Origin of the sequence: Microcoleus sp. OTE_8_concoct_300, from assembly GCF_031383065.1 — a bacterium.
Classification (GTDB): domain Bacteria; phylum Cyanobacteriota; class Cyanobacteriia; order Cyanobacteriales; family Microcoleaceae; genus Microcoleus.
In genome coordinates this window covers 1-40,663 of record NZ_JANMZH010000486.1, presented here as the reverse complement: position 1 = coordinate 40,663, position 40,663 = coordinate 1, and the positions used below count along the sequence as shown (strand labels likewise).

At 46.5% G+C, this 40,663-nt stretch carries 24 protein-coding genes; 11 read left to right on the top strand and 13 right to left on the bottom strand.

Going from position 1 to position 40,663, the window contains the following annotated elements; genetic code table 11:
• Window positions 1-143: 143 nt before the first annotated feature.
• The gene (locus ACUVJL_RS22080) at window positions 144-1,787 is read right to left on the bottom strand and encodes a YcjF family protein (RefSeq protein WP_445247795.1); all 1,644 of its coding nucleotides are present in this window, start codon (window positions 1,785-1,787) and stop codon (window positions 144-146) included.
• A gap of 627 nt (window positions 1,788-2,414) precedes the next feature.
• On the opposite strand from ACUVJL_RS22080, the gene ACUVJL_RS22075 reads away from it, so the two are divergent.
• Window positions 2,415-4,361 (top strand): ATP-binding protein, encoded by a 1,947-nt coding sequence (locus ACUVJL_RS22075; RefSeq protein WP_445247794.1) that lies wholly within the window; start codon window positions 2,415-2,417, stop codon window positions 4,359-4,361.
• A 140-nt stretch (window positions 4,362-4,501) separates the two neighbouring features.
• Complete coding sequence (locus ACUVJL_RS22070; protein WP_445247793.1) at window positions 4,502-5,032, top strand: hypothetical protein; 531 nt, start codon at window positions 4,502-4,504, stop codon at window positions 5,030-5,032.
• 157 nt (window positions 5,033-5,189) lie between these two features.
• On the opposite strand, the gene ACUVJL_RS22065 is transcribed toward ACUVJL_RS22070, so the two are convergent.
• The 3 genes from ACUVJL_RS22065 to ilvD all read right to left on the bottom strand — a co-directional run bounded on the left by ACUVJL_RS22065 (window position 5,190) and on the right by ilvD (window position 10,844).
• On the bottom strand, window positions 5,190-7,682 hold the full coding sequence (locus ACUVJL_RS22065) for a S8 family peptidase (protein ID WP_445247792.1): 2,493 nt from the start codon (window positions 7,680-7,682) through the stop codon (window positions 5,190-5,192).
• A gap of 19 nt (window positions 7,683-7,701) precedes the next feature.
• Window positions 7,702-8,712, bottom strand: a complete 1,011-nt coding sequence (locus ACUVJL_RS22060) for an AAA family ATPase (RefSeq protein WP_445247791.1) — start codon at window positions 8,710-8,712, stop codon at window positions 7,702-7,704.
• A 446-nt stretch (window positions 8,713-9,158) separates the two neighbouring features.
• Complete coding sequence (gene ilvD, locus ACUVJL_RS22055) at window positions 9,159-10,844, bottom strand: dihydroxy-acid dehydratase (protein WP_445247790.1); 1,686 nt, start codon at window positions 10,842-10,844, stop codon at window positions 9,159-9,161.
• Between the two features lie 288 nt (window positions 10,845-11,132).
• On the opposite strand from ilvD, the gene ACUVJL_RS22050 reads away from it, so the two are divergent.
• Entirely contained in the window at window positions 11,133-11,975 is an 843-nt protein-coding gene (locus ACUVJL_RS22050) for a pentapeptide repeat-containing protein (protein WP_445247796.1), read from the top strand.
• 113 nt (window positions 11,976-12,088) lie between these two features.
• Complete coding sequence (locus tag ACUVJL_RS22045) at window positions 12,089-12,952, top strand: sulfite exporter TauE/SafE family protein (RefSeq protein WP_445247789.1); 864 nt, start codon at window positions 12,089-12,091, stop codon at window positions 12,950-12,952.
• A gap of 99 nt (window positions 12,953-13,051) precedes the next feature.
• On the opposite strand, the gene ACUVJL_RS22040 is transcribed toward ACUVJL_RS22045, so the two are convergent.
• Window positions 13,052-13,852 (bottom strand): hypothetical protein, encoded by an 801-nt coding sequence (locus tag ACUVJL_RS22040; RefSeq protein WP_445247788.1) that lies wholly within the window; start codon window positions 13,850-13,852, stop codon window positions 13,052-13,054.
• A 395-nt stretch (window positions 13,853-14,247) separates the two neighbouring features.
• On the opposite strand from ACUVJL_RS22040, the gene ACUVJL_RS22035 reads away from it, so the two are divergent.
• Entirely contained in the window at window positions 14,248-14,574 is a 327-nt protein-coding gene (locus ACUVJL_RS22035) for a hypothetical protein (RefSeq protein ID WP_445247787.1), read from the top strand.
• A gap of 59 nt (window positions 14,575-14,633) precedes the next feature.
• Window positions 14,634-15,173 (top strand): GIY-YIG nuclease family protein, encoded by a 540-nt coding sequence (locus ACUVJL_RS22030; RefSeq protein WP_445247786.1) that lies wholly within the window; start codon window positions 14,634-14,636, stop codon window positions 15,171-15,173.
• A 338-nt stretch (window positions 15,174-15,511) separates the two neighbouring features.
• On the opposite strand, the gene ACUVJL_RS22025 is transcribed toward ACUVJL_RS22030, so the two are convergent.
• From ACUVJL_RS22025 to ACUVJL_RS22015, 3 genes are all read right to left on the bottom strand, one after another.
• On the bottom strand, window positions 15,512-19,675 hold the full coding sequence (locus tag ACUVJL_RS22025) for an ATP-binding protein (RefSeq protein WP_445247785.1): 4,164 nt from the start codon (window positions 19,673-19,675) through the stop codon (window positions 15,512-15,514).
• 72 nt (window positions 19,676-19,747) lie between these two features.
• Window positions 19,748-19,978 (bottom strand): hypothetical protein, encoded by a 231-nt coding sequence (locus ACUVJL_RS22020; RefSeq protein WP_445247784.1) that lies wholly within the window; start codon window positions 19,976-19,978, stop codon window positions 19,748-19,750.
• 201 nt (window positions 19,979-20,179) lie between these two features.
• On the bottom strand, window positions 20,180-25,711 hold the full coding sequence (locus ACUVJL_RS22015) for a PAS domain S-box protein (protein WP_445247783.1): 5,532 nt from the start codon (window positions 25,709-25,711) through the stop codon (window positions 20,180-20,182).
• Between the two features lie 226 nt (window positions 25,712-25,937).
• Between ACUVJL_RS22015 and ACUVJL_RS22010 the strand changes: the two genes are divergently transcribed.
• Window positions 25,938-29,750 (top strand): glycoside hydrolase family 2 protein, encoded by a 3,813-nt coding sequence (locus ACUVJL_RS22010; protein WP_445247782.1) that lies wholly within the window; start codon window positions 25,938-25,940, stop codon window positions 29,748-29,750.
• Window positions 29,751-29,801: 51 nt separating this feature from the next.
• Here the strand turns inward: ACUVJL_RS22010 and ACUVJL_RS22005 are convergent, their stop codons facing one another.
• From ACUVJL_RS22005 to dnaK, 5 genes are all read right to left on the bottom strand, one after another.
• Entirely contained in the window at window positions 29,802-30,047 is a 246-nt protein-coding gene (locus ACUVJL_RS22005; RefSeq protein WP_445247781.1) for an HNH endonuclease, read from the bottom strand.
• Window positions 30,044-30,460 (bottom strand): KGK domain-containing protein, encoded by a 417-nt coding sequence (locus ACUVJL_RS22000; protein ID WP_445247780.1) that lies wholly within the window; start codon window positions 30,458-30,460, stop codon window positions 30,044-30,046. Before ACUVJL_RS22000 ends, ACUVJL_RS22005 begins: the two co-directional genes overlap by 4 nt.
• 378 nt (window positions 30,461-30,838) lie before the next feature.
• On the bottom strand, window positions 30,839-33,289 hold the full coding sequence (locus tag ACUVJL_RS21995) for a dynamin family protein (RefSeq protein ID WP_445247779.1): 2,451 nt from the start codon (window positions 33,287-33,289) through the stop codon (window positions 30,839-30,841).
• Window positions 33,290-33,673: 384 nt separating this feature from the next.
• On the bottom strand, window positions 33,674-34,807 hold the full coding sequence (locus ACUVJL_RS21990; protein WP_445247778.1) for a DnaJ C-terminal domain-containing protein: 1,134 nt from the start codon (window positions 34,805-34,807) through the stop codon (window positions 33,674-33,676).
• A gap of 124 nt (window positions 34,808-34,931) precedes the next feature.
• Window positions 34,932-36,992 (bottom strand): molecular chaperone DnaK, encoded by a 2,061-nt coding sequence (dnaK, locus tag ACUVJL_RS21985; protein ID WP_445247777.1) that lies wholly within the window; start codon window positions 36,990-36,992, stop codon window positions 34,932-34,934.
• A 405-nt stretch (window positions 36,993-37,397) separates the two neighbouring features.
• On the opposite strand from dnaK, the gene ACUVJL_RS21980 reads away from it, so the two are divergent.
• The 4 genes from ACUVJL_RS21980 (at window position 37,398) to ACUVJL_RS21965 (ending at window position 40,360) form a co-directional block, all read left to right on the top strand.
• Entirely contained in the window at window positions 37,398-38,651 is a 1,254-nt protein-coding gene (locus tag ACUVJL_RS21980; protein WP_445247776.1) for an FAD-dependent oxidoreductase, read from the top strand.
• A gap of 177 nt (window positions 38,652-38,828) precedes the next feature.
• Window positions 38,829-39,083 carry a hypothetical protein gene (locus ACUVJL_RS21975; RefSeq protein ID WP_445247775.1) on the top strand — a complete coding sequence of 85 codons (255 nt, stop codon included), beginning with the start codon at window positions 38,829-38,831 and terminating at the stop codon, window positions 39,081-39,083.
• A gap of 129 nt (window positions 39,084-39,212) precedes the next feature.
• Window positions 39,213-39,488: a PIN domain-containing protein gene (locus ACUVJL_RS21970; RefSeq protein WP_445247774.1), complete on the top strand. Its 276-nt coding sequence runs from the start codon at window positions 39,213-39,215 to the stop codon at window positions 39,486-39,488.
• A gap of 80 nt (window positions 39,489-39,568) precedes the next feature.
• The gene (locus ACUVJL_RS21965) at window positions 39,569-40,360 is read left to right on the top strand and encodes a Uma2 family endonuclease (protein ID WP_445247773.1); all 792 of its coding nucleotides are present in this window, start codon (window positions 39,569-39,571) and stop codon (window positions 40,358-40,360) included.
• Window positions 40,361-40,663: the final 303 nt, after the last annotated feature.

The following is a 40,663-nucleotide window of genomic DNA, read 5'->3' as shown; positions in this document are numbered from 1 at the left end:
CAATTTAATGTGAAGTTGCACATATCTCGATCCCCCTAAATCCCCCTTAAGAAGGGGGACTTTGATCGGAATCTTGTCCCCCCCTTATTAAGGGGGGCTAGGGGGGATCGGATTCTATGCAGCCTCATAAAAAATTGGTATCATTACCAGTCATCGTTTGGTTTGTTACTGTAAGTTTCCCAATCTTCGTCGGGCTGCGACTGATACAATGGTTCTGGTTCTAATTCTGGTTCTAATTCTGCTGACATTTCTAATTCGGGTTCCGATTCTTGCTGATAGATGTTCAGAGGTTCGACAACGCGGGCGATCGCATCTTTGACAAATGCTTTTACAAACTCGTCCTTCCTATTTAACTGAAACTGCCTTTGCACGACTTCGGCGATGCCACCATCGCCCCAATCTTGGTCATGGCGGAAATATTCAATAAAACTTTTACCGGCAATTCTGGTTAAATAAGCCGCGCTGACGGCTTGAATTGCTTTGCCAAGTACAAACCCGGCTACGCTTAACTGCAGCGCCCTTGATACTACTTGAATTACCCCTTCAACTATTCCCAAACTTGCTAGGGTTTTTGCTAGAGACAATGCCAATTCTTTCGCCCGATCGATATTTAATTCGCAGCCGTAAATCTTGGCAATTTCTACTACCATTTGAGCGTTAACTGCTGCTGTCGCCAGTAAATCCACAACTGGCAAAGGCGTTACGGCAATTACTCCGGCTCCTATCCACTGAAATCGCTCTACTGCCTTATCAGCTTGCCGTCGCCTTTGAGCGTCAATTAACTTGCGCGCTTGGTCTCCCAAGTGCTGAGATTGCAGCAAAATATTGTCCGCAATTAAGTCTTCGCCTTCGGCTCGCAAAATCGCAGCGATGCGCCGAATTAATGGCATAATATCCGGGTCTGGCTGAAAAATTGTGCCGTCTTCTAGTACCACTTTTGGCGGATTGGCGCTAATGGCGACTACATCCATTGCTGATACAAAACCTTTAACTCGCTGCCGCAGTTGAGCGAGAATTTCATCTCTGTCGCTGTCGGGATAAAGGTCAACTTTATTAAAAACCACGATCGACCTTTTGCCAATTTCCGCCAAAGCCCGCAGCGGTTCGTACTCGGATTTGCGCAAATCGCCGTCCAAAACAAATAAGATCAAATCTGCCCGGGCCGCCAACTGCCTCGCCAATTCCTCTCTGTAGGTTCCCGCTACTCCTGCTTCCAAGATGCCTGGGGTATCAGTAATTGCTAATTCTCGATCGATTCCTTTCAATTTCAGAGTGTAAGTTTCCCCAACTTCGGTAGTTCCCATCGGCGCGCCCACCTGTCCCGCCATCCGCCCCACCAGCGCATTGACAGCGGAAGTTTTGCCCGCAGAACCGGTGCCGAAAACAACTACTCGAACGCTGCCGCGAGCCATGCTAGCTTCAATTTCGCGGGCTCTCAACAGCAAAGCTTGCCGCGCTACTTCATCTTGAATGCGATCGACTTGTTGCCTGATTGCTTTGAGATTTTCCGAAGCAGCTTCACTTTTGACAACAGGAACCTTCGGATTAATCGCCCGTTTTCCCTTAACTTTCTGAGGGCGTTGCAGCAGCCTAAAATAGTAAAACAGCGCAAAAATTAGCGTTGCCAAAAGTACAATTATCAGGAAAATCAGCAAATTAGCCAGCAGCGGCGAAGCAGACCACGCAACTTGACTGTAAAGCCCAGTTAAGGAACTCACCAGCCCAATAATCAGCCCCAGGGCGAGGCAGAAAGCAGCAATTAAGGTTAACAGGCGCGGCAAAGGCATGAGGAAAGCGGCAAATAAAAGGGTTATGCTTTGATTTTTACATTACGCCGATAGTCATCAGTCATTGCAAATCTAAAATCTAAAATCTAAAATCTAAAATCTAAAATGGCGAAGCGCCCGTTAGCGAAGCCCTCGAAGAGGATCGTACTGCGCGAGCCCGCAACTCCCGATTCTGTCCGACTGCGGGCGCGATTTGCGGGGTTTTAGCGGTAGCTGGTGCAGACGGACAACTGCGCGAGCCCCCGAGTCTGCAATTGTAGCTTGCACGACCACTCAGCTACAGCCGTGAAGCCTAGCTATCCCCTAGGGAATCGCCCGCCCAAAGCGCAGGCTGGCTTATTTGCATCTACCTACTTATTTATTCGGTGATTTATTCGATCGCGAGTCGAGCAATACTTTTTCTAAGAATAAAAAATTACATGAAGAACCCAGAAACCCGGTTTATTAACGTAAGTGCGTCCTCGAAGCTGTGACAGCGGTAACGAGAAACCGGGTTTCTTAGGCAGGGTAAAAGCGTCCTAATTCACAAAAATCATCAAATTAAGTATCTATGCGGTACTCTCAAATCAAGCGCTCGTTAAGTTAAACTGAATTGTCAGTGCGTGAATTATTCACAGGTTCGCATCTATGCATATCAAACATCTGAACCAGCCTTCACAAGAACTCTCTACCTCTTGCGAGCCTAACATCCAAGAGAGCCAGCCACCAAAGCCCAATTATTTCGCTCACATAGCCCGTTCCTTGGGCAACCTCAGTATTCACGACAAAATCTGCCGTGGGTACGCACTGGCTCTTGGTGTTGCGATTGGGGGAACGGTTGTGGGGATGTTGACGGGCAATCATTACTATCAACTAACTAAGAATCAAGTACACCTCGATCGAGATAGTCAGCTTTTAAATAAGTTGCAGGTGGCTTTACTGCGGACGCAAAACAGCCAAAAATGGATGAGTTACTGGCTCGAACAGCCCCAAATATTTGACAAAAAATACCAACAGCTACAAAACAATGTTTACAGTTTAAAGTTTTCCCTATCTGAACTTAAAAGTCAGAAATATAGGGAGGAACAGATAGAAGGTTTACAAAGTTTTAAAAAAACTTACACTCCGCTAATTTCTAATTATATTTACCAGCTAGAAACAGTTAATAAAAAAATTAGTGATTTGCCCAAAACACCTGCTCAAAAAAGTGTTAAACTAAAGTTGCTGTCGAATTTAGAACGAGATAAAATTGGGTTACAACTAGATAGGGCGGTCAATGATATAGCAGAAATTATCGATCGCGCCCAAGAGCAAGAAGATGCAGGGCGGGAGGCGCTGCAGCGAGCGCAGGCGCTGCGGGAGCAAATAATTTTTGGTAGCATGGCACTGTCGATCGTCGTTGCAGCACTGCTGGCGGGCTTCACCAGTCAGGCGATCGCCAAACCCCTCGCCGCTGTAACTAAAATTGCTCAGCGAGTGACTGAAGAATCTAATTTTCAGTTGCAAGTACCAGTTACCAGCACCGATGAAGTAGGAGTATTGGCAGCTTCGCTGAATCAACTGATTCAGAAAGTAAATCACTTGCTAGAAGAATTGAAATCTGAACAAGAAAGCCAGGTACTCCAAAATGAGAAAATGGCAACTTTGGGGCGGATGTTAGCCGGTGTTGCTCACGAAGTTAACAACCCAATCAATTTTATCTATGCCAATATCGACCCAGCCAGAACTTACGTTGAAGATATTTTAGATTTGCTCGAAACTTACGAAACAGAAATCCCCAACCCGCCACCCGCCGCAATAAGCGCCAAAGCCGAAGAAATAGACATCGATTTTCTCAAAGAAGATTTGATGAAAATATTTGACTCGATGCAAGTGGGTGCTGAAAGAGCCAAAGCTATTATCTTAAGTTTGAAAGATTTTTCTCGCCTCGACGATTCGACCCCTAATTCCGTCGATTTGCACGCCTGCATAGACAGCAGTTTGCTGATGCTCAACAGCCGAGTCAAACAGGGCATTGAAGTGGTGCGAAATTACGGGGACATTCCGAATGTTGAAGGCTATATGGGTTTGCTTTACCAGGTATTTGTGAACCTTCTGAACAATGCACTAGATGCTGTGGAAGAAAAAGCAAAAATGGAGAAAACTAGCTCTGAGGAGGCGAAACAACAATCGGCTTCGGAGTCAATCAAACAGCAATCACCTAATTTTTCGCCGAGGATTGTGATTACTACAGAATACTTGGACGAGGACTCAGTGATAGTGCGAATTTCCGATAACGGTATGGGAATACCTGCCTCCACTCAAGCAAAATTGTTTGAAACATTCTTTACCACTAAACCGAGAGGTGTAGGTACTGGTTTGGGATTGACCATCGGCCGCCAAATTATCGTGAAGAAACACGGGGGGACGATTAACTTTTGGTCGGAGGTAGGAACCGGGACGGAATTTGGGATCGCCCTGCCGATTAAGCATGAGGATTTAATGCAAAATCCGCTGTCAAAACCTCCAATTCCTCGCGAATCTAATTCCCTCTACAACGGGAATGGGCAAACCAAGTCCGAGGTGAGAGGAATTGTAAAAAATAAAAAATCATGAGTTTTGAGATTGCTTACTGACTGGCTGTCGCTACGCCACTAGAGGAGTGATAATACTAACTCAAAACTATTTTTCGTAATCTTGAAAAACAGGAGTTGCTATAATTTAAAGTTGAGAAACAACTGTACGGAGCAAAAATTATGGGACTATTTGACCAAATTTTGAGCGCGATCGACAATCCCAACCAACAAGCAAGTCCCAATCAGTTGGGCAACATTCTCGGTGCGGTAGAACAGTTGAGCGGCAACCAGGGCGTCAATACAGGCACGACTCAGTTAGCAATGTCGGTTTTGGGCGGATACGTGCGATCGGCATTGCAAAACGTGCGATCGCAGTCGGGAGACGCACAAGCTCAACAAATTGTCAACCAATTTAGCGGCACAAATCCCAATCCGCAAGCGGTACAGAGTTTGTTTGGAGGCGGCCAACTGACCCAGATAGTAGCCGATATCGCCCAAAGAACCGGTTTGAATAACGCCACAGTGCAGGCGATGATACCTGTTTTGGTGCCCCTGGTGCTGAATTTGCTAAAAACCGGCAGCAACGCCCAAAATCCAGCCCAAGGCAGCAATCCCGTTTTGAATACGTTTTTAGATTCAGATGGAGACGGCGACGTAGATATTACTGACGCCATGTCGATGGCAGGCCGCTTTTTGAATCAGCGAAGTTAGCGTTAAGATGGGGGGATAGAGATTGGCGGGCGATCGCTCTAAATGGCAGAGTTTGACATGATGGAAAGTCTGCTCGCATAATTAACACAAATTAATGTGTAATTTCGCTCTATTATGCTTTTTTAGTCGGAGGTGACTTAGACTACCCCATCATCAGTTAAACTCTTGCTCTTTCTCTCTCTCTCTGGGCCATCTGGTTTTGCATACGATTATATAAATCAACTTGAGGATCGGAATGGCTAATGCAAGCAACTAACGCATAACGCTGCGTTTTTATTTCATCTAATTTTGCCCATTTACGATTACAACTCACAATTAAGGTCATGTTTTTTTCATTATATTTTCTAAACTGGGGAAAAATTTCTACTTGTCCCCTTTGGACTGTTCCTTTCTTGCGAAGATTGGAGCCTGGAGATAGTTTGACTTCAATGCCAGAGCCATATTGTTTTATTAAGTTTCCTTTTGTATTGTCTGTGGACTCATCAGGAGAACTCGTCTTGCCAGCAGCTTCATAAGCTTTTCTAATAATTTCACGATCGATTCCTTTAAAAAGTTCAAATTCCATTGTGACTCCTAGATATGAGTCTCCGCGAGTTGGGCTAGTTGGCGGATCAAATGCTAGGGTAATGGACAATATACGAGTGCCTTTTATCTCAAAAAATTCAGGTGGCAACTGGGGAATTTCATAAATATGAAAATAGCCTACATTGATCGAAATATTATCTTCTGATAGAACAACATAGTTTTCAGCAGAATACATTGCACGTTCTAAGTCAGCCTGTCCATAACCATAGATGGCTAACTGCTTTTTAATTTGTTTTGTATTTATACTTTGAGACTGCTTTTTGTTACATTGAAATTGGCGAGGAATTTCTTTAGGAAGAAGCGCAGAATTGACAATAAGCGCCCGAATTAAGTTAGAACTGGCATCGGGATATTTTGTAAAAAGTTGAGCAGCCAGGTTAGCAACACGAGGAGCCGCAAAGCTTGTACCGCTACAGATTTGAAATAAAGAACTTTTTAAATCTTTGGATAGAGTCACAACAGAAACACCAGCTACATTATCTGGCAATTCAGTGATTTTAGGTAAATTCAGGTTGGCTCGATAACTAAGATCTAATACCAAATCTCCGCCAAAATCTACAACATCAGGCTTAATCATTCCATCGACCCCAAAACCTGTTCTAGTGAACGGAGAGGGGTATCCTGGTAGTTTGGCGATCGCCTGACGACGAACATCAGAGGGTTCTGTAATACTACCGCGACCTAATGATAAAGAACCTACCGTTATTGCAATTGCTGAAGTAGCTGGATCGATAATTCGAGCGCTCTTTTTCAGCAGATAATTGGGGTAATCAGTCCGTAGTTGCTCATCTGATTTTGCCTCTTCATAAAAAGCATTGCCTGCTGAAATCACAAAAACAATATTTTTGTGTTGGTAGTCATAAGCAATTTCATCTATTTTGGCAGCTAATCGAAACTGCTTCGCCCCATCTCGGTAAATTTGGTCAGCGTTACCTAGCGAGATATTGATTACTTTGCAATTGGGATACTGTTCAACAAAAGCACGAATGGCTTGATCGAGTTGAGTTTCTACAAGAAGGTCTTCATGATATTCGTTTTTTTCGTTTGTCACACGGGCAGAAAATAGCCAAGCCGTTGGATCGAATGAACGTTGTTTAATACAGTTTTCAACATTTCCATAGATAGCAATTCCCGCGACATTAGTACCATGTCCATTTACATCGTCAGAGCCACCTTTTATGAATTCCCTTTTTGGATCTGGGAATACTTCAGTTTCACCCAACACCGGAGCAATCAACCGATGACCGCGCTGTACACCAGAATCAATAACCAGAATGCCACAATTATTTTCAGGTGGGGCAACAACATCGGGAAAATCAGAAATTGGCAGATTATAATCAGCAGTTCTTTCAAATGCAGGTTGGGGAGGGCGATCGATTTCTTTAACTATTTCCTCTAGCAGCAAAAGCTCTAAAACTTCGTGGGTGACTTTAATCCGAGCAATACACAGATATTCACCTATGTAGCTATCGCTCATTCTCATAGGAGCAGTATCGCTGGGTAAGCTCTCTAGCACTTCGGCGATATCATCTAAATACTTTCGCATCTCTGTGCGATCGCCTGTGTGCCAAAGTTCCAAATCTAAGGCGGTAAGTTCACCTAATTCTACAGGCTTTTGCTCCAACAAACGACCAATACGATCTTCACGTTCGAGGGGAACTAGCTCATCAATCGCTCCTAAGTATTCATACTTTGGGTATTCTTGAATTTGACGATAATTTTCTAACCCTCTCTGGAATTCAGTTAGCTGATTGTCCGATGAAAAGACAACAATCGCTTTATTGGGTTCACAAGCTAGTAAATTTAGTCCTGCTTGAGTCACCATGTCTTCTGAGAAATAGCCTTTTTTAGCAATTTTGATCTTAAAAATCAATTTTGGGTCAAGACGGAAGGGGCTAGTCTTTTCCTTAACAGGCTCAATCAAGGGAGAAAGTTGATTTAATAAACGCCTACCGTGTTCGCTGACATCACGTTTTGTACCACCAAAGCCACCCCTAGCAGCAGAGCGCCGAGGTGATTCAATGTTGATTCTGGGTAATTTCAGGTGGTCAAACTTACTTACCATTAGGATTAGACGTAAATAATTACTTTGAGCTTGCTATTACACTTTGTCTTTCTAGAAAGCGCCCAATCGCCACCTCTAAATCATCAGCAGTCACGGTACGTTCTCCTCGCAAAACCACGGCTTTAATTGCATCGGAGCAGATCCGTTCTATATCTGCTCCAGTAGCATTCTCAAGCCGATCTGCAAAAGTAGATAGATTAATTGCAGTATAACGGATTGCAGACAGATAGCGACTTAAAAGCGCCGTCCGCTGTTCAACCGTGGGATTATCGAAGAAAATAACTTCATCAAATCGTCGCCATACGGCACTATCCAGTAGTTTTTCGTGATTAGTAGCAGCAACAAATATACTTTGATTGGTCGCATTATCTATGAGCTGTAGTAAGCTATTCACGAGGCGTTTAACTTCACCATGTTCATTTAAGTTATCACGATCGCGGGCTATAGCGTCAAACTCATCGAACAAAACCAGCCACTCACCCTTTTCAATGTAGGTAAAAATTTTCTGAAGATTGGTTGCAGTTTGACCCAAGTAAGAAGAGAATACTGCTGTCAGGTTCACGTAAACAAGTGGGAGCCCCAAGGCGCTAGATAGGATTTTTGCCGTTTGGGTTTTACCACACCCAGGGGGGCCACAGAAGAGTAATTTGTTTTTGGGCTTGAGGTTATAGGCTGCAAGGATATCTTGTTTACGGTTTTCGAGGACGATTTCTTGCAGGATATCAAAAATTTTTTCACTCAGGACGATGTGATCCCAAGTAAGGTCAAATTGTTTGACATCAAGCAAGGCAAGTCCAGTATCCTTGTCTTTAGGAGGCTCAGGAAATTGGTGCCAGGGAGTCGGGTTAGCAGCTAAGGGTTTGATGTATCCATTGCCGTTTTGAAGCAGCTTTTCCAAATCTCTAGCAAGTAAGAGGTGATTTTTATTTCTTTCTTCTTCAATAATTTCCATAGCTGCAGCCAAAAACCCTTCTCTCTCGTTATGAGAGAAGCTTTTGAAGAGTTTTCTGAGGGTTTCGCCACGCGCCATACTTAGAATGGGAGTTAAACAGTTTATCTACCTTAATTAAACATACTACATATTTCCTAAAAAGTCAACATTTCAAACATAATATATATCGATTTATTGTAGAGCTGAAATATCCACTTTAATAGCAATTAAAACTCTTTCTTTATAACTATATAAGATTTTTATTGTGAACTATTTTATTGCCTTACCCGATATTTTTTGGTCGTTCAAATATCCTGTTATGGAATAAATTACACTCAAAAGTAAAATACACTCACTAATTACAAGGATTGGATAAACTTTTGATGGTTCGTTGATGATATCCCGAGCGTCGCTCGTAGCCAATTAATTAGATTGGAAATTTGTAACCGCAGATATCAGCGGATGGACACAGATGAACGCAGATACAATTTTATCTGCGTTCATCTGCGTTTATCTGCCGACCTCTGCGGTTGAAATTTCCTACTTTAACCCAAACCCAAATCAGTCACAGCACCAACACTGCTAGAAGAAACCAACTTAGCGTATTTAGCCAAAACGCCCTTAGTATATCGAGGTTTAGGAGGCTGCCAAAGAGCCCGCCGCTGCTCCAATTCTGCATCAGAAACATTGAGCTGCAACAAGCGATTGTTAGCATCAATCGTAATCGAATCGCCCTCTTTTACTAAAGCAATTGTGCCTCCTACTTGCGCCTCAGGTGCAACGTGACCGACAACCATGCCGTAAGTTCCGCCAGAGAAGCGACCGTCAGTAATTAATCCTACAGAATCGCCCAAACCTGCGCCAATAATTGCCGAAGTTGGTGCTAACATTTCGCGCATTCCCGGCCCGCCTTTGGGTCCTTCGTAGCGGATGATAATCACATCTCCGGCTTGAATTTTGCCCGCTAAAATTGCATCCAAACAATTTTCTTCAGATTCAAATACCCGCGCCGGGCCGGTAATTTGCGGTTTCTTAACGCCCGTAATTTTAGCAACGGCTCCTTCTGTTGCCAGATTTCCCCTCAGAATTGCTAAATGTCCTTGGGCGTAAAGCGGGTTGTTCCAAGGGCGGATGACATCTTGGTCGGTGCGGGGTTCGGCTGGAATATCTGCTAACACTTCAGCAATAGTTTTGCCGGTAATTGTCAGCGCGTCTGGGTGTAGTAAACCCTGTTCTAGCAGCATTTTCATTACTTGAGGAATGCCGCCGGCTTTGTGCAAATCGGTTGCTACGTATTTGCCGCTGGGTTTGAGGTCGCACAGCACTGGTACTTTTGCTCGAATAGTTTCAAAATCGTCGAGGGACAGTTCAACGCCGATCGCATTTGAAATGGCCAATAAATGCAGCACAGCGTTGGTTGAACCGCCGATTGCCATAATTACCGCGATCGCATTTTCAAAGGCCGATCGTGTCAAAATCTGGCTTGGTAGCAACTGTTTGCGGATCGCTTCCACCACAACTTTTGCAGATTCGGCAGCGCTGTCAGCTTTTTCGGCATCCTCAGCAGCCATTGTCGAAGAATAAGGCAAACTCATGCCCATTGCTTCAAAAGCGCTCGACATCGTATTTGCTGTGAACATTCCGCCGCAAGAACCCGCACCCGGACAAGCTTTGTGTTCCACTGCATTGAGTTCTGTTTCGTCAATTTTGCCCGCGCTGAATTGACCGACTGCTTCAAAAGCGCTGACAACGGTTAAATCCCGTCCGTTGTGGTGTCCGGGTTTGATCGTGCCACCGTAAACAAAAATAGCAGGAATGTTCATGCGGGCGATCGCAATCATCGCCCCCGGCATATTTTTATCGCAACCGCCGACAGCCAGCAACCCGTCCATACTTTGGCCGTTGCAAACAGTTTCTATCGAATCCGCAATCACATCTCTCGACACCAGAGAATATTTCATCCCTTGAGTTCCCATCGAGATCCCGTCGCTGATAGTAATCGTACCGAACACCTGTGGCATTGCCCCGGCTTCCTTTGCACTCGCAATAGCCCGCAAAGCGAGATCGTTCAATCCCATATTGCAGGGCGTAATCGTGCTGTACCCGTTGGCAATCCCCACAATAGGCTTAGTGAAATCGCCGTCGCCAAAACCGACTGCCCGCAGCATTGCCCGGTTGGGCGCGCGCTGCACGCCCCCAGTCACAGCTTGGCTTCTCAAATTTTCAGGCATTTTAAAATTTCCTTTGTCAGTTGTCCGTTGTTGAGTTGTCTGTTGTCTGTTTTTCTTTGCTGCTGGCTGTTTGAGGGCCCAGTGCCGAGAGTTTTACCCTATTTTTGATTTTCTCAGAAGCGTTGATATTTGTCAGGCCTTTTATCCGCGAGCAGCACAGCATTGCCCCGAAAGCAGTGCAAAGATTCTACAGATACTACAGCGTGGAGGGTTAATACCGTGGTTATCTGGGATGATGTGGTAAAACCCATCACCCTAACGTTTGAAAATAATTGCGAGGCGAATGACATGGAGGCCGATCGAATTCTGAGGCAATATGCGGCCGGAGAAAGAATTTTTCGAGAGATTAACCTCGCCGGGGCCGACTTAAAAGGTGTAAACCTCAGCGAGGCTAACTTTACCCGAGCGAATTTCCAAGACGCAAACCTCAAAGGCGCTAACCTGACGGGAGCGAACTTGCGCGAGGTGAAATTGTCAGGAGTGGACATGACGGAAGCCTACCTCAGCGAAGCCAATCTGATCGGTACCGATTTGAGCCGCGCCAATCTCAGCGGGGCTAACCTGATCGGAGCCAACCTGCGCGGCTCAATGGCCAGAGAAGTCAACATGACCAAGGCTAATTTGACCGAAGCTAATTTGACCGAAGCCAACTTTACCGAAGCGAATTTGTTTGCTGCCAACTTAACCGACGCTAGCATGATTCGCATTAATTTGATGAAAGCCAATTTGAGTTGGTCAAATCTCAAAGCGGTAAACCTGACAAATGCCATCCTCAGCGAGGCGCTTTTAGAAAGAGCTAATCTGAGTCAGGCAATTCTCAGTGGGGCGATGCTGAGCCGGGCTAACCTGACTGGTGCAGACTTGCGCCAAGTAACGATGGTTGGAGCTAATCTCACCGAAGCTAATCTGAGCAATGCTAATTTGAGAGTTGCTAATGTCAGTTGGTCAACGCTGCGCGCTGCTAACTTGAGCGGTGCTAATTTGTACCGGGCTAAGCTTTGCTGGTCTAATTTTAGCGCGGCTATTTTGGCGGAAGCGGTTTTGATTGATGCTAATGTCAATCGAACTAACTTCCGCGATGCAGATTTGAGGCGGGCAATTATGCCGGACGGCACAACTAATGAGTTTTGAGTTTTGAGTTTTGAGTTTTGACTTGTGAATTTTGAGTTTTGAGTTTTGAGTTTTGACTTGTGAATTTTGAGTTTTGAGTTAAAATTTCTACTCATAGTAAAAGCTAAAATCTGATGACTGTCAGCGAATTATGGATTCTGGGTGCGGCCGGACTTTTTGCCGGAATTCTAGCGGGATTTTTGGGTATCGGCGGCGGTACGGCGATCGTGCCTTTGTTGGTGGCTCTCAATTACCCCCCGGTGCAAGCAGTTGCTACTAGCGGTTTGTCGATCGTCATTACAGCTATTTCTGGCAGCATCCAGAATTGGCGCATGGGCTACCTCAGCTTGAGTCAAGTCGCAGGCATCGGATTTCCAGCCGTCATCACAGCACAAATCGGTGCTTATTTGGCGGGGATATTTCCCCCTTACTTGCTGTTACTTACTTTTGGGCTGTTGCTGTGGCTGAATATTTATTTGATTGAAGTACGATCGCGCCTGACAGCTAAGGAGAAAGCGGAACCTGAACTTGGCGAACTAGCAGGACAAGCGGGAGAAGGGGAAAATCCTCAATTACCAATTACCAATTACCAACTACCAAAAAATTCAAATATTTTATTCCATCCTACTTTGGCTAAAATTGCTACCGGCAGTGCTGCGGGTTTATTAGCGGGTTTGTTTGGAGTAGGCGGCGGCGTGATTATGGTTCCCCTGCAAATTTTGCTGTTAGGAGAAAGCCTTAAAACCGCAATTCAAACGAGCTTGGGCGTCATTGTCATCACGGCAATTTCAGCGACGGCGGGACACGCGGCGCGCGGGAATGTTTTGTGGGTTGCGGGGTTGATTCTCGGCGGCGGCGGTTTGTTGGGCGTGCAGGTGAGCACGCGGTTTTTGCCGAGATTGCCCGATCGTATTGTTAGTTTAGCTTTTCGATCGTTCTTGGCTGTGTTATCGATTTATGTTTTCTGGCAAGCTTGGCAAAAATTTAGTAACGGGTAATTGGTAATTGGTAAGGTGCGCGGCCGGGCCGGCACCCTAGGAAGGACTGGGGTTCGGTGCGCCGGGCCCAACACCCTAGGAAAAACTAATAACTAACGACTAATTTGCTGATAGTTTCTTCACGGCGCGAGTCAGACGCTGCAAATAAGGCTTGACAATTTCTTGATTTTGCCGCTGCAACTCGGAAACTTGCTGCTGCAAATGCTGAATCTCGGTTTGCAGCATTCCTGTGTCTATTGTGGGGCGATCGAGCAAATCCTGCAATTGCTTCAGAGAACCTTGGATTTCATTCAAGTCTACTTCGTTCGATCGCTCCTGTAACTGAGCTGTAATAGTTTTAACTTCAGTTAACTTTTCGCCCATCAATAACAATCGGACGTTGACATTTTCCCAATCATGCTCTCTCAGGGCGCTATTTTCCAAAATCCGGACTTTTTGCTGCAAATCCGACAGTTGCGTGTTGAACTCCTGAGAATCGGCAGGAAGGGCCTGCGCTTGGCGTTCGAGTCCGGCTACGGCAGCTTGTACCTCGGCGATGGTCCCGGATTCCAAGCCGCTTAGTTTCTGCTGCAAGTCCCAGACAGCAGTGTAGAGTTCCGCAGGTTCTCCAGGTAGTATCTGAAGTTGCCGAGAGCGACCTTCTACGGAGGCCTGTACCTCCGCAACCGCAGAATTTGCCTTTTGTTGCATTTGTTGCTCGAAACGCTGGCGATTGGCGAGATTCAGCGATAGTGCTGCGGTTAAGGGGGCGGCAGCGTAGAGAATTTGGCCCGACAATCCTGCAGCAATCGTGCCAATCGCTGAACCGGCAACAGAGGCGTATTCTGCCAATTCTAGCCAGTCCGGCTGGTTTGGGGCACTTCTCAAAGCTGGGAATGATGCGTCTTCGATCTTCTGCATAGCCTTTTTGTCGTAGTCTGGTAGATTGCGATAGGGACATGATAAAAGCGATCGGGAAATAAATCAGGGCTATGGGTCAAAATTTAGGAATTGTGCTGTTTTTATTGACCGAAAGCATCCAGGATACAAGCCCCCAGATTCATTCCGAAAGCAGAGTCAGGACCGGTGAAATAAAAAACCTGTATCCGAGAAACTTGCCCCCCGAATTTATCCGTGGGGTCAATGCTTCAATTCTTTAATCTAAAATCTAAAATCTAAAATCGATTGACCTCCTACCTTCTGCCGAAAGGCTTTTGCTTTCAAAACGGTCAGTATCAGGTAAAATTCAAAATAAGTCGATCGCTCAACAGTTAACCGATAACCGTTAACCGCCGTCTGTCAGGAGTATACAGAAAATGGGTCTTAAGATTATTGAAAGCTACGATGCCAGTTTTGTCCTCGAACCTGATGCTAAAACAGCACTGTCGGGTTTATTAACCGGTGAAAGCTTTCTCCAACAAGTAGCGCTACAATTGCAGTGCTCGCGCATTGAGTTTGCCGAGTTATTTTTTCAGCCCGTCCCTTACAGCAGCGAGACGCCGAAGGGAATGCCTGCTGAATTTGAAAAGTATCACGAATCGAGCGATTTTGCGATCGTCAACGTCCCGCCTAATTTCATGTTCCAAGCCAAAATATTTAAACCCAGCCGCCTCTGTGCCGTTTATCGCGTTTTCAAGAGTTAGGTCAAGGCTGGTTAATCTGTGGTTTAATCTAAAATCTAAAATCTAAAATCTAAAATCGGATGACAGAAGACATTCACTCTCTCGCCAGCTTAGAATTCATTCCCTACATTGACTCCGAGGGGAAATTGCCCGAATTTATCCAGGGAAAAATTGGCGTTTACGCGATTTTTGACAACGAGAAAGTCCTGCAATTTGTCGGTTATTCTCGCGATATTTACCTCAGCCTCAAACAGCATTTGGTACGCCAAACCCAATATTGCTACTGGCTGAAAGTCCAAACTATCGAGAAACCCAGCCGCACTATTCTAGAAAGCATCCGATCGAGTTGGATTGCCGAAAACGGTTCCCAACCCCAAGGCAATGGTGCCGATGCTGCCAAGTGGAACGATCCCATCGACACCAAAACTGTGATGACTGCCCAAGAAACGGCAAATTATGAAGGTATCTTGGCCGATGAAGTTGCTAAAGATAAATTGTTGAAAAATGTAGCGCGGCGGGTGGAAAATGAAATTTTATCGCTGCTGAAAGCTCGCGGTGTGACTGAAGAAATCCGGTTTAATCCTAAGCTGAAAACGAGCGGATTGCTGGATTTAAAGTAAATACAACAGTCCTGACTGCGAACCGTAGGAAAACAGCATTACCGCGCCGGACACGGCATTGCCGTGTCCCTACAGATGCTCGGGTACAATCTATCTGATATATTCCCTTTTAATATCAATTCCGGTTATATCGGAATGATTAAACCACAGAGGGCACAGAGGACACAGAGAAAGAGAAGAGAGAGATGCATAATTCTGATGTCAACGGATTTGATATAACAGGGGGAGTTGCTTCGTAATTCATATCTAGTCTGGTAAAATAACCTTTATAGGTTTTTAGTGAGTACGACCGTCCAAGGGGGTTTTATCAGGACGGTCGTACCCACTACGAACCCGAGCTAATACCATTTCTCTTTTGTTTCGGGATGGATGAGAGCTAGTATTTGATTGAACTCAAACTCGTTAGCCAATGCGGCTAAAGCGCTAGCTAAAGCGTCATTTCGATCGCGAATTTGCTCAATTTGGATCAGAATTAACTCTAAATCGCACTCAATTGTGGCTTTCTCTAAAGCTGCCAGCCAATCTGCGGGTAAAGCTGCAAGAGTCTCTGGAGTCGCAGCCTCGATTTGAGTTGACTCGGGCACACTCTCCGGTTCATCGTAAATGTAACGCACTCCGAGATGTTTGTGCAGGGTGGCAAAGATTTCTGTATCTCGAAATGGTTTGTGGATAAAGTCATCGCAATCATCTGATACAGTAACGGTTCCCGCTTCCTCTACCTTAGCCGCACTCACGGCAATAATTGCGGTAGCTGAACCTTTAACGGTGGCTTTAATGCGTTTCGTCGCTTCATATCCATCCATCACCGGCATCCACATATCCATAAAAATTAAGTGCGGCTCAAAACTCGACCACGCTTCCATAGCTTCTAGCCCGTTGCTGGCTTCTTTGAGTTCAAAGTCAAAGACAGCCAGCAGTTTGATTAGCAGTTGGCGGTTGTACGCGCTATCGTCCACAATCAAAATACGATAGCGCGGTTGATTGGGTTCCAGAGCTATCACCCGACGCGGTGGCTGTACGGGTTGAATGACCGTCGCATCAACGGCGCTGACGGGGATATCAAAGGCGAAGGTGGTGCCGGAGTGCACTTTGCTACGCACAGTAATCAGGCCGCCCATCAGCTTGATAAACTGTTGGCTGATAGCCAGCCCCAAGCCTGTTCCCTGCTGAGATGTTACCCCTGTTTTGGTTTGCACAAAGGCTTGAAAAAGCTTATCTAACTCATCGGTCGCCATGCCGGAGCCAGTGTCTTCTATTTCAAAATGTAATAGGTAATTACTGATTGGTAATTGCTGATTTTCATGCTCTATAGCCGAGCTTACTCTGACCGTAATGCCTCCTTCTTTCGTAAACTTAATGGCGTTAGAAAGCAGATTAATTAAAACTTGGCGCAACTTAAGTTGATCGGTTTGCACGTATTCGGGGAGCTCGCTAGAGCAGTCAAATATTAACTGCAATTTTTGCTCCCGTGCCTGGAGTTGAAACATCTCTTCCACCTCGTTCAGCAGGCTGGTTAATTTAAAGCCTGTTGGGTTGAGGGTAATGCGTCCGGCCTCTATTTTGGCTAAATCTAATATTTGATTGATCAGAGCTAGCAAGTGTTCTCCGCTGCGGTTGATGATGCGGATATTTTCGTGTTGTTCGCGAGTGAGGTTGGTAGAGCGCTGCATCAATTGCGAGAATCCCAGAATTGCGTTTAGCGGGGTGCGGAGTTCGTGGCTCATATTTGCCAGGAAAGTGCTTTTGGCGAGGTTGGCGGCTTCTGCTGCCCAGGTGGCTTGTTGGAGCTGTACTGCTTGCTGTTGAGTGGCTTCGAGCAATTGAGCTTGTTGTAAGGCGACTCCCAGTTGAGTGCTAATTTGCCGCGCAATATTGATTTCTGCTTCGCGCCAAGTGCGGGGTACAGAATTTTGATAGCTGGCGAGCAAACCCCAAAGTTGATTGCCGCAAAATATGGGGAAAATAACGTAGGCTCTAGCTTGAAATTGCTCTAACATTTCCAGGTAACAAGGACTCAAGCCAGCGCTGTATATGTCTTCACTTATGCGGTAAGGAACGCCTCTAGCATACATACCGCCTTGATTTTTTTGTAGATGGGTATCCCGCACTGGCTCAGGGCAGACTTGCATAGTTTTAACGGTACAGCGAGAGTCTTCGACGAGATTGTTTGGCCAATTAAAATCCTTGGGTTTTTGCATCAGAGACATCCAGCCCGGACCCATTGACTCGGCCACAAATTCCCCGCTCCAATCAGGATTAAAACGATAGATACTGACACGATCGCATTTTATGGTTTGTCGCAGTTCAGAGGTTGTGGTTTGGAATATTGTGTCAATATCTAAGGATTGACGGATGTGATCGATCGATCGGGCGATGGCTTGTTCTCTCTGCGCGCTTTCTCGTAAAGCTGACTCGGCTTGTTTGCGTTCGCTAATATCCAACACAGTGCCGAACAAACGCATCAACTGCCCTTTTTGATCGTAAACCGGTTTCCCTCTGAATTCTATGTAACAGAGCGAGCCATCTCTTCGGATTAGCCGCAGATCTATTTCAAAGCTTTGTCCATTCATAGCTTGCTCCCGAACCATTGTGAGATAGCGCGATCGATCTTCTGGATGAAAGCGCTCGATTAATTGTTCGGTTGGCAGCGGTTTTTGAGTCGGATCGAGTTCGTAAATGCGATAGAGTTCTTCACTCCAAGTGGTGGTGGTTGTGGCGATATCGTGTTCCCAACTGCCAATGCGGGCAATTTTTTGGGCTTCGAGCAGTCGGGATTCTGCCAACTGGCGATCGCTAATGTCGCGCGCTACCCAAACCGCGGAGCTATCGGACAGCGGCGAAATTTTAGCAGCAAACCAAACTTCTTGGTTATTAATCCACAGACTGTAATCAAAACTAATAGTTTGTTTGGTTTCCAATGCCTGTCGAACCTGAGCGAAATAAATTTCCTCGCTTTCCTTCTGAATAAATTGTTCGATGATGGAGTCGCTCTGATTCGTCTGATAGTTGTATAAAAAAATCCCCTTTGTGGGTATAATTTGGATGGTTTTTTCGGCGGAGTCTAAAATTAATACAATATCTGTGATCGACTCAAATATTTTCATAATTTGGTCGCTCGAAGTAAAAAACTTTTGTTCTAGCAATTGGCGATCGGCAATTTCATATTGTAATAGTTCGTTAGCACTAGCTAAGGCGCAGGTACGTTCGGCAACTTCGGCTTCTAAAGTGCGATTGTAGTCAGTTAAGGTTTTTTCAGATTGTTTGCGCTGTGCGATGTTAGAAAAAGCATTGATGGCATAAATAATGTTTCCGCCTGCGTCGAAAATTGGTGCGGCGCGCACCTCAAGAGGAATTATTTCGCCATCTCGATGAAGTTCTAAATCTTCACAGAACACAGTTTCGCCCCGCAGCGCTCGGAATGCGGGCAGTTCTTCAGTTGGATACGGCTGGTTTTGGCGGTAGATTTGATAAACTTCTACTGCTTCTTCTAAAGTCACGTCGGGGATATTTTCTACGCCGCTCAAACGCTTGGCAATTTGGTTTAAGTACACGAGTTTTCCCGAGGCATCGTGGATAGATACTCCCGCAGGTATGGCTTCTAAAAATTGCTTGAGTTGGCTCTCGCTGTGCTCTAAGGCTTCATTTAAAGATTTTTGGTCTGCAAAAGCCTGTTGAAGTTGGGCTGCCATTTGATTGAAGGAATTGGCGAGTTCTCCGACTTCATCCCAGCGTCTAATTTCTAAAGGTTGATCCCATTCTCCTTTGGCAACATTTTTGGCGGCGGTATTCAAGCGCATAATTGGCTTTGTCACCCAACGGGAAGTCAACAATCCGATCGCGATCGCCAGCCACAGCGTACCAGCACACAACCACAATGTGTTGCGCGTATTTGCTTGAAGGCGATCGATGAAATCAGACTCTGGCACCACCACCACAATCAACCAATCCAAGCCACGGGCATCTCGATAAGGAGTGACGCGGACAAACTGCCGTAGCTTGCGGGGCGGGACGCCATCGCGCTTGCTAGCCAGGGTAAATTGCTGGGTTGTTTGCAGCGTGCGGAAGTTGCCAAATCGGTTGGCGAGTTGTCGAGCAATATCTCGCGTTCGGGTATCCTTGCTGTTGGTGGCTCGCAGTGGCGTCGGTTGCTTTTTTGCTGGCGCCACCAGGGGTGTTTCTAGTGTGGATGTGGCAACCAGATTGCCCGATCGATCCATAATAAAAGTGTGTCCCGACCCAGAGAAGCGCAGCCGAGCCAGAAAGGTATTGATTGCCGAGGGCCCATCATTATCGGTGAGGCGATCGCTAATCCGTTCTCCTACTTGTTCGATTAGCTGATGCGCTACATCCTCGACTGCTTCCTGACCGCTTGTGAAAGAAAGAAAGCTCACTAGCGCGACGGCGCTGACTGTTTGCAAAACAAAGGGAACAATCAGAACCGCTCGCAGGGGAAGCTTGCTGAAAAGTTTGGCGACTGGGCGGTTGAGGGGATAAATGGGCATGGGTGTCAGGGAATTGCGCTGGTAATCGAATTTTAACTGCTGTAGTCTGCCTTTCCGGACAATTGGCGCGCCCTACAGGCTCGGAAATTTTCCTCCGGGTTCAATATAGCCAACTACTAGGGAAGATTGGGCGGGACTGTCAAAATATGCTTCTGTCAGTTCTGTTGCTAGCTGTTTGGCATTTGATTGATTGCTACTGACAAAAACTGTCATTATTTTTATAGATTTTTTTGGTTTTTCGGCAATTATATCGTTAATTAAAAGCTGTATAAAGGGCTTAGTAGTTGGCAGAGAACTACCCATTTTCAACAATTCCCGATGGATGGTACAACCGAAATTGAGATAATTAATCTGCGTTAATCTGTGTTAATCTGCCCTCATCTGCGGTTAAAAAAAGATAATTTCTTTAACGCAGATGACAATGGATTGACGCAGATTCACGCAGATTAAGAGAAGAGAGATAGGAATAATTCCGATGCTAACAGATTTGATATAACAAACTACCTAATGCAAATTTGTTAACTTAGCTAAAACGGTGGCGAAGAGAGCGGGATCGATCGGCTTTGTTAAGTGTTCATCGTAACCGGCGGCGATCGCCCGATCGCGGTCTTCTTCGCTAGCATAAGCTGTCAGCGCCACGGCCGGCAAGCGCTTGATTTTGTCGGATGCCGACGATCGCACTTTGCGGATCAGCCAGTAGCCGTCTGACGCGGGCATACCGATATCGCTGACTAAAATATGCGGCGGCGACTGCTGTAAAATGTCGATCGCCTCTGCAGCCGAAGCAGCAGCAGTCGCACTCGCCCCGAAGTATTCTAGCGCAACCATCAAAAAATCGCGGTTGTCGGGTTCGTCGTCAACTACCAACACCTTTAAACCTGCCAAAATACCCGGACGCATTTGATCGGATTTCTTTTCCCCTCTCAACGGAGGCTGCCGACTCCGACGCTGCTTGAGAGGCAGTTTCACCGTAAATGTCGCCCCCTTGTTTATACCAGGACTTTCCGCAGTCACAGTGCCGCCGTGGAGTTCCACCAAGTGCCGGACGATCGCCAATCCCAGGCCCAAACCGCTGTCAGCCCTAGTAATCGAGCCGTCTGCTTGTCGGAAGCGATCGAACACGTAGGGCAGAAACTCTTTGGAAATGCCCTTTCCGGTATCGCTGACAGTAATTTGCAGGTAATTAGGTGATGAGGAATCGGTAACACCTACTGCAGATAAGCGCAGTTCCACAGTTCCCCCCGAAGGCGTAAACTTGACGGCGTTAGTCAGCAAATTCCACACTACCTGCTGCAACCTTTTGGCGTCGCCCCACATCAAGCCGACTGCAGGGTCCAATTCTGAGGAAACGGTGACAGACTTGGCGGAGGCCGCGAAACGAACTGAATTCTGAGCCTCCTCGATCGCCCTTACCATGTAGAACCAGCCCTGTTTGAGATCCAGCTTGTTTTGAATAATCCGGGAAACGTCGAGCAAATCTTCCACTAGCTGCATCTGCACCCTCGACTGACGCTCGATCGCTTCCAAACCACCAGCTAAATCCTCTTCAGTGTACGGGCGGGCGCGCAGCCTCTGCGCCCAGCCCAGGATCACATTTATAGGCGTGCGCAATTCGTGGGAAAGAGTGGCTAGAAACTCGTCTTTCAGGCGGTTGATGGCTTCTGCTTGGGCCCGCGCGGCCTGTTCGCGATCGAGCAACTGAGCGCGTTCTGCCTCGACTTGCTTGCGATCGCTGATGTCGGCGACGATCGACAGACAGTTGATGTTGCCGTTGCTGTCGCGGACTGGAGTTGCCCACACAGCGAGGTCGATCGAAGTGCCGTCTTTCCTTTGGCGCTGGGTTTCCATTCCGGCGATCGGGTTTCCTTCGCGAATTCCTTTCAAATTCGCCATGAATTCCTCCCGCTTGTCTGGGGGAATGCTGGGCACAAATTGACCTACCGCCTCTGATTCGGACCAGCCAAAAATCCTTTCGGCGGCTGGGTTCCACATTTTCACAGTGCCGTCGTCGGCACTGAAAACGGTAATTGATAGGGGACAAGCCTGAATCAAGGCTTCTAAAGTTTGATCGATCTGCGATCGCGCTGCTTCTGCTTGTTTGCGATCGCTAATATCGACGTTCACCCCGATCATCCGCAAAGGCAAACCCCCATCGTCGGGAAACACCTTAGCCCTGCAAGCAATCCAGCCCACACTTTTGTCCCGGCGGCAGATGCGGAACTCAATGTTTAATTCCTCCCCGGAGGCCCTGGCAGCCTTTACCTGCTTTTGAATAACAGGGAGATCGTCTGGATGCAGCATTTGGGCCCAACTTTCATAGTTGTCGATACCGCCCGGCGGCAGCCCGTACAAAGCCTCTAACTCCGGCGTACACGCGATCTCGTTGGTTTCGACGTTCCATTCAAAAGTTCCGATTTTGCCTGCTTGCTGAGCGATTTGCAGCCGTTCTTGATTCTTTTTGAGTTCTGCTTCCACCCGCGATATCTCGGTCAAGTCGATGAAGAATGCGACGATCGTCTCTGATCCGCGATCGTCCTGGCCCAGAGTCGTCGCGCCCATCAGAAGTGGTACGCGGCTGCCATCTTTGCGGATGTACTCTTTCTTGAAAGGAGTTGCGACTCCCTTAGCCCGCAGTTCCCCGACCGCCTTGGCATCGAGGTACAGGTATTCGGGGGGGGTCATCCTGTCCCACGGTATGTTACCGGAGAGCATATCTGAGCGGGTGTAGCCGACCATATTGAGCAGGGATTCGTTAGCGTAGGTGATGCGGCCGCTAAGATCGCCGATCGCGACTCCGAAAATATTGGACTCGATCAGCCGCCGGAATATGGCTTCGCTTTGCTGAATTATCCGTTTTGCTTGGTTGCGATCGGTGATTTCGGCAACCACGGTGCTGACTCCCAGCAGTGTTCCTGAGTCATCGATCGCGGGGTAAAAGCTGATTTGCCAATCCCGCAAAACTCCCGGCTGTTGCGGGGTTTCGGCCTTAATTTCCCAGTCTAGCACGGGGGTTTGCGTCGCCAGCACTTGGCGGTAAATCCGCTCTACCATATCGGCCATTTCCGGAATCGCTTCTCTAACGGTGCGCCCGAGGTGCTCTGCGATCGAGCGGCCGTTCATCTGAGCGAGGCATTCGTTGATGCGGATGTAGCGCAAATTGGTATCGACAAAGCACAGCCCGACCGGTGTGGTGTTGTAAACTAAGTCGAGTTCTGCTAGTTGGTGGCGAAGGCGTATTTCGTTTTCTTGAAGTTGGTTTTGGGCTTGTTTGCGAGCCGTGATATCTAGTACGAAGAATGCTCCTTTGTCTGTACATCCTTGGAAGTTTCCGCCCCCGACTAAAACTGGGAAGCGCGTGCCGTCTTTGCGGAGGTATTCTTTTTCAAAAGGCGCGCAACTTCCTGCGGCTGCGACTTGCGCGACGGCGATGCGATCGAGTTCTGCGTATTCCGGCGGCGTGATATCGCGCCAGCGAATCTGTCCCGAAACTAAGTCTTCCCTCGTATATCCAATCATTTCCAGCAAGGCGTCGTTAGCGTCAGTAACTTCGCCGTTGGCATCCCAGAAACCGATGCCTATCATGTTAGATTCTACCACGCTGCGGAATCGCATTTCGCTTTCCCGCAAAGCTAATTCTGTTTTTTTTGCTGCGGTAATATCTGTGATAATTAGCCCGACTCCGATTATTTCTCCCCTATCATTTTTCACTGGGTAGTAGTTGGCGAGCCAGTAGCCGAAATATCCGGGTTTTCCAGGAGGTTCGCCGCTAATTTCTACGTTTAAAACAGGCTGACCGGTTTCTAAAACTTGCTCAATAATTAAACAAGTTTTGGCTGCGGATTCTGGCAACAATTCCCGGAAGTCTTGACCGATATGCTGTTGAGCAGACAAACCGTGGAGTTCTGCTAAGACGTGATTGATATGGATGAAGCGCATTTGGCTATCGAGAAAGCAAATCGCTAGGGGAGATGCTTCTAACAACGCGTCAATTAAGGCTAAGGATTGCGCTGTTTGAGATAGTGCTTGCTGCGCTTCTGTGTAAAGTCTGGCGTTGTCTAGGGCGATCGCCACACGGTATGCTAAATCTTCTAGCATTGCCATGTCTTCTGCACTGTAGCGGCGGCCCAACTTCGAGGTAAAGCAAGTGATCGAACCCATTACCCGCCCGCGAGCCTTCAGCGGTACACAAGCGTGAGAGCCGATATTGAGCGATTCCCTACGGGATAGCTTCGCTTCACGCAATTTTTCCTTTTCTGCTGCATTTTCGGTGACTGCTGCTAAAATTTCCTCATCCACTTCGGCAATTAGTTCGGATGTTCCGGTGCGGATTACCAGCGGATAGCCGTTAACAGCATTGTCGGCGATCGGGTTTCGGATTCTGAAGCTATTAATAGTATCAATCGTGGACGGTTCTGCGTGAGCCACAGCGACTAGACGCACTTTTGAGTCGGTTTCGGTCAAATGAATGCAGCACCCGTCCGCGATCGAATTTACTGCTAATTCTGCTACCTTTTGCAGCACCGTTTCCCCGTCAAACGCAGCAGCGAGCATTTTGCTGACATCTGCTAAAAATGCCGAGCGCTGCTGTTCTATCTCCGCTTTTTCCCTCGCTGCGTGCTCGATTGTTAACTGCAATCTTTGAGTTTCTGCAAGTTTTAGTTCTGTGATATCGCGGGCGACAATTAAGGCCGATTCTGGTACGCCGTCTTTGTCAAATTCTGGAACTACGCGGGATTGATAAGTTCTGATCCCGTTGGTTGAGAAGGCCTGAAATTCGATGATTTCTTCTCGACCTTTTTCTAACACTTTGTGCAGGGTTTCCTCCCACATCTGGCACAGTTCGGGCGGCATTCCTATTGCTTGACTGGTTTTACCTAAGAAGAATGAAACTGGTTTTCCTTGGGTTCTTTCAACTGCTTGATTGACATAAATATAACGCAGTTCTTTGTCAGCGCGGATAATGATATCTGGCGTATTTTCTAGCAGCGTTCTCAGTTGCTGTTCGTTGCTTTTCAAAGCTGCTTGCGCTTGTTGTCTTTCGGTAACATCTCTCACCGTGCCCACGTATCCGATGAGTTCGCCGGAGTCCGAGAACATCCGCGAGGCACAAACGTTAATCCAGCGCACAATTCCCTCTGGTGTTTGCAGGCGATACTCGATCGCATATTCCCCACCTTCCCGAGTATAATCCAACCATCGGGCCAATACCCGATCTCCGTCTTCCGGGTGAATGCAATTCTCCCAACCGTCTCCTAAAAGTTCTGCCAAACTCAACCCACAAATAGCCTGACAGCGAGGGTTTGCATAGGTGTAGCGCCCCTCAAAATCAGCCATAAAAATGCCGACCGGCGAACAGGAACTTAAACAGCGAAATCGTTCTTCTTGAGCTTGCAGCGCTTCTTTAGCTACTGTCAGTTCGGCTGTGCGTTGTTTGACGCGGCTTTCTAGCTTAGTGTAGGATAAAGCCAGGGCTATTTCTGCTTCTTTGCGGTCAGTAATATCTATGCCAGTTGCTATCACATATTCTACCAAACCCTCCCCATCTGTCGTCACAGTATTCGACCAAGAAATTAAGCGTTTCGAGCCGTTTTTACTGCGCCAATAGTTTTGATATTCGCTGTTAAAATGTTCGCCGCTGAGTTTGGTAAAAACTGTTTTAACTGGTTCTATTTCTTCGGGAATCAAGAACAAATCCCAAACATATTTATTAATAACTTCTGCTGTCGAGTAGCCTGTAGTTTTTTCGCAAGCTTGGTTGAAGCGGAGAATCCGTCCTTGGCTGTCGAGCACTACAATCAAGCAAGCCGTCGTGTCAATTACTTTTGAAATAATCTTACGTTCTACTTCTAGTTTTCTTTCTGCGGACTTTAAGCCAGCATACCAAGCGCTAACCATTGCAGCCGCCAAAAGTAAGATTGCAGGAGCTGCCTTGAATGAAAACAGTAACAGAGTTGTCAGCATTAAAGCCGTGTCGGCACTCAATGTAGCAATGCTGTAAGAATTAATAGGTAAGGGCAAGACCTGAAACCGACTCATTTTTGTTGACCTGTAGCGATGGCGCGATCGCACTATTGCTTATGTCGATGAAACAACTTAGTGAAAACTAAGTTAAAACTTATCTATTTTTTCTCTACAGAACCACATTTGTCAGTGCTGTGCCATCTTCCCCGAGACAGATTTGCAGCGGGATTAGTGGTGGATAAACTGCTATTGTAGATGAAGGGACAAATTCGATCGGCTAATTTCTGGGAGCAATAAGCGAGTGAATCACAAGCTGGCAAGAATTATCGGATTATTTTTCACAGCCGCCACCGTCTTTGGGTTAATCGGTTACGCGGTTCAAAATTTTAACTTTGCCAGCAACTCAGGGATATCGATCGGCTTCCCCAATCTTACCATGGCGGCTGTCGGGGCGATCGACAACAAACGATCCCAAATCTATCTCAACGGAACTTGGCAATTTGTCCCCGCAGTTGGCAACCCCCAAAACCCCCCCGTCTCCCCAAGTTGGGGTTCCATCTGGGTGCCAGGAGACTGGCAAAAAGAAACAAGCGAATCCGTACCCGGAATCATCACTCGCGGCAGCGGCAAAGATTGGGAAAACTTCAACAGTAAACAACTATCAAAAGCTTGGTATCAGAGAAATATAGACATTCCCCGCGACTGGACAAACCGCCGAATTTTTATCGACTTAGCCAGAGTCAGCACCGATGCAGTCATCTTTGTCAACGGTATTAACTGCGGTGAAATCCCATGGCCCTACGGCACTATTGAAATTACCAAAGCAGCAAAACCCGGTCAAAACACCCTATCTATTTTAGTTGTGGCAGTATCCGACGAAAAGGACAAAGCCGTCATCATGGGGCCCACAGAAATATACACAGAAAAATCCAAGTTGCTATCGCGGGGAATCATCGGCGAAGTGCGGGTTTTCAGCGTTCCCCCAGGCCCACTAATTAGCGACCTATTCGTTCAAACTTCCACCCTGAAAAAGCAAATTAAATTAGATGTAGAACTCAAAGACGTTGCCCAAAGCGGTCAAGTTGAACTAATCGCGCAAATGCTCGACGAAAAAGGCAAAGTAGAACAAAAATTCACCGGAACTGCCAAGGTTCAAGCTAAACCAACTCAAACCGTACAAGTCCAGTGGAATTGGCCAAATCCCCGCCTTTGGGATGTCGGCAAACCCAACCTTTACACCCTGCAATTAGAAGTAAAAGGCAGCGGCATTGACACCCAATACGACCAACCTTTTGGCTTCCGCGAATTTTGGATAGAAGGGCGCAAATTTTTCTTAAACGGAACCGAATTGCGGCTGCGGCCAAACTTGCACTCCGAGTCTTGGGAAGGCGGGACACTAGAAGTTTCTGACAGGCTAATTGACAACTATGTAAAAGCAGGTTTTAACATAACAGAAATGTGGCCTTGGAATCACGACGAACGGGGTAAATGGCACTTCCGAGAGTTATTTTCCGAAAGAGCAGACCTCAAAGGTTTTCCAATTATGGCTCCCGCTTTAGACATTAGTCCTATCGCTTGGAACGGCAAGTGGAGAAACCCCCTGTGGAAAAACCGCTGGAAAGCCCGAATGGTGACTGAAATGCGCCGCTACCGCAATCATCCATCAGTATTAATGTGGGCGACAATTCCTAATTTTTTCGGCCACGGTGACGACCAAAATCCCCGTCGCATCGGCAAAACTAAAGTAGAAGGAACTCTCAGTCCGTCGGACAACGAGCGTTTGCGGGTCAACACTCCCCTAGGAAATGACGCTATAGCGGCGATTAAATCCGCTGACCCCACCAGACCTGTGATGGTACACCAAGGCGCAAATTTCGGCGATGTTTATGCGCTGAATTCTTATTTAAATATGATTCCCTTGCAAGAACGGGAAGAGTGGATTTCTGAGTGGAGCAAAGCCGGGGAAAAGCCCTACATGGCAGTCGAGTTTGGCACTCCTCTGCACGCAACGATGATGCGGGGCCGCAAAGGTTTTGGTCAGGTGATTCTCAGCGAACCTTGGATGACTGAGTTTGCGGCAATTTATTTTGGCAAGCAGGCTTACGAGTTGGAAACTGCCGCTTATAAAACTAAAATTCGCGAGCAATTTGTCAAGGATCAGGAGTATCAAAGCTGGCATACTAAAAAAGAGTTAGATTTTGCACCAGCTTTTCAAAAGTTGCAGCAGTTATTCAGTACAAATACTTGGCGGAGTTGGCGGACTTTTGGAATGTCTGGGGGGATGATTCCTTGGAATGACGGACACGGTTGGGAAGTTTCCGAGGCTGGCCGAAAAAAGGTGGATATTGGGGCATTTCAACCTGGTCGCCGCGGAGTTTATTTGAAGCAAGTCTCGAATCATCGTTTGAATTATTTGCAGCCAGAAGCTTACACTGTTCAGCCTGGGGGCGAGGCAATTATGAAGAATAATAGCTCGACTTTGGCTTGGATTGCTGGTGCTAGCCCGGTTTTTACTGCGAAAGATCACAATTTGTTTGTGGGCGGAAAACTGGCAAAGCAAGTAGTGTTAATTAACGATACGCGGGCGCCACAAGAATTTTCGTTTAATTGGCGGGTTGTGGTGGGGGGGGAAGAAGTAAAAAAAGGCGATAAAACAGGGATAATTGCTCCGGCAGGGACGCTGTTTTTCCCAATAGATGTAAAATTACCAAATACCATTTCTAGCAAGGCTGACGGCGAAATTCGCTTGACTGCGCGAGTGGGCGATCGATCGCATTCTGATACATTTGCTTTCCGGGTTTTTGCCAATCAAGCCAAAAGCAAGGATACGCTGACAATCTTCGATCCAGCCGGCAAAACATCGGCAATGTTAAAACAGTTAGGTCATCCACTTGTACCGTGGAATGGTTCGCAAGTTTCATCGCTATTAATTATCGGTAGGGAAGCGTTTTCGAGCGGGGAAAAATTGCCGGGAAGTATAGAAAGTTTTGTGCAAAATGGCGGCAAAGCAATTGTGTTTCCTCAGGGTAGGGAATGGCTCGAAAATACAGGTTTCCGGGTTGCCCGCCATGTCAGCCGCCGCGCTTATCCAGTTGACAGCAACCATCCGGCAATTAGCGGTTTAGACAGTGAAGATTTACGGGATTGGGTGGGGGAAAGCACCCTGGTTGAACCTTATCCAGATACGATCCAAACTGGCCCTAATTTGAGTCCGGTAAATAAACCTTGGTACGGCTGGCGTTGGGGAAATCGCGGCGGTGTCAGTAGCGCTTCAATTGAGAAGCCGCACCGCAGCGGTTGGCGCCCCATTTTGGAATCAGAGTTTGATTTAGCTTATTCGCCGCTGATGGAATTGGATTACGGAAAAGGGCGGCTGATTTTAAACGAGTTGGACTTGGAAGACCATTATTCTGTAGATGCTGGGGCGGCGCAGTTAGTGCAACAAATTGTGAGTTACGGGATGAATTCTCCGGTACTTAGAAAGCCGGATAAAGTGGTTTTAATTGGGGGAGATGGGGATGCGCAGAAGTTGGACAGTTTGGGGGTAATTTATCAGCGCGCTAGTTCGCTTTCTAATGATGTTGGTTTGGCAATTGTGGGGACACAAGCGAATCTGAAAGATGCAGATTTGCGCGGTTATTTGAATGCTGGCGGGAAGGCGTTTTTCTTGCCGCGTCAAGTGCCTGTTGCGGGTTTGGGTGTGGGTTTGCAGCAAGCAAAGGATTTCGGGGGTTCGCTGGCGGTTCCGAGTTGGGATGAGGTGAAGGGAGTTAGTGCTTCAGATTTGCGATCGCGCTCTTTTTATGATACTTGGTTGATTAAGTCTGGGGGACAAATTGGTGCTGATGGTTTGTTAAGTCGGGTACAAGTGGGCAAGGGTGTGGCAATTTTCTCTCAGATTGAACCGGACAGTTTGAAGGCTGATACTAAGACTTATTTCCGTTTTACTCGCTGGCGGCAAACCAGGGCAAATGCTCAGATTTTGGCTAATTTAGGGGCTAGTTTTAAGGCGGATGGATCTGTGTTTAACGGTTCGAGTCGCGATTTTTATCACTGGGATTACAAGACAGATTTTGAGAATGGGGACGATCCTTATCGGTATTATAGATGGTAGGATTTTTTAACCGCAGATTAACACCGATTAACGCGGATGTTATGGAGGATATTACAGGTCAAAGTGACGGCGGAAGCGGGGGTCTAGTTTGTCGGTTTTCTTTTGGTTGCAGGTGCTGCAGAGGGTTTGCAAGTTGCTGATGTCGTTGCTACCGCCGCGTGCTAGGGGGATGATGTGATCGATCGTCAGTTGGGTTTCTAGTTTGGTTTGGCCGCAGCTTTGGCATTGGTATTTATTGCGATCGAATACGTATTTTCTGACTTCTGAGGGAATCGGGATTCTTGGGGTTTTAGTCATGAATTGTTCGGTAGATTTTCTTGAGTAAAAAGTTGGCGGCGCAAATCGTCAAGTGGTGATTCTGGCGGGCTGATTTCTAATAGATTGTTGTCTGGTGTTTCTTCAACTTCTGGTTCGTCGGGGCAAAACTCTACAGTTATTTTAACTCGAATTTTTCCTTTTTGCCATCCTGGAGAACCAAACCTCAGAACTTTACCTGCTATGCCTGCACCAAATAGCACAGATTTTATCTGCTCATATATATTGAGCGAGTTTTTTATATAAGTTTGAAATTGACCACTACTAATGATTGGATACTTAAAATAGGAATTAACTCCTAAATCTTTATTTAGACTTTCCCATTCGTTTACCAGCCACAAAACTTCTTCAAAATCTAATTTAATAAATCTTTCTTCAGTGTCGTCCTTGCTCATAATTAAACCTGATTTATTTGCTTATTTTGTGGTTGATTTACTAATCGCATTAAATATTATAGGTTATTATACTGCATCCCGGTTAACAACACCTGATAAGACTCGGCGGTTAAAACCGCTTTGGGGGGAAAAATCGAACGTGATTGTGCAAGCCATATCAAATCCCGTAGCATCCTCCTGGTAAAATCCCGTCAACAGTCAACAATCACCGATCGTGCAACTGGAACTAATATAATTAATCTGCGTTAATCTGTGTTTATCTGCCTGTATCTGCGGTCAAAAAAAGAGAATTTCTAGAACCGCAGATGACAATGGATTGACCCTGATTCACGCAGATGATGATAAATGAATTTTATTTGCCCTAATTATCATTGAAATTCAATCAATATCTTTCCCCTCAGAAACAGCAAAAACTGTATCATATTCTCGAATTACAGGCAACAAATGCTCCTGCAGCTTCATCGCCTGCAAACAACTATTAATCCCCGAAACTGCCCGATCGTACTCTTGAATCTTCTGCTCATTCTCAGCTTGCCGCCGCAGATTACCAGCAATTTTCTCCTCAGCTTCCTGTGCTAAATTTTGTTCTAAATAATCGCGGGCTTGACTGTATTTCTGCAAAATATCATCAGCTTGCTTTTGGGCCAGTGGCAACAAATGCTCTTTCAAGGTTTGGTTGACTGTTTGGCGGAAAGTTTGCCGAATAGTTCTAGATACTTTCGGCTCAAAATCTAGCCGCAATAATTGTCGAATTGCGGGTTGGGCATCTACCATATTTTCGCAGTCAAAACCTTGAGAAGTTTGCTGCAATGTTTCCCGGAATTGATAAATCGAAAATGTGCCTTCGTCGTAAAAACGGGGACTTTCTCGCACGTAGCGATCGCACTCCACCCCAGCCGCATTTACCAAAGCATCAGAAACCCGCTTTGATAACTCCTCTAACTGCTGTTCAATGCCCCCATCACTCCCCAACAACCGATAGAGTAATCGATAGTATTCCGACTTGCGAACGCTTTCTTTCAAATACTGGAAATAATTATCAACCAGTGACTTAGTAGCCTCTACTAAAATATCTTCCAACTGATTTGCTAAATAATAAAGTGCTTCCACTAAAACAGCAATTAAAGGTGCTGTAGCATTGCGGGGATGATTCCGCAAAGTGCGCCCGTAAGCCGCCTCAACAGAAAATCCGTCTAACAATTCATCCAAGCGGCGGATCATCCGAGATTGCAGTTGCCGAAAGTCTGTATCGAAAATATCGCATTTATTCATAATCATTTCATTGACTTCTTCGGCGATATGTTCCCGAAAATCCTGTCCGACTTGCTGCAATTCTTGATTTAGCCGCAAAAGTTCCTGTGCTTTCATTGCTTCAATTTCGCGGGGCTGGCTGTCCAAATTCCGCTGAATTGTTTGGTAATGTTTCCGCAGTTGAATGCACAAATCTTCTAAATCGTCAGCGAGATTTTTGAACAGTTGCGGGCGTTTTTCTTCGGTGAGGTAACGGGTGATGGCTGTGCGAAAATCTTCGATACCGCTATCTTGAATTAATTGAGCAATTAATGGTTGTCCTTGTTCTGCAAGAATCCGCACGTAGTTTTCATTTGGTGTTTCGTAGCTGTTGACTGAAATCCGAAATTTGCTGGGAGACAGTTTGCCGGAATTCGCACAGTATCGGTTAAATTCACTGATAAATTGCGGAGTTTCTTCACTATTACCGATCGACTCTGAATCTAATTTATTATCTACAGAAACTCGTCCTTGGCTGCTGGCAAATATTGTATTTAAACCAAAGCGATCGCGCCCTGTTGTCCCCTTAATCAAACTCCCGTAAAATCCCAACAATCCGCTAGTTTTATAAACTCTCGCAGTATCGCGAAAGTCAGAATTAATCAGATTTTCTAACCGCTGTCGCAGTTGGGTGTTGTACCAAGTTTCGTCAATGCGGTTAAAAATGTAAAACAGCCGATCGCGAATTCCGGGATTTCCCCGTGTTTTTTCCATCAACTCGGTTTCTTCCGTCGTCATTTCCCCAGACGAAGCTGCTTTCAAAACGCAGACAACCGCCGAAGTATCGGGGCTTTCAATCTTATCATAAGTCAATTCTGCATCCCGTTGCACTGGTGCATCAATTCCCGGCGTATCGATAATAATATTCCCATCTTGCAGCAGCGGATGATAACAGTAATATTCAACTCGCTTGAGTACAGCACTGTTACTACCCCGACGGGCATAACTAGCAGCTTCCTTGAGATTGGAAAAATTAAACTGTTCCATCGAGTAGGTAGCGTTTTCGAGGGTTTGGATGCGATCGCGATTCGCATCCAAACCTTCTAACAGCAGCATCAAAGCCTTAGCTTGTTTGGCTAGTTCCGATTTATTTTCGCCGCCTTCGGTTTCAATAATTATGTTACATCCCTGAGACAACAGCGACACTACATCTGTTTGATTAATATTAAGTTCAGTAGGCAAACCTAACTTATGGCAAAGCACAGAAGCTTGCTGACTAATCTCAACTTCGCTCAAAAAAGTGAGAACAACTCGCTCTTTATCCGGCTCAGCAAAGGCGATATAACATTCAGTACCTGTCGCGTGTCCGACCGCACTGTAGAGCAATTCCCGCTCTAACAAAGCATTGATCAGCATCGATTTTCCCGCACTGAAAGCCCCGGCAAACACAATCTCAAACTCAGGAGAAATTGCCTTTTTTAGAGAAGCTTGTACCGCTGTAATATCTTGTTGTCGCAAAGACGATTCCTGACGCAGCAGTTGCAGTAAAGAGTCAACTTGCTCTTGCAGATTTGTGCATTGAGGGGGCATTTGAGTCATCGCGGCAGAATGCTCCTAATTGTGGGAAAGTTACCTTAGTATTAATTCTCTGCTAGTTCAGGAAAAATCACAACAGTAATTTTACTCATGTTATCCAGGATTGCTGAAAGTGCGATCGGCTATTCTGGCGACAAATCATATCGTTTACGGTTGTTTCGGAATGATTAAACCGCAGAGGCCGCAGAGGGCGCAGAGGAAGAGAAGAGAGAGATGAATAATTCCGATACCAACGGATTTGTTATTATCTATTTACGGCCAAGTGGCTAAATTTGATATGTCAGTAAAATTTAGCCAAGCATCTCCTAATTTTTTGTACACAATTAGTAGTAAGGCGCTCCTTATTGCGCCCCTACAAAATTAAACTGGCGCCTTGCGTACTCTACATTAAACCGATAAATCCTGACGCGGTTTAAAAGTCTCTATCTGCCGCAACTTTTCGTATAATTCCCGTTCCTCCTCACTAATTTCTTTGGGAATTAACACCTGAATTTCTACCAATTGATCGCCCCGATCGCCATTTCCCGTCGGATAGCCCTTGTTAGCCAGCCGCAACCGCTTTCCAGAGGTTACTCCCGGCGGCAATTTCATCTTTACCAGGCCGTCCAGCGTCGGCACTTCAATCTCTCCCCCCAACACCGCTTCGCTGGGAGTCAGTGGCAATTCGCAGCAAATATCCGACATTTCCAATCGAAAAAATGGATGGGGAGAAACGGTGATTTTCAAATATAAATCCCCGCCACCCATACCTTGATTTCGCAAGCGAATCCGCTGGCCTGATACCATAGCAGGAGGCAGATTCACCTCAATAGTTCGCCCATCTTCCAGACGAATTCGCTCGGTACCGCCCGAATAAGCCCTTTCCAAAGGCAGAGTCAGCCTGGCCTCAATGTCTCTTCTCGTTTCGCGATCGACTGTATCCCGTCGAATTTCGCGATCGTCCACATCCCTTCTGGTTTCGCGATCAACTGTTTCCCGTCGAATTTCGCGATCGACTGTATCCCGTCGAATTTCGCGATCGTCCACATCCCTTCTATCTTCCCTAGAATTAGCTACATAACTTGTTTTCTTAGAAGCCGTACTCCACGGTTCATAGGAGGCTACTCGCGGTGCATCATTCGCGGTCGCCATCCTCACTTCCCGGCGCCTTCCGAGCACTTGATCCAGAAATTTATTAAAATCAGAGTAATCGCTAAAATCGACATCTTCCGCGGGTTTTTTGCGGGTAGCTTTACTGTTTCCCCAACTTTTGAAATTTGGAAGTCGCACCCCTTGCTTGCCTTGAAACCCCTTTTGTTTCCAGAATTTACTAAACTGATCGTATTGAGCCCGCTTGTCAATATCGGAAAGAATATCGTAAGCTTCATTAATATCCTTAAACCTATCTTCAGCCGATTTGTCCCCCGGATTTACGTCAGGGTGCAACTGTCTGGCCAGCCGTCGATAGGCTTTCTTAATCTCATCAGCCGAGGCATCTTTGGGCACTCCCAAAATTAGATAGTAATTGCGAAAATTCTGCATAGTTAGTCATTAGTCATTAGTTATTAGTCATTAGTTATTAATTATTAGTCATTAGTCATTAGTCATCCTGCTTCCCCCCTTCCAACTAGGGACTAATGACTAGGGACTAATGACTAACCACTAATTACAACCAATCGTCGTCATCATCCCAATCGTCGCTTTGATTTTGATAAGGGCGACTGGGGCGATTAGCACTGCTTCTACGATCGCCCATACGATCGCCCATACGATCGCCAATTGGATCGACAGTCGATCGCCTGTACGGTTTAGCATTTTGATAATAGCTGCTGTCATCGCTGCGCCGCTTAGTACCGTCGCCCGTAAAAGTCCGCTTCACAGACTCAAAGAAATCATCATCATCGTCATCATCAGCAAAAGCTGAAACTTCCCTGTTCAAATCGTAAAGAGCATCTTGCAAATCCGAACCAACTTGGTCAACTCCCCGCTCATCATTGCGTTCCAAACTGTCTCGCAATTCCCGAATTAAAGTTTCAATTCGCTGGCGGCTTCTTTGAGCAAACTGCATTCCGCGATCGAGCGCCACCTCTCGCAACTGCCGCTCGGCTTGATAAGCTAAAGCTTCAGCGCGATTGCGTTTTTCTACCCTTTCCCGCTGCAACTTATCAGCTTGAGCAAACTGTTCCGCATCGCGAATCATTTGATTCACTTCCTGCTGAGTCAGCGTCGAAGCACCTTGCACAGTAATGCTTTGTTCCCTACCAGTAGTTTTGTCCAAAGCAGTCACCAACAGCATCCCGTTAGCATCAATATCAAAAGCTACTTGTACCTGCGGAATCCCTCGCGGCGCCGGCGGAATTCCAGTTAGTTTAAACCGTCCCAAAGACTTATTATCTCTGCCTAATTCCCGTTCCCCTTGGATGACGTGAATTTCTACCACAGTTTGGTTGTTTTCAGCAGTGGAAAAAATGTCCGATCGCCTGACGGGAATAGTAGTATTCCGAGGAATCAGTTTTTTCATCACCCCGCCAATAGTTTCCAAACCCAGCGACAGCGGCGTCACATCCAACAGCAGGACATCGCGGACATCCCCCGCCAAAATGCCCGCTTGAATTGCCGCACCCACCGCCACAACTTCATCGGGATTCACATTTTGATTCGGCTCTCTATCAATCAAACTGCGAACAATTTCCTGAACCAAAGGAATGCGAGTCGAACCGCCGACTAGCACAACTTCATCAATGCGAGAAGGACTCAAATTTGCATCAGCCAAAGCTTGTTTCACCGGCCGCCGCAGCCGCTGCACCAAATCTGTGCACAGCCCCTCAAATTGACCGCGAGTCAGCCGCGTTTCCAGATGCAGAGGCCCATCTTCATTCGCATCGATAAACGGCAAATTAATCTCGGTGACACCGACTCCCGACAGCTCAATCTTGGCTTTTTCTGCCGCTTCGATCAAGCGCTGCAAAGCTTGGCGGTTGCGTCGCAAATCAATTCCTTCTTTTTCTAAGAATTGTTCTGCCAACCAATCCACAATTTTGGAGTCAAAATCATTGCCGCCCAATTGAGTGTCGCCGCTAGTTGCTTTGACTTCAAATACTCCGTCTCCCACGTCTAAGATAGACACATCAAAAGTACCGCCGCCCAAATCAAACACTAAAATAGTTTGACTTTCTCGCTTCTCCAAACCGTAAGCCAAAGAAGCCGCCGTCGGCTCATTTAAAATCCGCTTGACATCAAGTCCGGCAATTCGTCCCGCATCGCGCGTCGCCTGTCGCTGCGAGTCGTTGAAATAAGCGGGAACAGTAATTACAGCCCCCGTCACCTCTTGTCCCAGATAGCGGCTGGCTTCATCGGCCAGTTTCCGCAAAACCATCGCCGAAATTTCCTCTGGGGCAAAATCTTTTTTCAGGCGGGGACACTTGACTTTGATGTTGCCGTTTTCTTCGCGCTTAGTTGTGTAAGGGACGCGCTTTGCTTCTGGAGTCAGTTCGGTATATTTGCGTCCGATGTACCGCTTGACGGCGTAAAAGGTGTTTTGCGGGTTGAGAACAGTCTGGCGTCTGGCCATCTGTCCCACAAGGCGTTCTCCTTCCTTTGTGAAAGCAACTACCGAGGGAGTTGTCCGCATCCCTTCTGCATTGGCAATCACAACCGGTTTGCCGCCTTCCATGACGGCTACTACTGAGTTTGTTGTTCCGAGGTCAATGCCAACTACTTTACCCATGCGTCAGTTGTCTCCTGTGGCGTTGTGTGTAGCTTTTTCAATATAAGCGTTAAGTATGATTGCATTTATTGTACCGCGTCGAGAAGCGGGGGCTGCGGGGGGATTGCCTCACTTGGGGCCCTGAGTGCGGTTGGCTGGGTACGGGCTCGTGGATCTGCGCTGCGAGGAGTAGGAGTGTCAACTTCAGAAAGCCGTGTAAGCTGTTTTGGATTTAAATTGTATGGCAAAAAACAATAAAACTCTTGTGGGGTGGGCGTCCCGCCCGCCTCGAACATGAAATTTAAATGCGCGACAGCTTATGTCCATCTTTTGAGAGCAAAAAAAATTTGAGAATTGATTAACTAATGCGTTTTGCTAAACTAAATGCAGCTAGCAGGATTGTTGAGCAAACAGGAACATAAAAATATGACCGTCAACTCTGTTCAAAATTCAGAATCCTCTCAAGAACACTCGATCGTTGACGTGCAACAGACAAGCTGCTGCATTGTGGGATGTGGGCCTGCCGGTGCTGTTTTAGCATTACTTTTAGCGCGGCAAAACATTCCAGTCATGCTGCTAGAAGTACACAAAGATTTCGATCGAGAATTTCGCGGCGATACGCTGCATCCGTCTGTAATGGAAATTATGGAGCAATTGGGTTTAGCAGAAAAATTGCTGGAATTGCCCCATACAAAAATGCGCCAACTCACTATCCAAGCTGCTGGGAATACCGCCACACTCGTAGATTTAGCCTGTCTCAAAACCAAGTATCCTTACATCACTATTCTTCCCCAAGTCAAGTTTCTCGAATTCATCACTGCCCAAGCGCAGCGCTACCCCTGTTTTCAGCTAGTAATGGGAGCTAATGTCCAAGAAACGATTGTAGAAAATGGCGTTGTGTGCGGAATTCGCTACCGGGGACGCGGGGGATGGCATGAAGTACGATCGACCCTCACTGTCGGTGCAGACGGTCGCTTTTCCCGCCTTCGCCAATTAGCAGGTTTTGAACCGATTAAAACTTCCCCGCCGATGGATGTCCTGTGGTTTCGTTTGCCGCGCAGTCCCCATGATGCCCAAGATTTCGGCGTGGGAGGTCGAGCTGTTGGAGGCCATTTATTAGCCATGATTGACCGCTTGGATTATTGGCAACTCGGTTACATTATTCTGAAAGGCAGTTATCAGAAATTGCGCGAATTAGGAATAGAAGCTTTGCAAAAATCTGTTGCTGAATTAGCACCAGAATTTGCAGATAGGGTCGAGCAACTAAAAGATTGGTCGCAAATTTCTTTTCTGTCCGTTGAATCGAGTCGCCTTCCCCGCTGGTATCGTCCCGGTTTGCTCTTAATTGGGGATGCCGCTCACGTCATGTCGCCCGTAGGCGGTGTGGGAATTAACTATGCTATTCAAGATGCTGTCGTCGCGGCTAATGTACTCAGCGCCTCCCTGAAAAACGATCGCGTGCATCTGTGGGATTTGGCAGAAGTGCAGCGACAGCGGGAGTTGCCCACACGCGTCATTCAAGCATTTCAGTCGTTTGTACAGGAGCGAATTATTAAGGGGGCATTAGATACCAATCGACCGTTTACACCGCCACTTTTGTTGCAGTTACCAATTTTGCGAAATATTCCAGCGCGATTAATTGGTTTTGGATTAAACCGGGTTCGGGTGCGAAATCAATGAGATACACCAATCCTAAATATAGAGGTAGAATGACGCACGGGTGGTCAGAAACCGGTTTTTTTGACGAAAATCTTTCGCACTCACCCACATATTCGGTAAAAAACCCGGTTTCTTTGGCATAGATGAGTAATTCCTGACTAGATTAAATTTCAGTACAAACTTAAAGAGGCCAGAGTTATGCAAAGTATTAAAGTACGATCGCGGGTCGGTGGGGACGGGATGTTGCATTTGCAAGTCCCCGTTGGGATTACAGATACAGATTTGGAAGTTATTGTAGTTTTCCAGCGCATATCACCGGCAACTGAGGCTAAAACACCGGAAGATTTAGGCTGGTCGCCCAGTTTTTTTGAGAGAACTTTTGGGTGCTTTCAGGATGAACCTTTAGTGCGGGGAGAACAAGGGGAATTTGAGGAACGGGAGGAATTGCTGTGATTTATTTGCTGGATAGCAATACCTGTATCGGTTACTTGAACGGTAGAGCAATTGGAGTTTTGCAAAGGTTACAGGCTCTACCTTCTGAGGAGGTGGCAGTGTGTTCTATTGTTAAAGCTGAACTGTTCTATGGAGCTAGGAGAAGCAACAATCCCGATCGCTCCATCGCCCAACAGCAAGATTTTTTTAATCGCTTTATATCTCTTGCCTTTTGATGACCAGTCTGCCGTAATATACGGTCAAATTCGCGCTAAACTAGCTGCATCTGGGACACCTATCGGCCCTAATGACCTCTTGATTGCCTCTATTGCTCTTGCCAACAACCTAATTCTTGTAACTCACAATACCCGTGAGTTCAGCCGCGTTGAGGGTTTGCGTCTGGAGGATTGGGAGATAGAGGTCTGAGTTAGATGTATCGAGTTTGCATATACTCAAAATCAAAACTTCTTCCAAAACAAAACAATGCTTGCGACCCAAATAACATTATGAAATTCACCTTAGATGTAGAAAACAACCCTACAGGCTGGCCAGACCACACTCAGCTACCCGAATCAGACGGTACTTTTGTGAAAAATTTCCAAGAACATCCCCAAAGCATTCTGTTAACCGATTCAATTACTCCCGTCTTCCAAAGCATTCATCCAGATGGTAACTATTGTATCGGTCAAGACAGCGGTATTTATTGGCGATTAACTGAGCCGCTAGAACGGGGTGCGGAAGCACCGGACTGGTTTTATGTGCCTAATGTTCCGCCAACTATTGACGGTCAATTGCGCCGTTCTTATGTGATGTGGCAAGAATTTGTAGCACCGTTAATTGTGTTAGAATTTGTATCGGGCAATGGTGCAGAAGAACGGGACAGAACGCCTTTATTGCGTTCCGGTCAACAGGAAACTAAGCCGGGTAAATTCTGGATTTATGAAAATGTGATCCGTCCGGCATTTTACGGGATTTATGAAGTAACTAAGGCTAGCGTTGAAGTCTATCACCTGATCGAAGATAGGTATCAATTAGTTGCTGCAAATGAGCGCGGTCATTATCCCATTGAACCGTTAGGAGTGGAATTGGGAATTTGGCAAGGAAGGTATCAAAATGTTGAGTTACCTTGGCTGCGCTGGTGGGATAGTGCAGGAAATTTGCTGTTATCGGGAGCAGAAAGAGCTGAACAAGAGCGGCAAAGAGCCGATCGCGAACAGGAAAGAGCTCAACAAGCAGAAGACCAATTAGAGCAATTGCGCGCTCAGTTGCGCTCGGCTGGAATTGAACCGCAATTGTGAGAGAAATCATTGCTGAAAGGGAATTGGGGGAATAAAAGGGCGATCGCGCTCGGCTGCTCTATTTCCTTGCAGCAGGCGATCGCCCCCATCCCCAGCGATCGCACCTAAAAACTTTACAATGGCGATCGGGATTTGAATCTGCTAAAAATGTCAGGGCCGGTACTATAGCAATCCTAAATCAGTTGCAAACTAATCTGGCTTCACTAATCATGATTAAGTTGGTATTAATTCAGGGTTTTCCACAAAAAAGTCATACATATATAATTTGTAAAAATCAAAAATCTGACAATGAGTTACCAGCAT

Excerpts from the sequence above, each read along its gene's own strand:
- ACUVJL_RS22080 (WP_445247795.1), bottom strand. The coding sequence starts at position 1,787 with ATGCCTTTGCCGCGCCTGTTAACCTTAATTGCTGCTTTCTGCCTCGCC.
- ACUVJL_RS22075 (WP_445247794.1), top strand. The coding sequence starts at position 2,415 with ATGCATATCAAACATCTGAACCAGCCTTCACAAGAACTCTCTACCTCT.
- ACUVJL_RS22070 (WP_445247793.1), top strand. The coding sequence starts at position 4,502 with ATGGGACTATTTGACCAAATTTTGAGCGCGATCGACAATCCCAACCAA.
- ACUVJL_RS22065 (WP_445247792.1), bottom strand. The coding sequence starts at position 7,682 with ATGGTAAGTAAGTTTGACCACCTGAAATTACCCAGAATCAACATTGAA.
- ACUVJL_RS22060 (WP_445247791.1), bottom strand. The coding sequence starts at position 8,712 with ATGGCGCGTGGCGAAACCCTCAGAAAACTCTTCAAAAGCTTCTCTCAT.
- ilvD (WP_445247790.1), bottom strand. The coding sequence starts at position 10,844 with ATGCCTGAAAATTTGAGAAGCCAAGCTGTGACTGGGGGCGTGCAGCGC.
- ACUVJL_RS22050 (WP_445247796.1), top strand. The coding sequence starts at position 11,133 with ATGGAGGCCGATCGAATTCTGAGGCAATATGCGGCCGGAGAAAGAATT.
- ACUVJL_RS22045 (WP_445247789.1), top strand. The coding sequence starts at position 12,089 with ATGACTGTCAGCGAATTATGGATTCTGGGTGCGGCCGGACTTTTTGCC.
- ACUVJL_RS22040 (WP_445247788.1), bottom strand. The coding sequence starts at position 13,852 with ATGCAGAAGATCGAAGACGCATCATTCCCAGCTTTGAGAAGTGCCCCA.
- ACUVJL_RS22035 (WP_445247787.1), top strand. The coding sequence starts at position 14,248 with ATGGGTCTTAAGATTATTGAAAGCTACGATGCCAGTTTTGTCCTCGAA.
- ACUVJL_RS22030 (WP_445247786.1), top strand. The coding sequence starts at position 14,634 with ATGACAGAAGACATTCACTCTCTCGCCAGCTTAGAATTCATTCCCTAC.
- ACUVJL_RS22025 (WP_445247785.1), bottom strand. The coding sequence starts at position 19,675 with ATGCCCATTTATCCCCTCAACCGCCCAGTCGCCAAACTTTTCAGCAAG.
- ACUVJL_RS22020 (WP_445247784.1), bottom strand. The coding sequence starts at position 19,978 with ATGGGTAGTTCTCTGCCAACTACTAAGCCCTTTATACAGCTTTTAATT.
- ACUVJL_RS22015 (WP_445247783.1), bottom strand. The coding sequence starts at position 25,711 with ATGAGTCGGTTTCAGGTCTTGCCCTTACCTATTAATTCTTACAGCATT.
- ACUVJL_RS22005 (WP_445247781.1), bottom strand. The coding sequence starts at position 30,047 with ATGACTAAAACCCCAAGAATCCCGATTCCCTCAGAAGTCAGAAAATAC.
- ACUVJL_RS22000 (WP_445247780.1), bottom strand. The coding sequence starts at position 30,460 with ATGAGCAAGGACGACACTGAAGAAAGATTTATTAAATTAGATTTTGAA.
- ACUVJL_RS21995 (WP_445247779.1), bottom strand. The coding sequence starts at position 33,289 with ATGACTCAAATGCCCCCTCAATGCACAAATCTGCAAGAGCAAGTTGAC.
- ACUVJL_RS21990 (WP_445247778.1), bottom strand. The coding sequence starts at position 34,807 with ATGCAGAATTTTCGCAATTACTATCTAATTTTGGGAGTGCCCAAAGAT.
- dnaK (WP_445247777.1), bottom strand. The coding sequence starts at position 36,992 with ATGGGTAAAGTAGTTGGCATTGACCTCGGAACAACAAACTCAGTAGTA.
- ACUVJL_RS21980 (WP_445247776.1), top strand. The coding sequence starts at position 37,398 with ATGACCGTCAACTCTGTTCAAAATTCAGAATCCTCTCAAGAACACTCG.
- ACUVJL_RS21975 (WP_445247775.1), top strand. The coding sequence starts at position 38,829 with ATGCAAAGTATTAAAGTACGATCGCGGGTCGGTGGGGACGGGATGTTG.
- ACUVJL_RS21970 (WP_445247774.1), top strand. The coding sequence starts at position 39,213 with ATGGAGCTAGGAGAAGCAACAATCCCGATCGCTCCATCGCCCAACAGC.
- ACUVJL_RS21965 (WP_445247773.1), top strand. The coding sequence starts at position 39,569 with ATGAAATTCACCTTAGATGTAGAAAACAACCCTACAGGCTGGCCAGAC.